Genomic DNA, 43,046 nt, shown 5'->3' on the forward strand with positions numbered 1-43,046 from the left:
CCGGCGCCGACCCCGGTGCCCAGGTTGACCACCACGGCGTCCCCGCGGCCGCGCGCGGCTCCGAACCACAGCTCGGCCACCGCGCAGGCGCGCAGCGGATTGTCCAGGTGGAGGGGGTAGGCGATGTGCTCGGAGAGCAGGTCGAGCAACGGCACGTCGTGCCAGTTCCAGTTGGGCGCGTACTCGGCGACGCCGGTGCCCCGGTCCACCTGGCCCGGCACGCTGACCCCGACACCGAGCACCCGGGCCGCCTCGACCCCGGCCTGGGCGACCACCGAGCCGACCGCGGCGGCGACATGCCCGACCACCTGCTCGGGCCGGCTCTCCCCGGGCCGCATGTCCTCGTCGGCGCGGGCCAGCACGTTCAGCGCCAGGTCGAACAGCTCGACGTGGACGTAGGTCTCCGCGATGTCCACGCCGATCAACGCGCCCCCCGACGCGTCGACGGCGACCAGGCCGCGCGGGCGCCCTCCGGCCGAGTCCTCGAACCCCACCTCGGTGATCATGCGGAGGTCCAGCAGCTCGCCGACGAGCGTGGCCACCGTGGCCAGGCTCAGCCCGGTGGCGGCGGCCAGCTCCTGACGGGAGGTGGGGGACTCGGCGATGATCTGGCGCAGCACCTCGTAGCGGTTCGCGGTGCGGATGTCACGTGATGTGCGCTTCACGCGGCTGCTCCTCCCATCCCGTGCAGACCGGACCGGGCCGGGGCGGCATCGGCACCGGCAACCGGCACGGGTGTCAGGCTATGAGCTGGGAGCGGGTTTCGACAAGGGGTTAGGAAAGGGGGTGGAGAAAGTCCGGCGCGCCGGGAGGCCGTCAGCTGTCGAGGAGGCCCCGCACGAAGGCGTTGGCGAACGTCTCGGAAGGATCCAGGAAGCGGACCAGGGCCCGGAAGTCGCCGAACCGCGCGTAGCGACGGCGGAGCACGACCGCGGGGGTCTGGAAGACCTTCCCCCAGTGCGGGCGCGGGTCGAACGGCTCCAGCGCCTCCTCCAGCCGGCGCACCACCGGCAGCACGGCAGCCTCGTCCCGCACCCAGGTGAAGTGCAGCGCGACCGAGTCCCGTCCGTGGGCCGGGCTCAGCCACTGCGTGTCGGCGGCGACCGTACGCACCTCGCAGATCTGGAGCACACCGGCCACCGTCTCCCGGATGCCGTCGATCGCGTGCAGCGCCTCCACCGCCGCCGACCGCGGCAGCAGATACTCGGACTGGATCTCCTCCCCGCTGCTCGGCGTGAACTCCGCCCGGAAGTGCGGCAGCCGCTCGTGCCACGGCCCCGGCACGCCCAGCTGCTCGGTGCAGTTCCGCGCGGGCATCCCCGGCACCGGGTGCAGCGGCCCGGCCGCGGGCGCCGCCCACGGGAAGTCCACCGCCGGCTGGTCCGTGCGCCGCTTCACCCACACCTGCCGGAAGCCCGGCTCCCGCCAGTCCGTGAACAGGCTCACGCTGTACCCGGCAGCCGTCACGGCATCGAAGTCGAGACCGTCCAGCGGGAGTTCGGTGTAGACCCGCTGCTCCACCTCGTACGCCGGCTCCAGGTCGAGCGTGAGCGCGGTGACGACGCCGAGCGCGCCGAGGGAGGTCACGAAGCCGGCGAAGCGCGGGTCGTCCCGGCCGATCGTCCCGGCATCGCCGGCCGCGACGATCATCTCCAGCTCCCGGACCGCCGACGCCAGCGGAGCGTTGTCCACACCCGAGCCGTGTGTGCCCGTCGCCACCGAACCGGCCACCGAAATGTGCGGCAGCGAGGCCATGTTGGGCAGGGCGAGGCCGTGCGCATGGACCACGCGGGCCAGTTCGGCGTAGCGGACCCCGCCCGCCACCCGGACCGTACGCGCCGTCGTGTCGACGTCGATCGTCCGGGGCAGCCCACCGGTGGAGATCAGGATGCCCTCCGGGCCCGGGTCCGCGATCCGGTTGAACGAGTGCCCGCTGCCCAGCACCCGCACGTGCATGTTGTCCGCCACCAGCGCCGCGAGCGCCTCCACCGTGCGCGGGCGGTGGAACTCCCGCGCCGTGTACGTCACGGTCCGCGCCCAGTTCGTGCACACACCCGCGTCACCCCTGGTCCCTGCCCCTGCGGTGTCGGTCATCCGTGCGTCCCTCCCGGCGAACTGCGTGTCCGTTGACCCTCTCATGCGGGCCGACCTACTGTAGAAATCGTTTGCTACCCGTGCTGTGCCGAGCCGGAGGATCACGTCCTTGCCCGAGCGTCCCCAGGCGCTGTTCGCCATGACGGCCCGGAACCTGCCGCACGTCTTCCCGTCCGACCTGCTGGCGCGGCTGCGTGCCTGTGTGGACGTCGATCCCGCCCTGGTCGCACACGACTTCGCCGATCCCCGGGTGCGGGAGGTCCTGGCCCGCACCGAGGTTCTCGTCACCGGCTGGGGCTGCCCCCGCCTGGACGCGGCCGTTCTGGACGCCGCACCGCGGCTGCGCGCCGTACTCCACGCGGCCGGCTCGGTGAAGGGATTCGCCACCCCCGAGGTCTGGCGGCGGGGCATCGCCGTCTCCTCGGCCGCCGCCGCCAACGCCCTGCCCGTCGCCGAGTACACGCTCGCCATGATCCTGCTCGCCGGCAAGGACGTCTTCGCCTTCCGCGACCGGCTCCGCGACCAGCGGGCCTTCCCCTACGGCGACATCGTCCCCGGCATCGGCAACCACGGCCGCCGCGTCGGTGTCGTCGGCGCCTCCCGGATCGGCCGCCGCCTGATCGGACTGCTCCGCCCGTTCGACCTCGCGGTCTCGCTCGCCGACCCGTACGTCGACGCGCCGGAGGCCGCCCGGCTCGGCGTCCCGCTGCGGCCCCTGGACGAGCTGCTGCGCACCTGCGACATCGTCACCCTGCACGCCCCGCAGACCCCCGAGACCCGGCACATGATCGGCGCCCGCGAACTCGCCCTGATGTCCGACGGGTCGGTGCTCGTCAACACCGCGCGCGGTGGCCTGGTCGACCACGAGGCGCTGATCGCGGAGCTGCGCACCGGACGCCTCAGCGCCGTCCTGGACGTCACCGACCCCGAACCGCTGCCCGCCGACTCCCCGCTCTACGACCTCCCGAACGCCTTCGTCACCCCGCACCTGGCCGGCTCCCAGGGCAACGAGGTGGCCCGCCTCGGCCGCACGGTGGTGGAGGAGGCCGAGCGGCTGACGTCGGGCGAGGAACTCCGGTACGCGGTCGACCAGGCGGAACTGGAACGGGCGGCGTAGGGCCCGCGCACATACTGCGGATTTCGTTGTACAAACGCTTTCTACCCACTTGATTCGTATTTCTATGGCCTCCGGAACGCGTTATCGGTAGCGTGCGAGCATGACCTCGGAACCGCTGCCTCGGGCCCTGCCCGTCACCGACCGCACCCGTCACCGCCGGCTGCGCGAGCAGGGCAGCCTGGAGCGGGCCGACCTCGAGGCGATCCTCGACGCGGGGTTCGTCTGTCACCTGGGTGTCGTGACCGACGGGCGCCCGGTGGTCGTGCCCACCGTCTACGGGCGGGACGAGCGGTGGCTGTACCTGCACGGTTCGGTGGCCAGCCGCAGCCTCGCCGCAGACACCCCCGTGTGTGTGACGGTCACGCATGTGGACGGGCTCGTGCTCGCCCGGTCCGTGTTCGAGCACGGCGTGAACTATCGCAGCGCCGTGATCCACGGCACCGCCCGCAAGGTGACCGACCCGGAGGAGAAGCTGGCGGGCCTGCGCCGGCTGACCGAGCACTCCGCCCCGGGCCAGTGGACGTACGCCCGCCGCCCGAACCGCAGGGAACTGGCCGCCACCACCCTCCTCGCAGTCTCCCTGCACGAGGCCTCCGTCAAGATCCGCACCGGCGCACCGGACGACGGCGACGGACCCGACGCGGAACTCGGGCTGTGGGCCGGTGTCCTGCCGCTCACCCAGACCTGGGGCGCGCCGGTCCCGGACCCGGCGCTGCGGCCGGGGACCGCCGTACCGGAACACATCGCGCGTCGCGCGGGGACCCGGCAGGGGTGAGCCGGTGGCGGGGGCATACGGTGAGAGCCGTACGCCTGAACCGGGAGGAGACAGACGGATGGGCAGTCGTACCGCGCTGGTCGAGGATCTGATGGAGCGCTTCCCGCACGTGCCGCGGGAGGCCGTCTTCAAGGAGGACCTGCTCCGGGGCGGTGTCGCCTTCGACCGGTCCGCGCTCAGCGATACCGCCAACGAGGCGGCCGGGGACGTCAAACCGAAGTCGTACTTCATCTTCTCCTTCGACCACGGCACCCTGCCCGAACTGGGCGAGGCCGCACTGCGCCGGCCGCCGGAGGAGATCATCCTGACGGGCGGCCCGTACGACCTGAGGCGTACGGTCGTCTCCGTACGGGTGAACCCCGCCTCGCCCTACCGGGTCGCCGCCGACGAGGAGGGGCTGCTCGGCCTGTACCTGGACGGCAAGCGCATCGCCGATGTCGGGGTGCCGCCGATGCCCGAGTACTACCGGCACACGCTCTCCAACGGGAAGTCCGTGATGGAGGTCGCGCCGACCATCCAGTGGGGCTATCTGATCTACCTGACCGTCTTCCGGGTCTGCCAGTACTTCGGCGCCAAGGAGGAGTGCCAGTACTGCGACATCAACCACAACTGGCGCCAGCACAAGGCCGCCGGCCGGCCGTACACCGGCGTCAAGGACGTCGAGGAGGTCCTGGAGGCGCTGGAGATCATCGACCGCTACGACACCCAGAAGGCGTCCACCGCCTACACCCTCACCGGCGGCGCGATCACCTCCAAGGTGGCGGGCCGTGACGAGGCCGACTTCTACGGCCACTACGCCAAGGCCATCGAGGAGCGCTTCCCGGGCCGCTGGATCGGCAAGGTGGTGGCGCAGGCGCTGCCGAAGGCGGACGTGCAGCGGTTCAAGGACTACGGCGTGCAGATCTACCACCCCAACTTCGAGGTGTGGGACCGCCGGCTGTTCGAGCTGTACTGCCCCGGCAAGGAGCGGTACGTCGGCCGGGACGAGTGGCACCGCCGGATCCTGGACTCCACCGAGGTGTTCGGCGCGCGCAACGTGATCCCCAACTTCGTGGCGGGCGTGGAGATGGCCGAGCCGTTCGGCTTCACCAGCGTCGACGAGGCCATCGACTCCACCACCGAGGGGCTGCGCTTCTTCATGTCGCACGGCATCACGCCCCGCTTCACCACCTGGTGCCCGGAGCCCACCACCCCGCTCGGCAAGGCCAACCCGCAGGGCGCGCCGCTGGAGTACCACATCCGGCTGCTTCAGGCCTACCGGCAGACGATGGACGACTTCGGCCTCTCCTCCCCGCCCGGCTACGGCCCGCCCGGACCCGGCCGCGCCGTGTTCTCCGTCAGCTCCTTCATGGACAGCCTCCCCGCCAACGACTCGGAGGAGGGCCCGGCCGAGGAGTCGGCGCAGGTGTCGGTCTGACCCGGCCCGGGGGGCCGGCCCGGCGGTGAGCCGAACCGCGTCCGCGTCCGTATCAGAGGCCGGAGTTGAGGCTCGTCGCGACGCGCATCCGCGCCGACACCGTCGGTGACCGGATGTGAACAGGCCGCTTGTCAGTTGTGTCGCCGACGTGAAAGGCTCTGTGCCCTGCCGTGAGGTTTCCGCAACTCCCTTTCTCCTTTGGTGAGTTCACCTCGCTCGTGGATGCAGGAGTCCCATGCCCGACCTGCCGACCCCCCAGGACGACACCGAGACCGCGCTGTTCTCGGAGTGCTGGGACGCGGTGCTCTCGTACGCGGACCTGTGCACCTCCGGGTCCCTGACGGCCCATCAACTGGCCACCGAGGCGTTCACGCTCGGCATGCGCGAGGTGCGCGCGGCGGCGAGCGCCCACGTGCGGGGCCCCGGCCGCCGTACCGCACGGCTGCCGACCATCCCGACGCTGCTCACCGCCGTACGCACCACCGCAGCCGGCTGGGAGGCCGGCGGACAGGGGCACAAACTCGACCCCGACCTGAGGCTGTGGCTCAACTCCGAGAGCGCCGCCCGGTTCTCCGGGCCTCCGCTGTGCCGCCCGGTCGCCCTGCGCGGCCTGCGGGACATGCAGGAGGCGGACGCCGCCCTGCTGTGGCTGGCCGAGGTGGAGGCGCTGCCGTTGCCCACCGTGGCCCGCCGGCTCGGCCTGGCCCCGGACGCCGTCGCCGACGAACTCGACCAGGTCCGCACCCTGTTCCGGGACCGCTGCCACCGCGCCCATCTCGACTCCCCGATGGACGCGGAGTGCCGCAGCTACGCCCGCCTGCTGGACGCGGTCACCCGCTCGGCCGCCGCCGAGACCCCCGGCGACCTCTCCCGGCACCTCGCGACCTGTGTGCGCTGCGCCGAGGCCGCCGCCTGCCTGCGTCTGCACGGCGGCGGACTGCCCGCCGCGCTGGCCGGCGGGGTGATCGGCTGGGGCGGTCTCGCCTACCTGGAGCGCCGCAGGCGCGCCACCGAGGTCCGCCTCGGCGCGGGCCGCCCCGACGCCGGCACCGCCGAGCCGGAGGACGGCACGGGCCGCAGCCGCGTCCTGCGCGGCGGACTGCTCGCCGCCGCGGTCCTGCTGTCGGCGCTGGCGCTCGGTGTGTCGATGATGCCGTTCGGCTCCGGCGAGGACACCGCCGCCGCCCACGACGACCGGCAGCCGGTCGCCGACCCGGGCATCCCCCGCACCACGCCCCGCTCCACCGCGCCGGGCTCACCCGCCGCCCCGCCCTCCGCGACCGGCAGCACGGGCACGATCGCCCGGCGGCGGACCGACCGCGACCCCGACCCCGAACCCCAGGGCACCTCCTCCGCCCCCCACCGCGCCGACCCCACGAGCAGCCCCACCACCACCCGGCCGGCCACCTGCCGGGTCGCCTACGACCTGGTCAACCAGTGGCCCGAGGGCTTCCAGGCCACCGTCACCGTCACCACCGACCAGGCCCTCACCGGCTGGCAGGTGTCCTGGGCCTTCCGAGACGGCCAGCAGGTCGGCCAGATGTGGGACGCCCGGGTGCGGCAGGACGGGGCCCGCGTCACGGCCGGGGACGCCGGCTACAACAGGACCGTCGCCGCGCACGGCACCCTGTCCTTCGGTTTCATCGGCACCTGGCGGGACCAGAACCGGACGCCCTCCGGCTTCATGCTCAACGGGGCCGCGTGCACAGTCGGTTGAGGCCGTTCGAGGGAAGTCTGCCGGCCGCGCGGACGGGAGGGACGACCCCGCGGAAAATGCTTTGACGCACGGCCCGGGCCCCGGGATACAGTTGCCCAGCACGCCGAGGTGGTGTGCGGAAGCGCGAGTAGAGGACGAGGAGGTGTCGACCGATGGCTGTCACTGTGCTGAGCGCTGCCCTCATCCAGGAACTCATCAAGTCCACCTCCGTGGCCACCGGCTGAACCGACCGCGCACCGACGCGCCCGCCCGGGGCCACCCTTGTGAAGGGTCTCCCTTGACTTCCACCTCTGCTGTGTCCACCGCGCTCGCTCCCTACGGCTGGGACGAGACCTGGGCCGACGCGTTCGCACCGTACGCGGCCGACGGGCTGTTGCCCGGCCGGGTCGTCCGGGTCGACCGCGGCCAGTGCGACGTCGTCACCCCGGACGGAGTCGTCCGCGCCGACACCGCCTTCGTCACCCCGCACGACCCGATGCGGGTCGTGTGCACCGGCGACTGGGTCGTCGTCGAACCCGGCGGCAACCCCCGCTACGTCCGCGCGTATCTGCCGCGCCGCACCGCCTTCGTCCGCTCCACCTCCTCCAAGCGGTCCGAGGGGCAGATCCTCGCCGCCAACGTCGACCACGCCGTCATCGCCGTGTCCCTGGCCGTGGAACTCGACCTCGGCCGCGTCGAACGCTTCCTCGCCCTCGCCTGGGAGTCCGGAGCCCAGCCCGTCGTCGTCCTCACCAAGGCCGACCTCGTGCCGGACCCGGCCACCCTGGCCCACCTCGTCCAGGACGTCGAGACGACCGCGCCCGGCGTGCCCGTGCTCACCGTCAGCGCCCTGTACGGCGACGGACTCGACGTGCTCGTCGCGCTCGTCGGCTCGGGGACGAGCGTGCTGCTCGGCCAGTCCGGCGCGGGCAAGTCCACCCTCGCCAACGCGCTCGTCGGCGCGGACGTCATGGACGTCCAGGCGGCGAGGGACGTGGACGGCAAGGGCCGGCACACCACGACCACCCGCAACCTGCTGCCCCTGCCCTCCGGCGGCGTGCTGATCGACACCCCGGGGCTGCGCGGCGTCGGCCTGTTCGACGCCGAGGGCGGGGTCGGGCAGGTGTTTCCCGAGATCGAGGAACTGGCCGAGCACTGCCGGTTCCACGACTGCGCCCACGAGACGGAGCCGGGGTGCGCGGTGCGCTCCGCCCTGGAGAGCGGGGAGCTTCCGGAACGGCGGCTGGAGAGCTACCGGAAGCTGATGCGGGAGAACCAGTGGATCGTGGCCAAGACCGACGCCAGGGTCCGTGCGGAGCTCCGGCGGGACTGGAAGCGGAAGGGAGCCGAGGGCAAGGCGGCGATGGAGGCCAAGCGGGGGCGCTGGAAGTAGGGCACCCGGCGGCACCCCGGGGGCGCGGGGCCGTCGCCCACGGCGCGGAACCGTCATGTCCGATTCCCGCTGGCCCCTGTCTCGCCCCCGCCCCACACTGGAACACGTGCAGGACGAAGACAGCAGGTACGAGGCGGTGCGCAGCCGGGACGGGCGGTTCGACGGCGTGTTCTTCTTCGCCGTCGAGACCACCGGGATCTACTGCCGCCCGAGCTGCCCGGCCGTGACACCGAAACGGCACAACGTGCGGTTCTTCGCGACGGCCGCCGCCGCGCAGGGCTCCGGCTTCCGGGCCTGCCGGCGGTGCCGGCCGGACGCCGTGCCGGGCTCCGCGGAGTGGAACGTCCGCGCGGACGTCGTCGGCCGGGCCATGCGGCTGATCGCCGACGGCGTCGTGGACCGCGAGGGCGTCGCCGGGCTCGCCGCACGGCTCGGCTACAGCGCCCGGCAGGTACAGCGGCAGCTCACCACCGAGCTGGGCGCCGGGCCCGTGGCACTCGCCCGGGCCCAGCGGGCGCACACCGCGCGCGTCCTGCTCCAGACCACCGACCTGCCGGTCACCGAGATCGCGTTCGCGTCCGGCTTCGCCAGCGTGCGGCAGTTCAACGACACCGTCCGGGAGGTGTACGCGGCGACCCCGACCGAGGTACGCGCCGCCGCCCCCCAGGGCCGGCCCGCCCGCCGGGCCGCGCCCGGCACCGGCATCCCGCTCCGGCTCGCCCACCGCGGCCCCTACCAGGCCGGCCCCCTCTTCGACCAGCTCGCGCGGGAGGCCGTACCGGGGGTCGAAGAGGTGACCGGCACCCCCGGCGCCCGCACCTACCGGCGCACCCTGCGGCTGCCGTACGGCACCGCGCTCGCCGCCGTCCAGGAACGCGCCCGCTGCCCGCGGGCCGGCACCGGCACCCACCCGGGCGGCTGGCTCGACGCCCGGCTGCACCTCACCGACCCCCGGGACCTCAGCACCGCCGTGCAGCGGCTGCGCCGGCTGTTCGACCTCGATGCCGACCCGTACGCCGTCGACGAGCGGCTCGGCGCCGACCCCCGGCTCGCCCCGCTGGTCGCCGCCCGGCCCGGGCTGCGCTCGCCCGGTGCCGTCGACCCGCTGGAGCCCGCCGTACACGCCCTGGTGGGACGCGAGGGCGCCGAGCGGCTGGTGCACCGGTACGGCAAGGTGCTCGACGCGCCCCACGGCAGCCTCACCCACCTCTTCCCGGAGCCCGCCGCCCTCGCCGAGGCCGAGCCCGACGGCCCGCTGGGCGCGCTCGCCGCCGCCCTCGCCGACGGCACGGTACGGCTGGACGCGGGCGCCGACCGGCACGACACCGAGCAGGCCCTGCTCGCCCTGCCCGGCATGGACCCGGCCACCGTCGCCACCGTCCGCGTCCGCGCCCTCGGCGACCCGGACGTCGCCCCGCCCGGCGCCGACCTCCCCGACACCTGGCGGCCCTGGCGGTCGTACGCCGTCCAGCATCTGCGCGTGGCAGGAGAGTTGAGCCGATGACCACCGTGTACTACACCCGCCTGGACGCCCCCGTCGGGCCGCTGCTGCTCACCGCCGACCCGGACGGGGCGCTCACCTCGCTCTCCGTGCCCGGACAGAAGGGCGGGCGGACCGTCCAGGACGGCTGGCGGCACGACCCGGGTCCGTTCCGCGCCGCCGCCGACCAGCTCGCCGCCTACTTCGCCGGCGAACTCAAGGAATTCCGGTTGCCGTTGCGCCCGGCCGGCACCGAGTTCCGGCAGCGGGTGTGGGCCGCCCTTGACGAGGTGCCGTACGGCGTCACCGCCACGTACGGCGAGATCGCCGCCCGGATCGGCGCGGCCCGCGCGGCCGTTCGCGCGGTCGGCGGCGCGATCGGCGCCAACCCGCTGCTGATCGTGCGGCCTTGCCACCGCGTGATCGGCGCCAACGGGGCGATGACCGGATACGCGGGGGGACTTGAGCGCAAGGTCCGGCTGCTCACCCTCGAGGGCGCACTCCACTGACGCGCCCCCGCCCGAGGGCCTGTTCGGGGTCGCGCTCTTGGCCGAGGGCCTGTTCGGGTCGCGCCTCTGCCCGAGGGCCTGTCCGAGGTCGCGCCGTCCGGCTGAGGCCGGGCCGCCCGCCGGGGGCCGCCGCCGGGAGGGCCGCTCCCCGCCGCCCCCGCCGCCCCCGCCTCGAGCCCGCCCCGCCCCCGCCTCCCGCCCGCCCCGCACACCGCCTCCCGCCCGCCCCGCACACCGGCTCTCGCCCTACGGCCCCCCGCCCTCCGCCCGTTGCGCCGAGCGGGTGGACCGCCGTCGATGTTGCGGCGGCGCGGCCCGGCCGTGTGGCACGGTCACCTCCGACGAGCCGCGTGGGGAAGGGCGGACACACATGGCCACGGTCGTACGGGTTCTCGCGGTCCTTCTGCCGGCGCTGCTGCCGGCCCTCACCGCACCGGCCGTCGCCAGGCCGGCCCCGCTGCCCTGGACCGGCAGCTGGGAGACCGCGCCCTCCGGTGCCGCCGCCGCGCTCCCCGGCGTCGCCGTCCGCAACGTCGTCCACCTCAGCATCGGCGGCATCGCCGTCCGCGTCCGGCTCAGCAACCGGCTCGGCTCCAAGCCCCTGCACCTCGGCGCGGTCACCGTCGCGCGGCGCCGCGCGTCCGGCCCCGGCGCCGTACCCGGCACCCTGCGCACCGCCACCTTCCACGGCGCCGCGGAGGTGACCGTCCCGCCCGGCGCGGACGTGGTCACCGACCCGGTGCCGCTGCCCGTGCCGGCCGCCGCCGACCTGCTCGTCACCGTGTACACCCCGGGCGACTCCGGGCCCGCCACCTACCACCGCACCGCGCTGCAGACCAGCTACCTGGCCCGGGCCGGGGCCGGCCGGGCCGACGACGAGGACGGCACCGCGTACACGGCGACGACCAGCCGCTGGTACTACGTCGTCGGCGTCGACGTCCGGGGGATCGCCGCCGGCAGCGTCGTCGCGTTCGGGGACTCGCTCACCGACGGCAACGGCTCCACCCCCGACACCAACCGCCGCTGGCCCGACCGGCTCGCCCGGCGGCTGCGCTGGTACCGGCTCGGCGTCCTCAACGCCGGTGTCGCCGGCAACCGCCTGCTGCGCGACGGCACCGGACCGAGCGCCCTCGCCCGGCTGGACGCCGACGCCCTGGACCGGGCCGGGGTACGGGCCCTGGTCGTCTTCGAGGGCATCAACGACATCAAGGGCACCCCGGAGGCGAGCGATGTCACCGCCTACGCGGACGCCTACCGCACCCTCGTGGCCCGCGCCCACGCCCGCGGCATCCGGGTCGTCGGCGTCACCCTCACCCCGTACGGCGGCTACCCCGCCTGGAGCGCCGCCCGCGAGGCGGTACGGCAGCGGGTGAACGCCTTCATCCGCTCCGGCGGCGCCTTCGACGCGGTCGCCGACGCCGACGCCACCGTCCGCGACCCGGCCGACCCCACCCGCATCCTGCCCGCCTACGACCCCGGCGACCATCTGCACTTCAACGACACCGGCATGGCCGCCGTGGCCGACACGGTCCGCCGCTCCCTGACCCGCCGACCGCTCACCCCCACAGCACCGCACCCGGCCAGGCCCCCGCGACCAGCGGGCGACTGAACAACTCCGCACCCGGGCATCCGGGCATCCGGGCAGCAGCAGCACTCCGCACAGTCCCAGCGCGATCACCGCGCCGACCAGCAGGAGTTCCCACACTCCCCTCTGCCCAGAGTGCCGAAGAAGGGAAGAGACACAGGTCAGCGGGGATCTTTCCCTCTGCCCCGGCCGACCTCAAGCGGTGCGGCCTGGCGGAAACCGGCCACGGCGCGAACCCGCCGCCGCACATCATCGCCGTACCGGTGGTGACTCTGCCAAGGGGGCGGCACCGAGGGACGCGTGGCCGAGTACAGGGTTCACGGCCGTGTCCCAGGGAAACCAGCCATACTCCGGCCGTCCGACCGGTGCCGCCCGTCGCGGCCCGGTCACCGCGAGCCGTGGCCCGGGCCCGGACGTGTGCGCGCACATGAAAGGGATCGGGGGCCGGGCCACTTCGGACGTCGCCGGGCGGTCCTCCCGTGGGGGGTGGGGCCGCCCGGCGACCATCAACCGCTTCTCGTACGGCTGTTCAGTCACTCACTCGACACGCCGTTTCGACGGGGCCGCGTGCGCCGGATTTTCCCGATGCCCCGTTTTCATACGGCCCGTGCGGTGGACAATCAGGGGCATGAGCCAGCAGGGGGGAAGACCCGCTCGTCCCGAGGACGACTGGTGGGGGCAGTTGTACGACGACTCCACCCAGGACACGGGTCCCACGGCAGCGCCCGATTCTCTGGACGACCGCTTCGCCTCGGCGCGGAACGCGGTGGCAGGGCGACCGCCGGCCCCGCCGGACCGGGCCCCGGCCGCACCTCCGGATGCGTCACCTCGGGATGCGTCACCCGTGGATGCGACTCCTGCGGAGGGGGCTCCCAGGAACGTGGCTCGCGCGGAGGCGGCTGCCGGGCAACGGGCGCCCGCGCGACCGGCTCCCGCGATGCCGACGGTGCCGACGCAGCGGACCGCGCCGGTCCCGCCGGCAGACCCGGCTCCGGCGGCCGAGCCCATTCCGCCGGCCGACACCGTTCTGCCCGCCGAGCCCACTCCGCCGACCGACATGGCTCCACCCGCCGAGCCCACCCCGCCGGCCCACATGGCTCCACTCACCGAGCCCGCTCCACCCGCCGAGCCCACTGCGCTCACCGAGCCCACTGGGCCCGCCCACCGTCTTCCGCCCGACCAGTCGCCGAAGGTCCCGGCAGCCCCGGCACCACCCCCGGCACCCCCAGCATCCCCGGTATCCCCGGCCCCCACAGCGCCCCCGGACGTCACCGAGCCGCCCGTACCCGGCGGACCGGCCCCCCGGGATCCCGCTGCCCCCGCCCGCGCCCCCCGCCTCTCCCCGGAGCCGGCCCCCGACTGCGTCGACTACGTCGGCTCCGGTCCTCCCACCTACGACCCGGAGCCCACCACTCTTCCGCTCGCCGACCCGGACGGGCTGGCCGAGCTGGTCGCGGACACCGTGCTGGACGGCGCCCGGTACGGGGCGTGCACGCTGCGGGCCGTGTCGCTGCGCGGGGACTCGGCCCGCTACCGGGGCGAGCCGCGCCGGGACTCGCTGCTCACCGCGCGGTTCGGGGCGGGGGAGCAGGCGCTGGTGCTCGTCGCGATGGCGACCGGCGCGCGGGCCACACCGGGTGCGCACCTGGCGGCCGCCGAGGCGTGCCGGTGGATCGGGCAGGCCGTGGGCCGCAGCCATCAGCGGCTCGTGGAGGACATCCGGGCGGCCCGGCGCGGCGATCTGAAGTCGGGACTGCACCGGCTCACGGACCGCAGCCTCGGCAGGCTCCGGGCGAGCGCCGTCGAACAGGGCGTCGACCCCGAGGAGTACACGGCGAGCCTGCGCTGTCTGCTGCTGCCCGCCGACCCGGACTGCCGTACGCGCGTGTTCTTCGGCGTCGGCGACGGCGGGCTGTTCCGGCTGCGGGACGGCGCCTGGCAGGACATCGAGCCGCACGTGACACCCGGCGGCACCTCCGGCGGCCCGGTCGTCGGCTTCGGCTCGCCGCCGGAGCAGACGCCCGCGGGCGACCGGCTGACCATGGACCTCGGCATCCCGACCCCGCCGAGCCCGTTCGAGCCGGCCCCGGAAAGAGTCCCGGAACCGCCCCGCGCTCCGTTCCGGTTCCGCGCCTCGGTAGCCCGGCCGGGTGATGCCCTGGTGATGTGCACGGCCGGCCTGGCCGACCCGCTGCGCGGCGAGCCCGCCCTCTGCGCCTACCTGGCCCGCCGCTGGTCCGGCCGCACCCCGCCCGGCCTCGCCGCCTTCCTCGCCGACGCCCAGGTGCGGGTGAAGGGCTACGCCGACGACCGTACGGCGGCGGCCGTGTGGGAGGCGTAACCGCGGTCCCTGTGGATTGATGGAACGGGAGGACCTATCCCGGGACAGCGAAGGGGCAGACGGGCCATGGCCAAACAGAGCGTCGCCGAGCAGTTCGTCGACATCCTCGTCCGTGCCGGAGTGCGCCGCCTCTACGGTGTCGTCGGCGACAGCCTCAACCCGATCGTGGACGCCGTCCGCCGCAACGCCGCCATCGACTGGATCCACGTACGCCACGAGGAGACCGCCGCCTTCGCGGCCGGTGCCGAGGCCCAGATCACCGGGCGGCTGGCCGCGTGTGCCGGCTCCTGCGGCCCGGGCAACCTGCACCTGATCAACGGCCTGTACGACGCCCACCGCTCCATGGCCCCGGTCCTCGCCCTCGCCTCGCACATCCCGTCGAGCGAGATCGGCCTCGGCTACTTCCAGGAGACCCACCCGGACCGGCTGTTCCAGGAGTGCAGTCACTACTGCGAGCTGATCTCCAGCCCGCAGCAGATGCCCCGGCTGCTCCAGACCGCCATCCAGCACGCGGTCGGCCGGAGCGGGGTGAGCGTGGTGTCGCTGCCCGGCGACATCGCCGCGGAACCGGCCCCCGAGAAGGCCGCGCAGAGCGCCCTGGTCACCTCACGGCCCACCGTCCGGCCCGGCGACGCAGAGATCGACAAGCTCGTGGAGATGATCGACACGGCCGGCAAGGTCACCCTGTTCTGCGGCAGCGGCACGGCCGGCGCCCATGCCGAGGTGATGGAGTTCGCGGAGAAGATCAAGTCCCCCGTGGGCCACGCCCTGCGCGGTAAGGAATTCATCCAGTACGACAACAAGTTCGACGTCGGCATGAGCGGGCTGCTCGGCTACGGCGCCGCCTACGAGGCCACCCACGAGTGCGATCTGCTGATCCTGCTCGGCACCGACTTCCCGTACAACGCCTTCCTGCCCGACGACGTGAAGATCGCCCAGATCGACGTACGGCCCGAGGTGCTCGGCCGCCGCTCCCGGCTCGACCTCGCCGTGTGGGGCGATGCGCGCGAGACGCTGCGCTGTCTGATCCCGCGCGTCAAGGAGAAGACCAACCGGCGCTTCCTCGACCGGATGCTGAAGAAACACGCGGACGCGCTGGAGGGCGTGGTCAAGGCGTACACCCGGAAGGTCGACAAGCACATCCCGATCCACCCCGAGTACGTGGCCGCCGTGCTCGACGAGGTCGCCGACGACGATGCCGTGTTCACGGTGGACACCGGGATGTGCAATGTGTGGGCCGCCCGGTACCTCTCGCCCAACGGCCGCCGCAGGATCATCGGTTCGTTCTCCCACGGGTCGATGGCGAACGCGCTGCCGATGGCGATCGGCGCGCAGTTCACCGACCGCGGCCGGCAGGTGGTCTCCATGTCCGGTGACGGTGGGTTCTCCATGCTGATGGGCGACTTCCTGACGCTCGTGCAGTACGACCTGCCGGTCAAGGTGGTGCTGTTCAACAACTCCTCGCTCGGCATGGTCGAGCTGGAGATGCTGGTCGCGGGCCTGCCCTCGTACGGCACCGCCAACACCAACCCCGACTTCGCCGCCGTCGCCCGGGCATGCGGTGCCCACGGCGTGCGGGTGGAGAAGCCCAAGCAGCTCGTCGGGGCGCTCAAGGACGCCTTCCGGCACAAGGGGCCCGCGCTGGTGGACATCGTCACCGACCCCAACGCCCTGTCGATCCCGCCGAGGATCAGCGCCGAGATGGTCACCGGGTTCGCCCTGTCCGCATCCAAGATCGTGCTGGACGGCGGGGTCGGCCGGATGCTCCAGATGGCCCGCTCCAACCTGCGCAACGTGCCGCGTCCCTAGGCCCTGTCGGCATACTCCCGCCTGCCCCGCCCTTCGGGCGGACGACGGGAGCGTGACGACAGGGCCCAGCGGGCGGCAGGGGAGCGGATTTCGGCCACTTTCACCAAGCGTGACGGCGAGTCGACCGCCGGTGCCGGAGGGAACCGGGCCGGCGTCGCGGGGCGTCCGTGGCGTCCAGCGGCGTGCGGGAAGCCCGGGACGCGACCACGGCGGCACCCGCGGCCCGACCGGGGCGCGCCGCGGACATGGCCGAACCGCCGGTCATCGGGCATACGCCAGGACTGCCCGGGAGCGTCCTGGGCAAGCATCCCCCGTGAACGTGTTCGACCAGGAGGGGCAGGGTCCAGCGGCGTGCGGGCGGGGGTCATGAAGAGGCAGGCGCGAGGGGGCGGTCCCGTGACCATCGGGGCCTCCTCGGCGAAGACGGGGGACGTCACGGGGGAAATGGCCGACACCATCACGGAACACCCGCGGCGGCTGCGGCGCAGGCTCGGCCGGGCGGACCTCAGGGCGGTACCGGAGGCCCGCCGGGAGCTGCGCGAACTGCTGCGGCACTGGGGCAAACCCGGCCGCTCGGAGATCGCCGAACTGCTCACCAGCGAACTCGTCACCAACGCGCTCGTCCACACCGACGACGACGCCGTCCTCACGGCCGTCGTGGTGTCCGGCGGGCTGCGGGTGGAGGTACGGGACTTCGTGACCCGCAGACCCGAGCTGCGGGCTCCGGACACGGGCGACGACACCCACGGCCGGGGACTGGTGCTGGTGCAGTCCCTCGCCGACGCCTGGGGCGTACGGCCGCACGGGGTGGGCAAGTCGGTGTGGTTCGAACTCGACGCCGAGGCGGCCTGAGGCCGGGCGGCAACGGGGCGGGGGCGTGACCCGTCCGGTCACGCCCCCGTCCCGTTGCCGCGGCCCTGCCGCGGGGCCGGCTGTCAGCCGAACTGCTGCTCCAGGTCCTTGAGCTTGCGCTCCAGGGAGTCGAGGCGCGGCAGGGCCATGGTGTCGTCCTCCGCGGTGAGGTCGACGGTCACCGGCTCAGCTTTGCTGCGGACCGGCTGAAGGGAGGGCCGAGCGCGGACGGGCAGCTGCTCCGCGGTCGATATGGCAGGCTCCGCGGTCGCCGGCGCGGGTCCGCGCTCCACCTGTACCTCGACCTCCCGGCCGGCGCCCCGGCCGACCAAGCCGCGGTGGCCCCGGCTGATCGCCTTCAGCTGGGCGCGCTCCACGCGCTGCTGGTCGCGCCGCCGCTGCCGGGTCTCCTCCTTCTGCCGCTTGTCATCGCGGACCTCCTCGACCGCCTCGTCGAGGCTGCGCACGCCCTCCAGGAGCATCAGCGACCACGCCTTGTAGGTCTCGCGGGGCGCCCGCACCCAGCGGACGATCCGGATCTGCGGCAGCGGGCGCGGCACCAGGCCCTGCTCGCGCAGCGCGGCCCGGCGGGTCTGCTTCAGCGCCCGGTCGAACAGCACCGCCGCCGACAGCGACATGCCGGAGAAGAACTGCGGAGCGCCGGCGTGACCGATACCCCGGGGCGCGTGCACCCAGTTGAACCAGGCCGCGGCCGCGGCGAACAGCCAGACGAGTATCCGGGAGCCGAGGGCCGCGTCACCGTGGCTGGCCTCGCGCACCGCGAGGACGGAGCAGAACATCGCCGCACCGTCCAGGCCGAACGGCACCAGATACTGCCAGCCGTCGGTCAGTCCCAGGTTCTGTTCGCCGAAGCCGACGAGGCCGTGGAAGGACAGGGCCGCCGCCACCGCCGCACAGCAGAACAGGAGCACATAGGAGACCGTGCCGTAGATGGCCTCCTTGCGCCTGCGGCGCTCCTCGCTGCGCTCCCAGGAGTCGTCCGCGCTCGCGTTCTCCCCGGAGGAGCGCTTGCCGCGCGCGAGCACCGCCACCGCCACCAGCATGCCCAGGAGCAGCACGGTGCCCGGAAGCAGCCAGTTCAGCGATATGTCGGTCAGTCTCATCAGGGGTCCCTTGCATTGGGATAGGGCGTAACGCCCGCCATAGTGGCCCACTCCCGAGGGCCCTCAGGGGGTTTCGGGGCAAGAGGCCGCCAAGGAGGGGCAAGGGGCTGCCCAGGATGGCGTTCTGCTCGAACTGCCGTGTGAGGGGCGGGAGTTGAGTTCGAATAAGACTACCCGTACGGGTGGTTCCACGGAAAGTTCCAGCGGTGGGTGAGGAAGCTGTGAACACGTGGGCGGTCCGGCGGCGATGATCTCAGTGGGCGCGCGGCCGTGCAGCCCTGAGTATCCGTCAAGCGGCCGCAGCAGCAGTGAGTTTGGCGACGCGCGCGCTGTCGCAGGTACGCGGGCATGTCGCGCAGGTGTCCTCCGGGCGAACGGTGTGGAACATGCAGCAGCTCGCCCGGTCCCGGGTGGCCGGCGGCGCACCGTCCGGACCGGCCGGCACCCGGAACCCGGCGGACCCGGTGTACGGCGGGGTCGCCCCCGGCAGCAGCAGTTGCAGCTCCCGAACGGCCCGCGCGGCCTCCCGCTCGCCGAACAGCCCGGCTGCGTACCACAGCCCCTGCACGACCTCGTCGGTCGCCATGCCCCACGGCGCGCGCCCTCGCCGCCGCATCCGGGGCCCGAAGGCGGTCAGCGCCGGTTCCAGGTGCTCGGCCACGGCCGCCCGCACCTCGGCGCGCAGGGCCTCCTGAGCCCGGCGGCGCCGGCCCGGCCGCCGCCCCGGGGTGCCGGGTCGTCCGGGCCCACCTCGGTCACGGTCGGTCCGGGAAAGGCCGCGGCGAGGCGGTCGTACGCGGCGGTGAGCGGCGAGGCCGCAGCGGGCATGGCGGAACCACCGGTCCGTGGACGCCGGGACACATCACATAGGTAAGGCTTGCCTTATTCGGCCTCGGTGAAGTTTGAAGTGTCGCCCGGTGCGCCTAAGGTGCTTGACGGACAAGCGACAACCCGTCGTTAATGACCCCAAGTACCGACAAGCCGCCAGGAGGACCCGTGGAGCAGGGCGTGCAGGGCACCGCGGGCGCGCAGATCGCCGCCCGGGTGCCGGCGCAGCAGCGCCCGGCGGACGCCGGTCCCGGCCGGGAGCGGGACGCGGTGGTGCCGGACGCCGTGGTGCCGGACACGGCCCGCGGTGAGCACACGCACGGCGAGCGGCCGCTCCCCGCGCCGCGGGCCGCGGTGCAGCGCTCCTCGGTGCGCGGGCAGATCCTGGACGCCCTGCGCACGGCACTGGCCACCGGCGAGCTGAAGCCGGGCGAGGTCTACTCGGCGCCGGTGCTCGGCGAACGCTTCGGCGTCTCGGCCACGCCCGTGCGCGAGGCCATGCAGCAGCTCGCGCTGGAGGGCGCCGTCGAGGTCGTGCCCAACCGCGGCTTCCGGGTGATCGAACGGGGCGCGCGGGAGCTGGCCGAGCTGGCGGAGGTGCGCGCGCTCATCGAGGTGCCGGTGATGCTGCGGCTCGCCCGGACTGTGCCGGCCGGGCGGTGGGCCGAGCTGCGGCCGCTCGCGGAGGAGACGGTACGCGCGGCCGCCACCGGCTGCCCGGTGACGTATGTGGAGTCCGACCGCGCCTTCCACCGTGCGCTTCTCGCCCTGTCGGGCAACGCACAGCTGGTCCGCATCGCCGAGGACCTGCACCGGCGGGCGCAGTGGCCGCCGGTCCGCCGGAGCCGGGCGGAACTGGTCGCGGACGCGGCGGAGCACATGGCTCTGCTGGACGCGCTCGCCGCGGGTGACGTGGATGTGGTGCGGGCGTTGGTGGGGGAGCACTTCGCGGGCGCGAGCTGACAAGTGCCCTGTGCAGCGGCTGACGTGCCCCGAAAGGGGCGCGGGAACGGCGCGAGCAAAGGCGCGCGGGCCCGCACCCGGCGGCGAACCCCGGCCACCCTCCCCCCTGCGCCGTCGCCGTCCCCTACGCCGTCGCCGCCCCCGGAGCCGGCGGAGCCAGCTGGCGGGCCAGCCACGTCGGCACACCTCCGAGCAGCCGGAACAAGCGGCGGGCCTCCTCCCGTAGTCGGGACGCCTCGGGTTCCTCCTCCGTGTCGGCCAGCGAGGCGAGTGCCGGGGCCGTGCCCACCAGGTAGCCCAACTCCTCCCGGATCCGCAGGGATTCGGCGAAACCGTGCCGCGCCTCGGCCAACTCGCCTTCCCGCAGGGCGAGTCCGGCGAGATGGCGCCAGGTGAAGGACAGCAGCAGGGGATCGGCATGCGCGGCGGCGCCCGCGTGGGCCCGGCGGTACGCGGCACGGGCCGCCTGCGGGGAGCGGGTCAGGTTCTCGGCGAGCAGGCCCCGGCGGAAGTCCAGAAGGGCCCTGCCCGCGCCCCCCGGCGGGATCAGCGCCGCCGCCCGGCCCAGCGCGGCCCGTGCCTCGTCGGCCCGGTCCCGCACGCCGTGCAGCGTTGCCGCGTAAGCGAGTTGGCCGCGCTCGCAGGCCGCAGCGCCCCGCTCCTCGTCGCTGTGCGCCAGCGCCTCCGCCGTGCGCAGGGCGTCCTCCGCCTCCTCCCAGCCCCGTTCGGTGTACAGACACCGTTCGACCAGCAGGGCGGCCCGTTGCAACGCCGGGGCGGGGCGGTCGGCCGGCAGCAGGGCCGCCGCGTCGGCCCAGCAGGCTCGGCTGCGCAACCGCCATACCGCGGTCTGGAGAGGATCGTCACCGGTCGTTCCGTTACCAGACATGGCGGTATGCGCCACGTTGCCCTCCCCGAGCACGCCATCGAGCTGTTGAGTGGTGGCGGCATTCCAGCACCAATCACGGGGCCGGGCCAAGAGGGTGGGTGAAAGATTTCACAAAGTGGGGGCGTGTGGGCGTGACCGGGTTTGGCCCCCGCACGCCCCCGCTGGCCTCAGCTCATGCGCAGCGCGAGGAAGAAGTCCAGCTTGTCCTCGAGTCGGGAGAGGTCCCGTCCCGTCAACTGCTCGATCCGGCCCACCCGGTAGCGCAGTGTGTTGACGTGCAGGTGGAGACGGGTGGCACAGCGGGTCCAGGAGCCGTCGCAGTCCAGGAACGCCTCCAGGGTCGGGATCAGCTCGGCCCGGTGCCGGCGGTCGTAGTCCTTCAGCGGGTCCAGCAGGCGGGCCGTGAAGGCGCGGCGGACGTCGTCCGGGACGAAGGGCAGCAGCAGGACATGGCTGGCCAGTTCCTGGTGGCCGGCCGCGCAGACCCGGCCGGGGCGGGCGGCGGCCACCCGGCGGGCGTGCCGGGCCTCCTCCAGGGCGCCACGCAGGCCCTCCGCCGAGTGCACGGCCGCGCTGACGCCGAGGGTGAGCCGCCCGTCGCCGTCCAGGCCCGCCGACAGCGGCTCCCGTACCGACTGGAGCAGGGCGTCGGCCAGCAGCCCGGTCTCCGAGCCGTCGTGCTCGGAGGAGACCGCGGGCAGCGGGACCAGGGCGATCGCCTCGTCGCCGGTGTGCGCTACGGCGATCCGGTCCAACGGCTCGGGGCCGGTCGCCAGCGGGTCGACCAGCACTTCCTCCAGCAGGGACTGCGCGATCGGGCCGCCCTCGACCCCGTCCCCCTCCCAGTCGACCCGGGCCACCACGACCTGCCAGTGCGGGGCCGCGCCGAGGCCGGGCAGCAGCACCGGCGCCGCGACCCGCAGGCGGGCCGCGATCTCGGCGGGCGCGGCGCCCGTCTGGACCAGCTCCAGCACCTCCTGGGCGAGCCGGCGCCGGACCGTGCGGGCCGCGTCCCGGCGGTCCCGCTCGACGGCGATCAGCTGGGTGACGCCCTGGAGCAGGTCGAGACGCTCCTCGGGCCAGTCGCCCGCGTCCGCCTCCACGGCCAGCAGCCAGTCCGACAGGACCGTCTCGCGCACATCGCGGGAGCCCTGCGGGGAGCGGCCGGAGGAGCGGATCGGGAAGAGCGAGTACGTGGTGCCGTGCAGCAGCAGCCGGTGCGGGCCGCGGCGGCCGGTGCGGGCGGCCGCCAGGTGCTCGGCGGCGAGCCGGGCGCAGGTCTCGGCGGGCAGCGCGGGGCCGGACTCCTTGGAGCCCGCGATCAGCCGCCCGGTGGGGGAGAGCACCCAGGCGCGCAGGTCCAGGTCGGAGCCGAGCAGGTCCAGCACCACGTCCGGGCCGCCGCCCGCGGGGCCCGAGGTCATCATCCGGCGGTGCCGGTCCACCACCGCCGCCAGGTCCCCGGCGCGCTCACCGGAGACCTGCCGGACCACATGCTCGGTGATCGTCGCGAACGCCACCGACTCGTGCACCGCGAACAGCGGCAGCCGGTGCTTCGCGCAGGCCAGCACCAGGTCGTCCGGCACATCGCCCAGCTCGGCCTCGCCGGCCGCGAGGGCCGCGACCCCGGCCTGCACCAGGATCCGTACGAAGGGCTCGGAGTCGTGGGCGTCCCGGCGCCAGGCCAGGCCCGTCAGCACCAGCTCGCCGCCGGAGAGGTAGCGGCTCGGGTCGCGCAGGTCGGTGGTCATGACCCCGCGTACCGCGCGGTCCAGCTCGTCCTCGCCGCCGAGCAGCCGCAGGCCCAGCGCGTCGGTGTCCAGCAGTGCGCGCAGCCGCATCTCGTCGCCGCCGTTCTTTGTCTCGAAACCTACGATGGATCTTGGAGGGTGGAAGGGCAGCCGGCCGGAGCCACCCGGAACCGGGCGCCCGGGGACGCGTTCCGAGGTCTCCGCGCTGTTTCCCGCGTTTCCTCAGGAAAACGGAGAGGTTACCGATGACCCCCGTTCATACGAATCTACAAGATGCCTGACCTGGCCAGCCAACTCCTTCATGGTTTCGGTGACTGACCCCGCCGGAGTACCGGGCGGTGTACTGAGTCCACTCCGCGTTAACAGCACATGAACGAGCCGGGCCCGCCGCACACGGATTGGCTCAATCTGTACGACTTCAAGAGCACTGAGACGAAGAAGAGAGCCGGTCATGGACTTCCTTCGCCCCGCCAGCTGGGAGGAGGCGCTCGCCGCTAAGGCCGAGCACCCCACCGCTGTGCCGATTGCGGGTGGCACCGATGTGATGGTCGAGATCAACTTCGACCACCGCCGGCCCGAGTACCTCCTCGACCTGAACCGCATCGGTGACCTCTACGAATGGGAGGTCGGCGAGGACACCGTACGGCTGGGTGCCTCCGTCCCGTACACCAGGATCATGGAGAACCTCCGTGCCGAGCTGCCGGGCCTGGCGCTCGCCTCGCACACGGTCGCCTCCCCGCAGATCCGCAACCGCGGCGGCGTCGGCGGCAACCTCGGCACGGCCTCGCCCGCCGGTGACGCCCATCCCGCCCTCCTCGCGGCCGGCGCCGAGATCGAGGTGGCGTCGGCGGCCCGCGGCACCCGGCTGATCCCGATCGACGAGTTCTACACGGGCGTCAAGCGCAACGCGCTCCAGCCCGACGAGCTGATCCGCGCCGTACACATCAAGAAGGCGGACGGCCCGCAGCAGTACTCCAAGGTGGGTACCCGCAACGCCATGGTCATCGCCGTGTGCGCCTTCGGTCTCGCCCTGCACCCCGAGACCCGGACCGTACGCACCGGAATCGGCTCGGCCGCCCCCACCCCGGTGCGGGCCAAGGCCGCCGAGGAGTTCCTGAACGCGGCACTGGAGGAGGGCGGCTTCTGGGACAACGGGAAGATCATCACCCCGTCGGTCGCCAAGCAGTTCGCGGACCTGTGCTCGGCCGCGTGCAACCCGATCGACGACGTCCGGGGCACCGCGAGCTACCGCCGGCACGCGGTCGGGATCATGGCCCGCCGGACGCTCACCTGGACCTGGGAGTCGTACCGCGGCACCCGCCGCACCACTGAGGGAGCTGCGTAATGCGCGTCAACTTCACCGTCAACGGACGTCCGCAGGAAGCCGACGACGTCTGGGAGGGCGAGTCCCTGCTCTACGTCCTGCGCGAGCGCCTCGGCCTTCCGGGTTCGAAGAACGCCTGTGAGCAGGGCGAGTGCGGCTCCTGCACCGTGCGGCTGGACGGCGTGCCCGTCTGCTCCTGCCTGGTCGCGGCCGGCCAGGTCCAGGGCCGTGACGTGGTGACCGTCGAGGGCCTCGCGGACTACGCCAAGCAGCGCGCCGAGGGCGGCTGCGCGAGCGGCGCCTGCGGCACCTCGCTCGACGAGGCCAAGTCGTGGCAGGCCAAGGGCACCGACTCGCAGACCGGCGAGGGCACCGGGCTGTCCCCGATCCAGCAGGCGTTCATCGACGCCGGCGCCGTCCAGTGCGGCTTCTGCACCCCGGGTCTGCTCGTCGCCGCCGACGAGATGCTGGAGCGCAACCCGAACCCGACCGACGCGGACATCCGCGAGGCGCTGTCGGGCAACCTGTGCCGCTGCACGGGCTACGAGAAGATCATGGACGCGGTCCGTCTCGCGGCCGCCCGCCAGTCCGAGGAGGTCTGACGATGCCCACCAACGGCGCCCCTACGAAGATCACGCAGGGCTCGCAGACCAAGGGCGGCATCGGCGAGTCCACGCTCCGCCCGGACGGCACCCTCAAGGTCACCGGCGAGTTCGCGTACTCGTCCGACATGTGGCACGAGGACATGCTGTGGGGCCAGATCCTGCGCTCCACCGTCGCCCACGCCGAGATCGTGTCGATCGACACCTCCGAGGCCCTGGCCATGGCCGGCGTGTACGCGGTCATGACGTACGACGACCTGCCCACCGAGGTGAAGAACTACGGCCTGGAGATCCAGGACACCCCGGTCCTCGCGCACGGCAAGGTACGCCACCACGGTGAGCCGGTCGCGATCGTCGCCGCCGACCACCCGGAGACGGCCCGCCGCGCCGCCGCGAAGATCAAGGTGGAGTACAGGGAGCTGCCCGTCATCACCGACGAGGCCTCCGCGACCGCCCCGGACGCGATCCTCGTCCACGAGGGCCGCGACGACCACCACGCCGGGCACGTCCCGCACCCGAACATCGTGCACCGCCAGCCGATCATCCGCGGCAACGTGGAGGAAGCGCGCAAGCGCGCGGACGTGGTCGTGGAGGGCGAGTACACCTTCGGCATGCAGGACCAGGCCTTCCTCGGCCCCGAGTCCGGCCTCGCCGTGCCGGAGGAGGACGGCGGCGTCCACCTCTACATCGCCACCCAGTGGCTCCACTCCGACCTGCGCCAGATCGCGCCCGTCCTCGGCCTGCCCGAGGAGAAGGTGCGCATGACGCTGGCCGGCGTCGGCGGCGCGTTCGGCGGCCGCGAGGACCTGTCGATGCAGATCCACGCCTGCCTGCTGGCGCTGCGCACCGGCAAGCCCGTGAAGATCGTCTACAACCGGTTCGAGTCCTTCTTCGGACACGTCCACCGGCACCCGGCCAAGCTGTACTACGAGCACGGCGCCACCAGGGACGGCAAGCTCACGCACATGAAGTGCCGGATCGTCCTGGACGGCGGCGCCTACGCCTCCGCCTCCCCGGCGGTCGTCGGCAACGCCTCCTCGCTGTCGGTCGGCCCGTACGTGATCGACGACGTCGACATCGAGGCCATCGCCCTCTACACCAACAACCCGCCCTGCGGCGCCATGCGCGGCTTCGGCGCGGTCCAGGCGTGCTTCGCCTACGAGGCGCAGATGGACAAGCTGGCCAAGAAGCTCGGCATGGATCCGGTGGAGTTCCGGCAGCTGAACGCGATGGAGCAGGGCACGATCATGCCGACGGGCCAGCCCGTCGACTCCCCCGCCCCCGTCGCCGAGCTGCTGCGCCGCGTCAAGTCGATGCCGCTGCCGCCCGAGCGCCAGTGGGAGTCCAGCGAGGGCGCCGACGTACGACAGCTGCCCGGCGGTCTGTCCAACACCACCCACGGCGAGGGCGTCGTCCGCGGCGTCGGCTACGCGGTCGGCATCAAGAACGTCGGCTTCTCCGAGGGCTTCGACGACTACTCCACCGCCAAGGTGCGCATGGAGGTCGTGGGCGGCGAGCCGGTCGCGACCGTGCACACCGCGATGGCGGAGGTCGGCCAGGGCGGTGTCACCGTCCACGCGCAGATCGCCCGCACCGAGCTGGGCGTGGCCCAGGTGACGATCCACCCGGCCGACACCCAGGTCGGTTCCGCGGGCTCCACCTCCGCCTCCCGGCAGACGTACGTCACCGGCGGCGCCGTGAAGAACGCCTGCGAGCTGGTCCGCGAGAAGGTCCTGGAGATCGGCCGGCGCAAGTTCGGCTCCTACCACCCGGCCTGGGCGACCGCCGAACTCCTGCTGGAGGGCGGCAAGGTCGTCACCGACGGCGGCGAGGTCCTCGCCGACCTGGTCGAGGTCCTGGAGGGCGAGGCCGTGGAGGTCGAGGAGGAGTGGCGGCACCGGCCGACCGAGGCCTTCGACCTGCGCACCGGCCAGGGCAACGGACACGTCCAGTACTCCTTCGCCGCCCATCGCGCCGTCGTCGAGGTCGACACCGAGCTCGGCCTGGTCAAGGTCATCGAACTGGCCTGCGCCCAGGACGTCGGCAAGGCGCTCAACCCGCTCTCCGTCATCGGCCAGATCCAGGGCGGTACGACCCAGGGCCTGGGCGTGGCGGTGATGGAGGAGATCATCGTCGACCCCAAGACGGCGAAGGTCAGGAACCCCTCCTTCACGGACTACCTGATCCCCACGATTCTCGACACGCCGACCATCCCGGTCGACGTGCTCGAACTCGCCGACGAGCACGCCCCGTACGGGCTGCGCGGCATCGGCGAGGCCCCCACCCTGTCGTCCACCCCGGCCGTCCTCGCGGCGATCCGGAACGCGACCGGGCTGGAGCTCAACCGCACTCCGGTACGGCCCGAGCACCTCACGGGGACCGCGTAACACCCACAGCTCTCCGGGCGGCACAGGGAACGTCACACACTCCGCCGCGCCGCCCGGAGGAACCCCCTTTGAGTTCCGCACCGCTCGCGGTCCTTGAAGTACCAGGAAATTCGTTCGTCTCGGGCCGTCCCCCGGGTCGTCCATTCCCAAATCCCGTGTCCGCTCAGGGCGGTTGCGCGGGTGCCCCTGTGAACCTTGGGAGATGGCACCATGACCCAGCAGTCAGTGGAGCCCAGGACCGCAGCCGACGACGCCGGTGATGGCAGCCGCGTCCCGGCCGGCAGGTCCTGGCTCGACAGGTACTTCCACATATCCAGAAGAGGATCCTCGGTCGCGCGTGAGGTGCGCGGCGGCATCACCACCTTCATGGCGATGGCCTACATCCTCCTGCTCAACCCCCTCATCCTGTCCGGCAAGGACGCGGCGGGGGACACGCTCGGCCAGAAGGCGCTGATCACCGCGACCGCGTTCGCGGCGGCCTTCACCACGCTGCTGATGGGTCTCGTCGGCAAGGTGCCGCTCGCCCTCGCCGCCGGCCTCTCCGTCTCCGGCGTCCTGTCCTCGCAGGTCGCCCCGGAGATGACCTGGCCGCAGGCCATGGGCATGTGCGTGATGTACGGCGTGGTCATCATGCTGCTGGTCGTCACCGGCCTGCGTGAGATGATCATGAATGCGATCCCGCTCGCGCTCAAGCACGGGATCACCATGGGCATCGGCCTGTTCATCGCCCTCATCGGCTTCTACAAGTCCGGCTTCGTGCACCAGGGCAAGGCCACCCCGGTCACCCTCGGCCCCGCCGGCGAACTCGCCGGCTGGCCCGTGCTGCTCTTCGCGGGCACCCTGCTGCTGATCTTCATGCTCCAGGCCCGGAACATCCCCGGCGCCATCCTCATCGGCATCGTCTCCGGCACGGTCGTCGCCGCCGTCCTCAACGGGCTCGGCGTCATCGAGCCCAAGCAGTGGGCCAACGGCACCCCCGAGCTGCACGGCAGCGCGGTCTCGATGCCCGACTTCTCGCTCTTCGGGGACGTGGAGTTCGGCGGCTGGGGCCAGGTCGGCGCGATGACGGTCGGCATGATCGTCTTCACCCTCGTGCTCGCCGGCTTCTTCGACGCGATGGCCACGATCATCGGCGTCGGCACCGAGGCGAACCTCGCCGACGACAAGGGCCGGATGCCAGGCCTGTCGAAGGCGCTGTTCATCGACGGTGCCGGCGGCGCGATCGGCGGTGTGGCGGGCGGCTCCGGCCAGACGGTGTTCATCGAGTCGGCCACGGGCGTCGGCGAAGGGGCCCGTACCGGTCTGGCCTCCGTCGTGACGGGCCTGTTCTTCGCGGCCTGCCTGTTCTTCACCCCGGTCACCGCGCTCGTCCCGCAGGAGGTCGCCTCCGCCGCCCTGGTCGTCATCGGCGCCATGATGCTGATGAACGCCCGGCACGTCGACTGGGCCGACCGCGCGACGGCCGTCCCGGTCTTCCTGACCGTCGTCCTGATGCCGTTCACGTACACCATCACCTCCGGTGTGGCCGCGGGCGTCATCTCCTACGTCGCCATCAAGGCGGCCCAGGGCAAGGCCCGCGAGATCGGGGTCTTCATGTGGGGCCTCACGGTCGTCTTCCTGGTCTACTTCGCCCTTCATCCCATCGAGGGCTGGCTGGGCGTGCACTAGCCCGCCCCGCGTCCTCCACCCCCGACCCCGTTAGGAGACCGACAGATGCTGGACATCGCCGAAGAGCTGAACCGGTGGGTCGAGCAGGGCCGTGACGTCGCCGTCGCCACCGTGGTGGCCGTCGGCGGCAGCGCCCCGCGCCAGCCCGGCGCCGCCCTCGCGGTGGACGCCGACGGCACGGCCATCGGCTCGGTCTCCGGTGGGTGTGTGGAGGGCGCCGTGTACGAGCTGTGCCGGCAGGCGCTCGAGGACGGGGAGACCGTCCTGGAGCGCTTCGGGTACAGCGACGAGGATGCCTTCGCCGTCGGCCTGACCTGTGGCGGCGTCATCGACATCCTCGTCACTCCGGTCCGGGCGGACGGTCCCGCCCGGCCGGTGGTCGCGGCCGCGCTGGCCGCCGCCGCTCGTGGGGAGGCGGCGGCGGTCGCGCGGATCGCCGAGGGACCGGCACAGCTGCGGGGCCGGGCCCTCCTCGTCCACCCCGACGGGTCCTACGACGGCGGCTTCGGCGCCCATCCCGAGCTGGACCGCACGGTCGCCGCCGAGGCCGCCGCCTTCCTGGACGCGGGCCGCACCGGCACCGTGGAGATCGGCGAGCAGGGCTCCCGCTGCGGCGCCCCGCTCACCGTCCTGGTGGAGTCCTCGGTCCCCGCGCCCCGGATGATCGTCTTCGGCGCGATCGACTTCGCGTCGGCGCTGGTCCGGGTCGGCAAGTTCCTCGGCTACCACGTGACGGTGTGCGACGCCCGCCCGGTGTTCGCCACCAGGGCCCGGTTCCCCGAGGCCGACGAGATCGTCGTCGAGTGGCCCCACAGGTACCTGGAGGGCACCGAGGTCGACGGCCGTACGGTCCTCTGTGTCCTCACCCACGACGCCAAGTTCGACGTACCGCTGCTCCGGCTGGCGCTGCGGCTGCCGGTCGCCTACGTCGGCGCGATGGGCTCCCGCCGTACCCACCTGGACCGCAACGAGCGGCTGCGCGCGGTCGGCGTCACCGAGCTGGAGCTGGCCCGGCTGCACTCCCCGATCGGCCTGGACCTGGGCGCCCGTACGCCGGAGGAGACGGCGCTGTCGATCGCGGCGGAGATCGTCGCCGGCCGGCGCGGCGGCAGCGGGGCGTCGCTGACCGGCGCGCACACGCCCATCCACCACGACACGGCCGCGCGGCCGGCGGGGCGGATCGGGTCGGTGGCCTGAGGGCCGAGCCCCGCGGGAAAAGCGGTTGCCGCCCGGTGCCGTCCCCGTGCTTGCATGGGGCCATGGTGTCCCCCGACCGGCTTGCGGCCTTCGCCGCGCTGTCCTTCCTGCTGATCCTGGTGCCCGGCCCCAGTGTGCTGTTCGTGGTCGGGCGGGCCCTGGCGCACGGGCGCCGCGCCGCGCTGACCACCGTCGTCGGCAACACGCTCGGCGCGTATCTGCTCGTCGTCGCCGTGGCGCTCGGCATCGGATCGATCGTCGAGCGCTCGGTCCTCGTCTTCACCGCCCTGAAGCTCGCGGGCGCCGCCTACCTCGTGTACCTCGGCGTCAAGGCGTGGCGGCAGCGCGGCTCGCTGCGGGCCGCGTTCGGGGAGTCCGGCCCGGCCCACGGCGGCCTGCGCACCCTCTGGGAGGGCTTCGCGGTCGGTGTGGCCAACCCCAAGACGATGGTGTTCTTCGCCGCGGTGCTGCCGCAGTTCGTGGACCGGGAGCAGGGCCACGTCCCCGCGCAGATGCTGCTGCTCGGCCTGGTCTTCAACGCCATCGCGGTGGTCTCCGACAGCGTCTGGGGCCTGGCCGCCGCGGCCGCCCGCGACTGGTTCGCCCGCTCGCCCCGGCGGCTGGCGGCGGTCGGCGGGGCGGGCGGCCTGACGATGATCGGCCTGGGCGTGACGGTCGCGGCGACGGGCCGTACGGACTGAACACCGGCCGTGGCGGGCTACTGACGGGCCGGCTCAGGCCCGCCCGCCCCGGCCGGCCCGTGGCCGTCTCGTCCGGCGGGGTGGCTCACGCTTGTCCGAGCAGGCGGTTCGCCGCTCGGCCGAACATCCGGCGGGAGACCGCCGTCAGGACGCCGTCGAAGGCGCGGGGCAGGAAACGGATGCGGAGCTCCTCGCGCCACACCACCCGGCTACGGCCTCCGGGCCCCGGCCGGACCTCGATCTCCGCCCAGCCCAGGATCATCCGGCCGCGCTTCTCCAGCCGGCACAGGCCGCCCTCGCCGTCGCCGGGCGGGCGCCAGACCGTCACCTCCATGACGTCGTCGAAGGCGAACGGGCCCAGGCCCGACCGGGCCACGAAGCGGGTGCCCTCGCGGGTCGGCGCGGGCGTGAGCACCTTGATCCGGGTCAGCGGGACCGCGGCGGCGTGGCGGGGCCACTCCGTGAGCCGGCGCCACGCCTCGTCGAGCGGGAGAGGCGCCGTACGTGCGAAGGAGAAAGTGGGCACGGCACGATCGTAGGCAATGGGCGCCTTTCACCTGCGCGTTCGGCGCTCCGCCTCACCCCGCTCGCGTAGCAGGTGTCCGCGCGGCGTCGTATCCTGAAACAGTCGGTGCGCGGGGCGGCGCGTCGGTCCTCCTGCTTCTAGGCTTCCTGCCATGGGCCGGGCAAACCGCCCGCCTCCCGGGGGAGTTGATCGCCATGCCGTTGAAGAACTACGGCGTCCTGATCGCCCGTGCCGTCGAGACCCGGCGCGAAGGCGCGAAGGACACACCGCACTACCAGATCCACCTCACGGATGACCAGGGCACCCACTACCGCGCCGCGGTCAACGTGCTCTCGCAGGAGCGCCCCTCCGAGCTGCTCTACCTGGTCGCCGATGATTTCCGGCATCCGCTGACGGCCCGCCTGGAGGGCCTGCCGAGCGGCTGGAACACCCTGCCGGCCGGTCCCGGCGGCCCGAACCTCGACTTCGTGCGCGGCAACCTCTTCGACCCGGCCGGGATGCGCTCGCTCCCGCCGGACGTCGCGGGCCCGGACAACGACCTGGCCGACCTCCTCGACCACTACGTGCAGCGTGCGGTCGCCGACGCCGACGCCCGGCTGTACCTCTTCGGCGCCCGCTTCGGCCCCGAACCGGCCCGCCAGGACAAGGTGTTCGGGTTCCTGCCCGGCAACGGCGTGCACGACGTCCACATGAACCAGGGCAACAGCCGGCGGTTCACCGGCGACGACGGCGTCTGGCAGGACGGCGGACTCCTGCTGCACTTCCCCGGACAGGCCCGCTGGGTCGGCATCTTCCTGGCCTTCCAGAGCCAGTCGTGGCACACCGACGACACCACCGGGCACAGCCTGGACGACGTCGACGGCACCCGGCCCGAGCCCGGTACGCAGCCCGTGCGGATCGTCGCGGCGCTGGTCAACCCGAAGGGCCCGGCCCCCGAGGCGGAGACCGTGACCCTCCTCAACGCCTCACCGGATCCCGTGGACCTGGCCGGCTGGCGCATCGTCAGCCGCCTCGGCGAGGGATCTCCGGTCCCGGCCACGGCACCGCTCGCGGCCGGCGCCTGGCTCACCGTGCCCCTCACCACCGACGGCCAACTCGGCAATCACGGCGGCGAGATCACGCTGCTCGACGCGGCCGGCCTGAAGGTCCACGGAGTGTCGTACACCGGTGACGAGGCCGCCCTCGAGGGCTGGTCGGTGGTCTTCTGAGGGGCACGCGGACGGCGGTGCGTCAGGGGCGGTACACCTTGCCGGGCTCGGCCTTGCCGGGCGCCAGCAGCTGAGGGACCGTCACGAAGACGTAGCCGCGCGCCTTCAGCGCGTCGATGATGCCGGGCACGGCCGGCACGGTCCCGGGATAGATGTCGTGCAGCAGGATGATCCCGTCCCGGGACGACTGGTCGAGGACGCGCTTGGTGATGAGTGCCGAGTCGTTCGTCGTGTAGTCCTTGGCGGTCACGCTCCACAGCACCTCCGCCAGGCCCAGCTCCTTGCAGATCTCGTGCACGTTCGCGTCGGTACGGCCCTGCGGCGGGCGCATCAGCGTCGGCTTGTGCCCGGTGAGCCGTTCGATCGCGTCGTTGGGCCGCTTCAGCTCCTCGCGTATCTGCGCGTCGGATATCCGGGTCAGGATCTTGTGGTCCCAGGTGTGGCTCGCGACCTCGTGGCCCTCGGCCGCCATCCGCTTGACCAGCTCCGGGTACTTCTCGATGTGCCGCTTGCCGAGCAGGAAGAAGGTGGCCGGGACCTTCTTCTCCTTGAGGATGTCGAGCAGCCGCGCCGAGTTCTCGCTGGGTCCCGCGTCGAAGGTCAGCGCGATGCACTTGGCCTCGCGGCAGTCGACGGATCCGAAGGCGGCCGGCGCCCCGTGGGCCGCCTCGGCGCGCGCGGCGCTCGGTGCGGTCGCGTCGACCTGCGCGCACCCGGACAGCGTGAGCGTCAGGCAGGCCGCGGCGGATGCGAGCGCCCAGCCGCGCAACCTTCGGCCCGGTTCGCGCATCTTCCTGGTCGCGGGCTTCGGAGTCGAGATCGTTTCCGTCGATTGAGGCATGCCCGGACTATACACTGCGTGTATAGTGCAGGTGTTCGGATTCCGGGTGGCCGCAGCGCCGTAGCACCATGGGTGGAGGGGGAGCGCACACCCCGGCGGAAGGACCACTCATGTACTTCCGGGACCGCGCCGAAGCCGGCCGGAAACTCGCCGGGCTACTGAGCGACCTGCGCGAACAGGGCGTCCTCGCCGATCCCCTCGTCGTCCTCGCCCTGCCCCGCGGCGGGGTCGCCGTCGCCGAGCCCGTCGCCCGGGCCCTCGGCGCCCCGCTCGACGTCCTCGTCGTCCGCAAGATCGGCGCCCCGCACCACGCGGAGTTCGGCGTCGGCGCGCTCGCCGCGGACGACCCACCCCTCTTCGACGCCGAGAGCCTCGGCCGGCTCGGCCTCACCGAGGACTCGCTCGCCGCGGCGGTGGCCCGCGAGCGGCAGGAACTGCACCGCCGCGAGCGGCGCTATCGCGGCGACCGCCCGCCGCCCGACCTGAAGGGCCGCACGGTGATCGTGATCGACGACGGTCTGGCCACCGGCGCCACCGCCCGCGCCGCCCTGCGCCATGTCCGCCGCCGCGAGCCCGCCCACCTCGTCCTCGCCGTACCCGTCGGCGCCCCGGGCGCCGTCGACCGGCTCGCCGCCGAGGCCGACACCGTGATCTGCCCGCACCGACCGGCCGGCTTCACCGCGGTCGGCCAGTGGTACGCCGAGTTCGGACAACTCAGCGACAACCAGGTGCTCACCGCCCTGCGGGGCGCCTGAGACCGACGACGGCGAGAGGAGCGGCCCGGTCGTCCCTCACCGCTCCCGCGAGCCTTGGCCCCGCACCATGGCAACGACCCCGTGCACACCAGTGGTACCGGGCGGGCACGCGGAGTAACCTCGGGACCATGACGCGCACGGGGGAGCGAGTCGTCACATCGCGCTTACGGACACCGTCCTGGATCGCGCGCATCGAGACGCCGGACGGACGGGTCCTCGGCGCGGGCGTGCTGCTCGCTCGCGAGCGGGTGCTCACCGCCGGCCATGTCGTCAGCCCCGGCCACCGCTACGCCGTACGCCTGGTCGGCGTTCCCGGCCTGGCCGCCGTCGCCGCCACCGTCCGCCCGGACGAGCACGTGCCCCAGCGCGAGGACGCCTTCGGCGACCGCAGCGGCGACCTCGCCCTGCTGCGACTGGCCGCACCGCTGCCCGCCGAGCACACCACCCGGCTCTACCGGCTCGCCGCCCCGCACGGCCCCGTCAGCATGTACGGCTTCCCGGACGGAGACGACGGCGGGCGCTGGCACGGCGCCACCCTGGTCGCCGCGCGCGGCCGGGACAGCCAGGTGCAGCTGCGCCCGCTCACCCCCGGCGAACTCGCCGCCCCGGGCTTCAGCGGCGGCGGGGTCGTGGACGACGCCACCGACCAGGTCATCGGCATCGTCCTCAGCGTCGACGAGGGACCCGGCTCCGCCTTCAGCTACATGAGCCCCACCGAGACCATCCTCAGCCATCTGCCGCAGGTCGCCGCCTGGACCGACGGTGCCGAGGCCGTCGACCCGCGGCTGCGCACCGGCACCGGCGCCGCCGCCGGCCGGCTCGACGTACCGTTCGCCACCGAACTCGCCTCCTGGTTCCGCGGTGCGGGCTGGCCGGTCCTCGTCACGGTCGTCCCCGCCCGCGGCGACCGCGCCTGGACCCTCCAGCGGGCCGTCACCCTCGCCGACCGCGAGCTGCGCACCGACCGCAACACCAGCGCCGTCAGCCACGACCCGCCCGAGACCGTGCCGCCCGCCGGCGCCCACGATCTCGCCCTGGACGTCAAGGGACTGACGGTCGCCGAGGTCATGGACCGGATCGCCGAACGCCTCGGCATCCGCGACGACCCCCGGCCCGAACGTCTCGGCACCCTGCGCGTCCCACTCGCCGCCGTCCTGGTCGCCGTGGACGAGGCATCCGACCCCGACGCGCTGCTCGGCCTCCTGGACCGGCTCGCCCGGCAAGGCGCCCGGCTGCTGCTCGCCTTCCGCGGCCCCGGCGAGCGCACCGCCCAGGCCGCCGAGACCCTCGTACACCGCCCGCTGCGCGACCGCTGGGCCCGGCTGCACGACGACATCGTCCGCGTCACCGACGAGTTGGGTCCCGCCCTGGACGTCCACCGGCACCGCGTACTGCCCCGGCCCGGCACCCGACCGCTGCTGGACCAGGCCGAAGCCGGCGTACGGCGTACCCGGATGCTGCGCGCCTGGGTCGCCCACCTCCCCGACCAGGAACGCCAGCCGGCCCGCGCCGACCTGCTGTTCACCTTCGAGGAGGCCGTCGGCCGGCGCCGGCGGCGCCTGGAGCGGGCCATCGGCATGCTCGACGCCCGGCTGCGCCGCCGCGAGGAACTCCTCGGCCGGGTCGGCGCCGAGTGGCCGCTGTGCCGGCAACGGGCCGCCGCCCAGGGCGACCGGGTCATGGCCGCCTACCAGTTCTACGAGGAAGCCCTGTCGCTGCTGCGGCAGACCCCCTGCGACATCGAGCGGGCCGAGGCCGCCGTGGAGCGGTTCGTCGGCTTCTGCTCCGCCACCGCACCCGAAGAGGAGGGCGCGTCGTGACCTCGTGCATCCGCCCCGGCTGCGCAGGCCGCATCATGGGCACCGGCTACTGCGACACCTGCGGCCACCGGCACGCCGAGTCGCGCACCGAACCGCCGGCCCGGCCCCCGGCCACCACCGCCGAGGAACCCCCCGGCCCGGCCGCCGTCCACGCCGTCGCCGGCATCGGCGAACTCGACCAGCACGGACTGGTCGTCCTGCCCGAGGTCCCCGTCCCCGCCGACGTGGTGGTCGAGGACCCGCGACCGCCCACCGGGGGCCGCCGCTGCGGTGCGAACGGCTGCACCATGACCATCGGCATCGGCTACGGCGGCCAGCCCGCCCGCCCCACCGGCCGCTGCCCCCGCTGCGGCACGCCCTACTCCTTCCTGCCCCCGCTCGCCAAGGGCGACGTCGTCGCAGACCACTACCGGGTCCTCGGCTGCATCGCCCACGGCGGCCTCGGCTGGATCCACCTCGCCGAGGACACCCGCGCCGACGGCCACCGGGTCGCCCTCAAGGGCCAGATCAACGTGCACGACGCGCTCGCCCGCCGCACGGCCGTGGAGGAGCGCCGCTCGCTCACCGACCTGCACCACCCCGACATCGTCCGCATCATCACCTACGCCGAACACCGGGCCCCCGGCCGCTCGATCACCGGCTACCTGGTCATGGACTACATCGGCGGACGCTCCCTCCAGCAGCTCTTCGACGCCGACGACATCGAGCGGATCTTCCACGGCCGCCCCCGTCTCGACCACGTCCTCACCTACGGGTGCAAGATCCTCGGCGCTCTCCAGTACATGCACGAACGCGGCCTGCTCTACTGCGACATGAAGCCCGCCAACGTCATCCACTTCGGCCGGGCCGTCAAGGTCATCGACCTCGGCGCCGTCCGCGCCATCGGCGACCGCACCTCCGCCTACGTCTACACAGCCGGCTTCGCACCCCCCAAGGAGGAGATCGACCACCGTGGCTGGCACGTCGACAGTGATCTCTACACCGTCGGCATGACCCTCCAGTCCCTGGCCCGCGGCACCGAACCCGCCCGCGGGCTCGCGCCCGACTCCTTCCGCCGCCTCATCGCCCGCGCCACCCACCCCGATCCCGGCGCCCGGTTCCGCTCGGCGGCCGAGATGTCCCGTCAACTCTGGGAAGTCCTGCGCGAGTTCCGATCGCTCCAGTTCGGCGAGCAGCTGCCGGAGAGCTCCACCCGGTTCCGCGCCTCCGGCGCCAGCCTCGACGCCGGACTCGGCGCGATCCCCGCCCTGGACCACTGGACCGGCCGCTCCGGCGAGCGGCCCGCCGGCCTGGACGTCTCTCCGCCCGCCCCCGCCGAGGTGGCCGGCGCCCTGCCGGAGCCGGTGCCCGACCCCGACGACGGCGCCGCCCTGCTGCTGGACGCCTTCCCGCCCGAGGCCCCCGACCGGGTCGCCGAGGAGTGGCCGCGCGAAAACCGTCTCGCCACCCCCGAGACCGCGCTGTGGCTGTGCCGCGCCTACCTCAGGAAGGGCGAGCAGCGCGCGGCGGAGAGCTGGCTCGCCGAGGCCGAGACCCAGCTCGGTGAACGCGCCGCCGCCTACGACTGGCGCATCGCCTGGCACCGTGGCGTCCTGCAGCTCAGCAAGGGCGAGGTGCGGGACGCCGGTGCCCGCTTCGACGCCGTCTACCGGGCCCTGCCCGGCGAGTACGTGCCCAAGCTCGCCCTCGGCTACTGCGCCGAACACACCGCCGAGGCGGGCCCGGCCCGGGCCATGCGGTACTACGAGGCCGTCTTCAGGCGGGACTCCGCGCACACCGCCGCCGCGTTCGGCCTGGCCCGCGGCCACCTGACCGCCGGTGACCGGGACGCCGCCGTCCACGTCCTCGACGAGGTGCCCGCCACCTCCCGGCACTACGACGCCGCCCGCATCGCGGCCGTACGCATCCGCGCCGGGATTCTGCACGGCAGCCCGCCCGCCCCGGACGGGCTGCGGGACGCGGCCCGGCGGCTGCCCGAACTGCGCCTGGACGGCGGCGCCGCGGCCGGCGAGTCCCGGGCCCGGCTGGTCGCCGAGGTCCTGGAGAACGCCCTGCACAGCCGCCCCGCCCAGGGCTGGGGGCCGGAGTTCCCCGCCGGTGATCTCTTCGGACCCGGGGACGAGGACAGCCTGCGCACCCGGCTGGAGCACTCCTTCCGGCAGCTGGCCGCGCAGGCCCGCACCGCCGGGGAGCACGGCCGGCTGCTCGACCTGGCCCACGCGGTCCGGCCGATGACCACCTTTTGACCACATCACGAATCCGGGGGGAGAGGCAGCGATGACCGTGGCCGAGGAGACCGAGGTGACCCTCGCGGTCGGCCAGCAGAAGGAACTGCCCGCCGTGCCGGACGCGGCCGGGCACCGCACCGAGCGGGAGATGCACGCCATCCTGGAGATCGGGGTCAGGAGCCGGGGCGGCACGCACCCCGCCGGCGCACCCGCGCCCGGCACCGGGTCGGCGCTCGCCGAGGTGCTGATCGTCGACACCTCCCGCTCGATGCTCCACCCGGCCGCCAAACTGCACGCGGCCAAGGACGCCACCGCCGCGGCGGTCCGGATGCTGCCCGACGGCACGGCCTTCGCCGTGCTCTCCGGGCGGTTCGACGCCACCGTGGTCCACCCCGGGCCCGGCCGCCCGGTGCTCGCCGTCGCCGGGCCCGGCGAACGCGAGGCCGCCGAACGCGCCGTACGGATCCTGGACGCCGACGGCGGCACCGCCATCGGCACCTGGCTGGAACTCGCCCGGCGGCTCCTGAAGGACCAGCCCGCGCCGGTCAAGCACGTCCTGCTCCTCACCGACGGGCGCAACGAGCACGACCACCGTTCCCGCCGGCCGCTGGAGACCGTCCTCGACGCCTGCGCGGGCCAGTTCGTCTGCGACGCCTGGGGCATCGGCGACGACTGGGACGCCGAACTCCTGCTGACCATCACCCGGCGGCTGCACGGCCGCGCCCGAGCCGTCCGCGCCGAGGCCGAACTACCGGCAGCATACGAAGAGTTGGTGGCAGGACTGCTCGGTACGGCGGTGCCCGAACTGCGCATCCGGCTCACCCCCACCCCCGGCACGGCGATCCGCCAGGTCAAGCAGGTGGTGCCGAACGAGCAGGAACTCCAGCCCGTCCCGGCCGGGTCCGGCGGCCGCGCCGTGGAGTACGTCACCCGCGCCTGGGGCGACGAGGTACGGCACTTCCAGGTCGTCCTCACCGCCGACCCGACCGGCCGCGAGACCGGTGAGGACCTCCAGCTGGCCGCCGTGGAGGTCCTCGTGCCCGACGTCCGGCGCCCGGTACGGCTGCCCGTGCCGCAGCCCATCCTGGTGCGCTGGACCGACAACCCGCTCGACGCCTCCCGGCAGCATCCCGGAGTCCGCCGGCACGAGCTGTACCAGCAGGCGAGCGCCGCCGTCGCCAAGGCGTACCGGGCCTGGCTGGGCGGCGCGGACGGCCGGGAGGCGGCGGACCGCGAACTGGCCCGCGCCCTCTCCCTGGCCGGCGAACTGGCCGACGCCCAACTGCTGGGCGCACTCCGGCTGATCGAGGCCGCACCGGGCGCCGGCCGGGTCCGCACCGGCCTCAAGGACGTCGACTGGCAGCACCTGATCCTGTCCAGCGCCCTGACGACCCCACCGGAACAGCCGACGGCCGCGCCGCCGGCGGCGGGCCCGGGCGGGGCGGGGGCTTTCGCACGGAGCGGTGCTTCCGGGGGTCGTGGCGACGGCGGTTCGGCACCCGCCGGGGCCCGCGCTTCCGAGCCCCCGGGGGCAGGCGCCGAGGCCGCCGGCTCACCGGGCCCCGTCGGCTCCGCCCTGCCCGTCCGGCCCGACGGGCTGGTCGAGTGCCCGGACTGCAAGTGGCTCGGTCCGGCCGACTCCCTCTACTGCGGGGGCGACTGCGGACGGCTGCTGAGGGGGGCACCGGCATGAAAACCGGCAACGGAACGACGCCCGGCGGGGACGGAGGCACGACGCCCGGCAGGGACAGACGCCCGGTTCCCGGCAGGTTCCGAGGTACGACCCCCGGCCCGGCCGCCGGTACCGGTACGACCCCCGGCCCGGCCGCCCGCACCGGTACCACCGCCGGCGCGGAAGTCCGTACCGGCGCGACGGCCGGCGCGGAAGCCCGCACCGGTACCACCGCCCGCGCGGAGGCCCGTACCGGCACCGGCGCGGCCGCCGTCCCGACCGCCGCCCCGCACTCGCGGGCGCGTCAGGCCGACCACCGCTCACCGGGACGGGCGCCCAGCCGCCTCAGCCGGCTGCTCGACCGGTTCGCCGGCGCCGCGCGACGCCCGCCGGAGGCCGGCAGTACGACCGCCCGCGACCTCACCGTCCGCCACCGCCTGCTGCTGGCCCTGTCGGCCCTGCTCACGCTGTCCCTGTTCGTGTCGTACCAGGGCGTGCACGGTGACGCGAACCCGCTGCGCACCTCCACCGCTCCGGCCGTCCTGTCGCTCGACACCGCGCAGTACGCACTCGTCCAGGCCCAGCGGGACGCCGGCGCGCCGGCCCCGACCAGCGACTTCCAGAAGCAGATCTCCGTCGCCGCGCAGAGCCTCGCGGCCGCCGCGGCGGACGACGACCTCGCCGGTCCGGCGGGCCGGCAGGCGTTGCAGACGGTCGCCGGGCTGATCACCGTCTACGCCGTCAAGGTCCAGCAGTCCCAACTCCAGCCCGACGGAAGCGTGTTGCGCGAGGCGTACCTGAGCTACGCCACCAGCATCCTGACGGAGAAGGGCGCCGGGATACAGGCCCGCCTGACGGCGCTCCAGCACCAGCAGCGCGCCGCCGTGCAGCGGCAGACCTCGTTCGGCCCGCTGCTGTGGCTCGCCTGGAGCGTCACCCTGCTGCTGACCCTCGCCCTCGGCGCGGCCCTGCTGGAGACCCAGCTCTTCCTGCGCCGCCGGTTCCGGCGCCGCTTCAACCGCCAACTCATTGCGGCGGCCGTCCTGTTGTTCGCCGGGGTCGGCGCCACCGTGCTGTTCACCGTATGGACCCAGCAGGGAATGACGGACACCCGTACCCTGCTCGACCGCCCGCTGCCCGGGCGGCTCATTCCCGACGCGGGGCGGCACACCGCCTCGTACCTGGCACACACCGGTTTCCGCGCGGCAGCGGCGGTGTGGATCCTGATAGGAGGCGTCCTGCTCATGGCACTGGCCGAAACGGGCCTGCGGCGGCACATCGACGACTACCGGTTCAGGCCCCGGTGAGCGCCGGCCACGGCGGCTCCACGGCGGCCGCCCCCGACACCCGGCCCCGCCCCTCCCGCCGCCTGGTCCGCACCGTCACCGTGGTGGCGAGCTGCCTGGCCGTGCTGGCGGCGGCCGTCGTGGTGGGCGTACGCGCCCTCGGTCAGGAGCCGACCGTCACCCTGCTGGCCAACTGGACGCGCGACGACGAGCGGCGCTTCCGGGAGGCGGTCATCGAACCGTTCGAGCGGAAGTACCACATCAAGGTCGACTACCAGGGCAGCAACGCCGAGAGCCAGGTGCTCGGCGCCGACGTCGAGGCCGGGACGCCACCGGACGTGGTGGTGCTCACCGGCCCCGGCGAACTCGCCGAATACGCCCGGCAGAAACACCTCTATCCCCTCGAAGGGCTGGTGAACCGCGCGGACTTCGGCACGTCCTGGGCCACACCCCTGGCGGACGGGCACGTGTACTGGTTCCCGCTCAAGGCCGACCTGAAGAGCATCGTCTGGTACCCGGCCGACGTCGGTGCGCAGGAGCTCGAACAGGAGGTGCACCGGCCGGCCGCGTGGTGCGTCGGCATGGGCTCCGGCGCCACCAGCGGCTGGCCCGGCACCGACTGGATCGAGGACATCCTGCTCCAGCGGTACGGCCCGGGCGTGTACGAGCAGTGGGTGCGCGGCGACCTTTCGTGGCGGTCGAAGCAGGTGCGCGAGGCGTGGTCCGTCTGGCACGACCTGGTCGGGGCCGGCGGCGCTCCGGCCCTCGTCCGGCGGGCCCTGAAGACGCCGTACCAGCGGGCGTCGGAGCCGGTCACCGCGACCCCGCGGGGCTGTCTGCTGGAGCACCAGGCGTCGTTCATCCGCAGCAGGGCCGCCTGGCAGCACGCCGACGGCCGCTACCAGCCCTCCGCCCAGCTGATCTTCGGGGCTTCCGAACCCCGTGCGTGGGAGGTCTCCGGCGACCTGGTCGCCCTCCTGCACGCCACCCCGCAGGCGAAGAAGCTGATCCGCTACCTGGCCTCCGCCGACGCCCAACGTGCCTGGTCCGAGCAGGAGTCCGGCTTCTCCGTCCATGCCGGCGTCCAGCCCGCCGGGGACGACGCGGGCTCCGCCTGGCACCGCTCCCTCGCGGCCACCCTCCGCGACGAGCGGGAGGTGCACTGCTTCGACGCCTCCGACGCGATGCCGCCGTCGGTACGCGACGCGTTCGCCGAGGCGACGATCGAATACCTCGCCCACCCCGACCACTTGGACGCCCTGCTGCGCTCCCTGGACACCCTCAGCGGCACCCCGGGCCTGACCTGGCTGCCGTCGGCGTGCGACCGCAGACGGTGAACCGGCGCACGGCGACGGGCACGCCCGCCCACCGCCGTACGCCGGACCGCGCGCATTCCCCGGAACCGGCCGCGCCACTTGAACACCAGGTACAGCCGCCGCACAGACCACGCCCATCAGCCCGATCGCGAACGCATACCCGAAGCTCCAGCTCAGCTCGGGCATGTGGGTCCCGACGAGCGTCGGGGCGAACAGGATCGCCGCCCACGACTGTTCTCGAAGCTGTCACCCTGCGGTGCCGTGTGTTTCGGAAGGCCTTCGGCGTCCCACAGGCTCGCGATCTGATTCGCGCAGGTTGCCGGAGCGCCATACGCAGCGCAGTCGAAGCTGTAACCGGGCGGGCCAAGCTGGGGGCCTCAACCATTTCAACGGGGAGAGGAACGCGGATGCGAACCCGGGCTTCTCTCCCCGCTACGGCATGCCGAACCGCGACCAATCGCACCCGCTGGCGTGACCTCTTCATCCCGAACCATCGGCTGGTGGTCCGCAAGGTCTGAAGGGTGGTCCAACGACTTCAGATGGCTGCTGAGGACCAGCTGCGCAGGGTGAGGTTCCTGGACTGCTCGGTTGCATGGCTTCGGCGGCTTTATAGGCGAGGGCGAGGTTGTTGCGGCTGGTCAGTGTGTGGGGGTGGGTGTCGCCGAGGATTTGTTCGCGTTGGGCGAGGGTGGTTTGGAGCAGGGGGATGGCGCGGTCGAGGTCTCCTGCGTCCTGGTAGGCGAGGGCGAGGTTGTTGCGGCTGGTCAGTGTGTGGGGGTGGGTGTCGCCGAGGATCTGTTCGCGTTGGGCGAGGGTGGTTTGGAGCAGGGGGATGGCGCGGTCGAGGTCTCCTGCGTCCTGGTAGGCGAGGGCGAGGTTGTTGCGGCTGGTC

General features: G+C 73.5%; 33 protein-coding genes and 2 pseudogenes (1 of these 35 running past the window's edge). 25 read left to right on the plus strand and 10 right to left on the minus strand.

Annotated features, from left to right (window positions below):
• Window positions 1-665, minus strand: the 5' portion of a protein-coding gene (locus ACZ7DL_RS08990; RefSeq protein WP_470772635.1) for an ROK family transcriptional regulator. It extends 577 nt beyond the left edge of the window; 665 of the gene's 1,242 nt are visible here — the first part of the coding sequence; it begins with the start codon at window positions 663-665; the stop codon falls past the left edge of the window.
• 151 nt (window positions 666-816) lie between these two features.
• Window positions 817-2,094 (minus strand): FAD-binding protein, encoded by a 1,278-nt coding sequence (locus ACZ7DL_RS08995; protein ID WP_470772636.1) that lies wholly within the window; start codon window positions 2,092-2,094, stop codon window positions 817-819.
• A 109-nt stretch (window positions 2,095-2,203) separates the two neighbouring features.
• On the opposite strand from ACZ7DL_RS08995, the gene ACZ7DL_RS09000 reads away from it, so the two are divergent.
• The 11 genes from ACZ7DL_RS09000 to ACZ7DL_RS09050 all read left to right on the plus strand — a co-directional run bounded on the left by ACZ7DL_RS09000 (window position 2,204) and on the right by ACZ7DL_RS09050 (window position 17,068).
• Window positions 2,204-3,211, plus strand: a complete 1,008-nt coding sequence (locus ACZ7DL_RS09000; RefSeq protein ID WP_470772638.1) for a hydroxyacid dehydrogenase — start codon at window positions 2,204-2,206, stop codon at window positions 3,209-3,211.
• A gap of 100 nt (window positions 3,212-3,311) precedes the next feature.
• Complete coding sequence (locus ACZ7DL_RS09005) at window positions 3,312-3,986, plus strand: pyridoxamine 5'-phosphate oxidase family protein (protein ID WP_470772639.1); 675 nt, start codon at window positions 3,312-3,314, stop codon at window positions 3,984-3,986.
• A 58-nt stretch (window positions 3,987-4,044) separates the two neighbouring features.
• Entirely contained in the window at window positions 4,045-5,403 is a 1,359-nt protein-coding gene (locus tag ACZ7DL_RS09010; protein ID WP_470772640.1) for a radical SAM protein, read from the plus strand.
• 235 nt (window positions 5,404-5,638) lie between these two features.
• The gene (locus ACZ7DL_RS09015) at window positions 5,639-7,120 is read left to right on the plus strand and encodes a cellulose binding domain-containing protein (RefSeq protein ID WP_470772641.1); all 1,482 of its coding nucleotides are present in this window, start codon (window positions 5,639-5,641) and stop codon (window positions 7,118-7,120) included.
• Between the two features lie 277 nt (window positions 7,121-7,397).
• Window positions 7,398-8,492, plus strand: a complete 1,095-nt coding sequence (gene rsgA, locus ACZ7DL_RS09020; RefSeq protein ID WP_470772642.1) for a ribosome small subunit-dependent GTPase A — start codon at window positions 7,398-7,400, stop codon at window positions 8,490-8,492.
• A gap of 55 nt (window positions 8,493-8,547) precedes the next feature.
• A complete protein-coding gene (locus tag ACZ7DL_RS09025; RefSeq protein ID WP_470772643.1) occupies window positions 8,548-9,996 on the plus strand; it encodes a bifunctional transcriptional activator/DNA repair enzyme AdaA in 1,449 nt (482 codons plus the stop codon).
• Entirely contained in the window at window positions 9,993-10,481 is a 489-nt protein-coding gene (locus ACZ7DL_RS09030) for a methylated-DNA--[protein]-cysteine S-methyltransferase (protein WP_470772644.1), read from the plus strand. Before ACZ7DL_RS09025 ends, ACZ7DL_RS09030 begins: the two co-directional genes overlap by 4 nt.
• A 370-nt stretch (window positions 10,482-10,851) precedes the next feature.
• Window positions 10,852-12,090, plus strand: coding sequence for an SGNH/GDSL hydrolase family protein (locus tag ACZ7DL_RS09035; RefSeq protein WP_470772645.1), 1,239 nt, complete (start codon window positions 10,852-10,854; stop codon window positions 12,088-12,090).
• A gap of 604 nt (window positions 12,091-12,694) precedes the next feature.
• Window positions 12,695-14,407: a protein phosphatase 2C domain-containing protein gene (locus ACZ7DL_RS09040; protein ID WP_470772646.1), complete on the plus strand. Its 1,713-nt coding sequence runs from the start codon at window positions 12,695-12,697 to the stop codon at window positions 14,405-14,407.
• Window positions 14,408-14,473: 66 nt separating this feature from the next.
• A complete protein-coding gene (locus tag ACZ7DL_RS09045) occupies window positions 14,474-16,216 on the plus strand; it encodes a pyruvate dehydrogenase (protein ID WP_470772648.1) in 1,743 nt (580 codons plus the stop codon).
• A gap of 396 nt (window positions 16,217-16,612) precedes the next feature.
• Window positions 16,613-17,068, plus strand: a complete 456-nt coding sequence (locus ACZ7DL_RS09050) for an ATP-binding protein (RefSeq protein ID WP_470772650.1) — start codon at window positions 16,613-16,615, stop codon at window positions 17,066-17,068.
• An 83-nt stretch (window positions 17,069-17,151) separates the two neighbouring features.
• Here ACZ7DL_RS09050 and ACZ7DL_RS09055 read toward each other — a convergent pair whose 3' ends face one another.
• Both ACZ7DL_RS09055 and ACZ7DL_RS09060 read right to left on the minus strand, forming a co-directional pair.
• Window positions 17,152-18,192, minus strand: a complete 1,041-nt coding sequence (locus tag ACZ7DL_RS09055) for a DUF2637 domain-containing protein (protein WP_470772651.1) — start codon at window positions 18,190-18,192, stop codon at window positions 17,152-17,154.
• Between the two features lie 289 nt (window positions 18,193-18,481).
• Window positions 18,482-18,997, minus strand: a pseudogene (locus tag ACZ7DL_RS09060) ((2Fe-2S)-binding protein); the annotation flags it as partial.
• 191 nt (window positions 18,998-19,188) lie between these two features.
• On the opposite strand from ACZ7DL_RS09060, the gene ACZ7DL_RS09065 reads away from it, so the two are divergent.
• Window positions 19,189-19,983 (plus strand): GntR family transcriptional regulator, encoded by a 795-nt coding sequence (locus ACZ7DL_RS09065; protein ID WP_470772653.1) that lies wholly within the window; start codon window positions 19,189-19,191, stop codon window positions 19,981-19,983.
• Between the two features lie 124 nt (window positions 19,984-20,107).
• On the opposite strand, the gene ACZ7DL_RS09070 is transcribed toward ACZ7DL_RS09065, so the two are convergent.
• Complete coding sequence (locus tag ACZ7DL_RS09070; protein ID WP_470772655.1) at window positions 20,108-20,872, minus strand: hypothetical protein; 765 nt, start codon at window positions 20,870-20,872, stop codon at window positions 20,108-20,110.
• 167 nt (window positions 20,873-21,039) lie between these two features.
• The gene (locus ACZ7DL_RS09075) at window positions 21,040-22,713 is read right to left on the minus strand and encodes a PucR family transcriptional regulator (protein WP_470772656.1); all 1,674 of its coding nucleotides are present in this window, start codon (window positions 22,711-22,713) and stop codon (window positions 21,040-21,042) included.
• A gap of 361 nt (window positions 22,714-23,074) precedes the next feature.
• Here ACZ7DL_RS09075 and ACZ7DL_RS09080 point away from each other — a divergent pair, with 361 nt between their 5' ends.
• From ACZ7DL_RS09080 to ACZ7DL_RS09105, 6 genes are all read left to right on the plus strand, one after another.
• On the plus strand, window positions 23,075-23,968 hold the full coding sequence (locus ACZ7DL_RS09080) for an FAD binding domain-containing protein (protein WP_470772657.1): 894 nt from the start codon (window positions 23,075-23,077) through the stop codon (window positions 23,966-23,968).
• Complete coding sequence (locus ACZ7DL_RS09085) at window positions 23,968-24,549, plus strand: (2Fe-2S)-binding protein (RefSeq protein WP_470772659.1); 582 nt, start codon at window positions 23,968-23,970, stop codon at window positions 24,547-24,549. Before ACZ7DL_RS09080 ends, ACZ7DL_RS09085 begins: the two co-directional genes overlap by 1 nt.
• Window positions 24,550-24,551: 2 nt before the next feature.
• Window positions 24,552-26,936 carry a xanthine dehydrogenase family protein molybdopterin-binding subunit gene (locus tag ACZ7DL_RS09090; RefSeq protein WP_470772661.1) on the plus strand — a complete coding sequence of 795 codons (2,385 nt, stop codon included), beginning with the start codon at window positions 24,552-24,554 and terminating at the stop codon, window positions 26,934-26,936.
• Between the two features lie 210 nt (window positions 26,937-27,146).
• Window positions 27,147-28,604 carry an NCS2 family permease gene (locus ACZ7DL_RS09095; RefSeq protein ID WP_470772662.1) on the plus strand — a complete coding sequence of 486 codons (1,458 nt, stop codon included), beginning with the start codon at window positions 27,147-27,149 and terminating at the stop codon, window positions 28,602-28,604.
• Window positions 28,605-28,649: 45 nt separating this feature from the next.
• The gene (locus ACZ7DL_RS09100; protein WP_470772664.1) at window positions 28,650-29,801 is read left to right on the plus strand and encodes an XdhC family protein; all 1,152 of its coding nucleotides are present in this window, start codon (window positions 28,650-28,652) and stop codon (window positions 29,799-29,801) included.
• A gap of 62 nt (window positions 29,802-29,863) precedes the next feature.
• Complete coding sequence (locus tag ACZ7DL_RS09105; protein ID WP_470772666.1) at window positions 29,864-30,502, plus strand: LysE family translocator; 639 nt, start codon at window positions 29,864-29,866, stop codon at window positions 30,500-30,502.
• A gap of 85 nt (window positions 30,503-30,587) precedes the next feature.
• Here the strand turns inward: ACZ7DL_RS09105 and ACZ7DL_RS09110 are convergent, their stop codons facing one another.
• Entirely contained in the window at window positions 30,588-31,028 is a 441-nt protein-coding gene (locus ACZ7DL_RS09110; protein ID WP_470772667.1) for an SRPBCC family protein, read from the minus strand.
• Window positions 31,029-31,222: 194 nt separating this feature from the next.
• On the opposite strand from ACZ7DL_RS09110, the gene ACZ7DL_RS09115 reads away from it, so the two are divergent.
• Window positions 31,223-32,236, plus strand: coding sequence for a DUF2278 family protein (locus tag ACZ7DL_RS09115; protein ID WP_470772669.1), 1,014 nt, complete (start codon window positions 31,223-31,225; stop codon window positions 32,234-32,236).
• Window positions 32,237-32,258: 22 nt separating this feature from the next.
• On the opposite strand, the gene ACZ7DL_RS09120 is transcribed toward ACZ7DL_RS09115, so the two are convergent.
• Complete coding sequence (locus tag ACZ7DL_RS09120; RefSeq protein WP_470772800.1) at window positions 32,259-33,026, minus strand: polysaccharide deacetylase family protein; 768 nt, start codon at window positions 33,024-33,026, stop codon at window positions 32,259-32,261.
• A gap of 161 nt (window positions 33,027-33,187) precedes the next feature.
• Here ACZ7DL_RS09120 and ACZ7DL_RS09125 point away from each other — a divergent pair, with 161 nt between their 5' ends.
• The 6 genes from ACZ7DL_RS09125 to ACZ7DL_RS09150 all read left to right on the plus strand — a co-directional run bounded on the left by ACZ7DL_RS09125 (window position 33,188) and on the right by ACZ7DL_RS09150 (window position 42,175).
• On the plus strand, window positions 33,188-33,832 hold the full coding sequence (locus ACZ7DL_RS09125) for a phosphoribosyltransferase (RefSeq protein WP_470772671.1): 645 nt from the start codon (window positions 33,188-33,190) through the stop codon (window positions 33,830-33,832).
• A gap of 128 nt (window positions 33,833-33,960) precedes the next feature.
• On the plus strand, window positions 33,961-35,652 hold the full coding sequence (locus ACZ7DL_RS09130; protein WP_470772673.1) for a trypsin-like peptidase domain-containing protein: 1,692 nt from the start codon (window positions 33,961-33,963) through the stop codon (window positions 35,650-35,652).
• The gene (locus ACZ7DL_RS09135; protein ID WP_470772675.1) at window positions 35,649-37,898 is read left to right on the plus strand and encodes a serine/threonine-protein kinase; all 2,250 of its coding nucleotides are present in this window, start codon (window positions 35,649-35,651) and stop codon (window positions 37,896-37,898) included. Before ACZ7DL_RS09130 ends, ACZ7DL_RS09135 begins: the two co-directional genes overlap by 4 nt.
• 31 nt (window positions 37,899-37,929) lie before the next feature.
• Window positions 37,930-39,573, plus strand: a complete 1,644-nt coding sequence (locus ACZ7DL_RS09140) for a VWA domain-containing protein (protein ID WP_470772677.1) — start codon at window positions 37,930-37,932, stop codon at window positions 39,571-39,573.
• Window positions 39,570-40,859, plus strand: a complete 1,290-nt coding sequence (locus ACZ7DL_RS09145) for a hypothetical protein (RefSeq protein WP_470772678.1) — start codon at window positions 39,570-39,572, stop codon at window positions 40,857-40,859. The genes ACZ7DL_RS09140 and ACZ7DL_RS09145 overlap by 4 nt, the downstream gene beginning before the upstream one ends.
• Window positions 40,856-42,175 (plus strand): ABC transporter substrate-binding protein, encoded by a 1,320-nt coding sequence (locus ACZ7DL_RS09150; protein ID WP_470772679.1) that lies wholly within the window; start codon window positions 40,856-40,858, stop codon window positions 42,173-42,175. Before ACZ7DL_RS09145 ends, ACZ7DL_RS09150 begins: the two co-directional genes overlap by 4 nt.
• A gap of 71 nt (window positions 42,176-42,246) precedes the next feature.
• On the opposite strand, the pseudogene ACZ7DL_RS09155 reads toward ACZ7DL_RS09150, so the two are convergent.
• Together ACZ7DL_RS09155 and ACZ7DL_RS09160 are read right to left on the minus strand one after the other, a co-directional pair.
• Window positions 42,247-42,385, minus strand: a pseudogene (locus tag ACZ7DL_RS09155) (transporter); the annotation flags it as partial.
• Window positions 42,386-42,634: 249 nt separating this feature from the next.
• Window positions 42,635-43,046 (minus strand): tetratricopeptide repeat protein (locus tag ACZ7DL_RS09160; protein ID WP_470772681.1); only part of this gene is annotated, 412 nt, incomplete at its 5' end.

Source organism: Streptomyces sp. NPDC036984, assembly GCF_055607665.1.

What these genes read in the sequence shown, in the direction of transcription:
- ACZ7DL_RS09125 (WP_470772671.1), top strand. Translation starts at nt 33,188, where the DNA reads ATGTACTTCCGGGACCGCGCCGAAGCCGGCCGGAAACTCGCCGGGCTA.
- ACZ7DL_RS09045 (WP_470772648.1), top strand. Translation starts at nt 14,474, where the DNA reads ATGGCCAAACAGAGCGTCGCCGAGCAGTTCGTCGACATCCTCGTCCGT.
- ACZ7DL_RS09140 (WP_470772677.1), top strand. Translation starts at nt 37,930, where the DNA reads ATGACCGTGGCCGAGGAGACCGAGGTGACCCTCGCGGTCGGCCAGCAG.
- ACZ7DL_RS09055 (WP_470772651.1), bottom strand. Translation starts at nt 18,192, where the DNA reads ATGAGACTGACCGACATATCGCTGAACTGGCTGCTTCCGGGCACCGTG.
- ACZ7DL_RS09120 (WP_470772800.1), bottom strand. Translation starts at nt 33,026, where the DNA reads ATGCGCGAACCGGGCCGAAGGTTGCGCGGCTGGGCGCTCGCATCCGCC.
- ACZ7DL_RS09095 (WP_470772662.1), top strand. Translation starts at nt 27,147, where the DNA reads ATGACCCAGCAGTCAGTGGAGCCCAGGACCGCAGCCGACGACGCCGGT.
- ACZ7DL_RS09070 (WP_470772655.1), bottom strand. Translation starts at nt 20,872, where the DNA reads ATGTCTGGTAACGGAACGACCGGTGACGATCCTCTCCAGACCGCGGTA.
- ACZ7DL_RS09085 (WP_470772659.1), top strand. Translation starts at nt 23,968, where the DNA reads ATGCGCGTCAACTTCACCGTCAACGGACGTCCGCAGGAAGCCGACGAC.
- ACZ7DL_RS09075 (WP_470772656.1), bottom strand. Translation starts at nt 22,713, where the DNA reads ATGCGGCTGCGCGCACTGCTGGACACCGACGCGCTGGGCCTGCGGCTG.
- ACZ7DL_RS09035 (WP_470772645.1), top strand. Translation starts at nt 10,852, where the DNA reads ATGGCCACGGTCGTACGGGTTCTCGCGGTCCTTCTGCCGGCGCTGCTG.
- ACZ7DL_RS09030 (WP_470772644.1), top strand. Translation starts at nt 9,993, where the DNA reads ATGACCACCGTGTACTACACCCGCCTGGACGCCCCCGTCGGGCCGCTG.
- ACZ7DL_RS09130 (WP_470772673.1), top strand. Translation starts at nt 33,961, where the DNA reads ATGACGCGCACGGGGGAGCGAGTCGTCACATCGCGCTTACGGACACCG.
- ACZ7DL_RS09040 (WP_470772646.1), top strand. Translation starts at nt 12,695, where the DNA reads ATGAGCCAGCAGGGGGGAAGACCCGCTCGTCCCGAGGACGACTGGTGG.
- ACZ7DL_RS09145 (WP_470772678.1), top strand. Translation starts at nt 39,570, where the DNA reads ATGAAAACCGGCAACGGAACGACGCCCGGCGGGGACGGAGGCACGACG.
- ACZ7DL_RS09015 (WP_470772641.1), top strand. Translation starts at nt 5,639, where the DNA reads ATGCCCGACCTGCCGACCCCCCAGGACGACACCGAGACCGCGCTGTTC.
- ACZ7DL_RS08995 (WP_470772636.1), bottom strand. Translation starts at nt 2,094, where the DNA reads ATGACCGACACCGCAGGGGCAGGGACCAGGGGTGACGCGGGTGTGTGC.
- ACZ7DL_RS09090 (WP_470772661.1), top strand. Translation starts at nt 24,552, where the DNA reads ATGCCCACCAACGGCGCCCCTACGAAGATCACGCAGGGCTCGCAGACC.
- ACZ7DL_RS09025 (WP_470772643.1), top strand. Translation starts at nt 8,548, where the DNA reads ATGTCCGATTCCCGCTGGCCCCTGTCTCGCCCCCGCCCCACACTGGAA.
- ACZ7DL_RS09100 (WP_470772664.1), top strand. Translation starts at nt 28,650, where the DNA reads ATGCTGGACATCGCCGAAGAGCTGAACCGGTGGGTCGAGCAGGGCCGT.
- ACZ7DL_RS09080 (WP_470772657.1), top strand. Translation starts at nt 23,075, where the DNA reads ATGGACTTCCTTCGCCCCGCCAGCTGGGAGGAGGCGCTCGCCGCTAAG.
- ACZ7DL_RS09105 (WP_470772666.1), top strand. Translation starts at nt 29,864, where the DNA reads ATGGTGTCCCCCGACCGGCTTGCGGCCTTCGCCGCGCTGTCCTTCCTG.
- ACZ7DL_RS09115 (WP_470772669.1), top strand. Translation starts at nt 31,223, where the DNA reads ATGCCGTTGAAGAACTACGGCGTCCTGATCGCCCGTGCCGTCGAGACC.
- ACZ7DL_RS09010 (WP_470772640.1), top strand. Translation starts at nt 4,045, where the DNA reads ATGGGCAGTCGTACCGCGCTGGTCGAGGATCTGATGGAGCGCTTCCCG.
- ACZ7DL_RS09005 (WP_470772639.1), top strand. Translation starts at nt 3,312, where the DNA reads ATGACCTCGGAACCGCTGCCTCGGGCCCTGCCCGTCACCGACCGCACC.